At 68.9% G+C, this 56,651-nt stretch carries 50 protein-coding genes (1 of these 50 running past the window's edge); 19 read left to right on the top strand and 31 right to left on the bottom strand.

Features of this window, described 5'->3' with window-relative positions; all coding sequences use genetic code 11:
• The 8 genes from H0523_RS18630 to H0523_RS18595 form a co-directional block, all read left to right on the top strand.
• Positions 1-734 carry the 3' portion of an ABC transporter permease gene (locus H0523_RS18630; RefSeq protein ID WP_054430651.1) on the top strand. It extends 235 nt beyond the left edge of the window, so the window shows 734 of its 969 coding nt (coding positions 236-969); its start codon lies beyond the left edge, outside the window; the stop codon is at positions 732-734.
• Complete coding sequence (locus H0523_RS18625; RefSeq protein ID WP_054430650.1) at positions 731-1,636, top strand: ABC transporter permease; 906 nt, start codon at positions 731-733, stop codon at positions 1,634-1,636. Before H0523_RS18630 ends, H0523_RS18625 begins: the two co-directional genes overlap by 4 nt.
• A complete protein-coding gene (locus H0523_RS18620; RefSeq protein WP_054430649.1) occupies positions 1,636-3,267 on the top strand; it encodes an ABC transporter ATP-binding protein in 1,632 nt (543 codons plus the stop codon). Before H0523_RS18625 ends, H0523_RS18620 begins: the two co-directional genes overlap by 1 nt.
• Positions 3,260-4,921, top strand: a complete 1,662-nt coding sequence (locus H0523_RS18615; protein WP_054430648.1) for an amidohydrolase — start codon at positions 3,260-3,262, stop codon at positions 4,919-4,921. Before H0523_RS18620 ends, H0523_RS18615 begins: the two co-directional genes overlap by 8 nt.
• A 1-nt stretch (position 4,922) precedes the next feature.
• Positions 4,923-5,849 (top strand): CobW family GTP-binding protein, encoded by a 927-nt coding sequence (locus H0523_RS18610; protein ID WP_054430647.1) that lies wholly within the window; start codon positions 4,923-4,925, stop codon positions 5,847-5,849.
• Positions 5,850-5,991: 142 nt separating this feature from the next.
• The gene (locus H0523_RS18605) at positions 5,992-6,384 is read left to right on the top strand and encodes a nuclear transport factor 2 family protein (RefSeq protein WP_054430646.1); all 393 of its coding nucleotides are present in this window, start codon (positions 5,992-5,994) and stop codon (positions 6,382-6,384) included.
• A gap of 39 nt (positions 6,385-6,423) precedes the next feature.
• Positions 6,424-7,854 carry an NAD(P)/FAD-dependent oxidoreductase gene (locus H0523_RS18600; protein ID WP_054430645.1) on the top strand — a complete coding sequence of 477 codons (1,431 nt, stop codon included), beginning with the start codon at positions 6,424-6,426 and terminating at the stop codon, positions 7,852-7,854.
• Between the two features lie 152 nt (positions 7,855-8,006).
• Positions 8,007-9,272 carry an MFS transporter gene (locus H0523_RS18595; RefSeq protein ID WP_054430696.1) on the top strand — a complete coding sequence of 422 codons (1,266 nt, stop codon included), beginning with the start codon at positions 8,007-8,009 and terminating at the stop codon, positions 9,270-9,272.
• Here H0523_RS18595 and H0523_RS18590 read toward each other — a convergent pair.
• From H0523_RS18590 to H0523_RS18555, 8 genes are all read right to left on the bottom strand, one after another.
• The gene (locus H0523_RS18590; protein WP_082380529.1) at positions 9,220-9,939 is read right to left on the bottom strand and encodes a class II aldolase/adducin family protein; all 720 of its coding nucleotides are present in this window, start codon (positions 9,937-9,939) and stop codon (positions 9,220-9,222) included. The genes H0523_RS18595 and H0523_RS18590 overlap by 53 nt on opposite strands.
• A 28-nt stretch (positions 9,940-9,967) precedes the next feature.
• Positions 9,968-10,963 (bottom strand): tripartite tricarboxylate transporter substrate binding protein, encoded by a 996-nt coding sequence (locus H0523_RS18585; RefSeq protein WP_054430644.1) that lies wholly within the window; start codon positions 10,961-10,963, stop codon positions 9,968-9,970.
• Between the two features lie 145 nt (positions 10,964-11,108).
• On the bottom strand, positions 11,109-16,460 hold the full coding sequence (locus H0523_RS18580; RefSeq protein WP_156351023.1) for a S6 family peptidase: 5,352 nt from the start codon (positions 16,458-16,460) through the stop codon (positions 11,109-11,111).
• Between the two features lie 240 nt (positions 16,461-16,700).
• Positions 16,701-18,224, bottom strand: coding sequence for a MocR-like pyridoxine biosynthesis transcription factor PdxR (gene pdxR / locus H0523_RS18575; protein ID WP_054430643.1), 1,524 nt, complete (start codon positions 18,222-18,224; stop codon positions 16,701-16,703).
• Between the two features lie 171 nt (positions 18,225-18,395).
• On the bottom strand, positions 18,396-19,223 hold the full coding sequence (locus H0523_RS18570) for an ABC transporter permease subunit (RefSeq protein ID WP_054430642.1): 828 nt from the start codon (positions 19,221-19,223) through the stop codon (positions 18,396-18,398).
• The gene (locus H0523_RS18565; RefSeq protein WP_054430641.1) at positions 19,216-20,052 is read right to left on the bottom strand and encodes a taurine ABC transporter ATP-binding protein; all 837 of its coding nucleotides are present in this window, start codon (positions 20,050-20,052) and stop codon (positions 19,216-19,218) included. Before H0523_RS18565 ends, H0523_RS18570 begins: the two co-directional genes overlap by 8 nt.
• A gap of 89 nt (positions 20,053-20,141) precedes the next feature.
• A complete protein-coding gene (tauA, locus tag H0523_RS18560) occupies positions 20,142-21,170 on the bottom strand; it encodes a taurine ABC transporter substrate-binding protein (protein WP_054430640.1) in 1,029 nt (342 codons plus the stop codon).
• Positions 21,171-21,438: 268 nt separating this feature from the next.
• Positions 21,439-22,278: a LysR family transcriptional regulator gene (locus H0523_RS18555; RefSeq protein WP_306670201.1), complete on the bottom strand. Its 840-nt coding sequence runs from the start codon at positions 22,276-22,278 to the stop codon at positions 21,439-21,441.
• 102 nt (positions 22,279-22,380) lie between these two features.
• Between H0523_RS18555 and H0523_RS18550 the strand changes: the two genes are divergently transcribed.
• Complete coding sequence (locus H0523_RS18550) at positions 22,381-23,331, top strand: DMT family transporter (protein WP_054430638.1); 951 nt, start codon at positions 22,381-22,383, stop codon at positions 23,329-23,331.
• 73 nt (positions 23,332-23,404) lie between these two features.
• Here H0523_RS18550 and folE read toward each other — a convergent pair whose 3' ends face one another.
• The 3 genes from folE to H0523_RS18535 all read right to left on the bottom strand — a co-directional run bounded on the left by folE (position 23,405) and on the right by H0523_RS18535 (position 26,130).
• On the bottom strand, positions 23,405-23,950 hold the full coding sequence (gene folE / locus H0523_RS18545; RefSeq protein ID WP_006395285.1) for a GTP cyclohydrolase I FolE: 546 nt from the start codon (positions 23,948-23,950) through the stop codon (positions 23,405-23,407).
• 99 nt (positions 23,951-24,049) lie between these two features.
• Complete coding sequence (locus H0523_RS18540; RefSeq protein WP_054430637.1) at positions 24,050-24,706, bottom strand: response regulator; 657 nt, start codon at positions 24,704-24,706, stop codon at positions 24,050-24,052.
• Positions 24,703-26,130 (bottom strand): cache domain-containing protein, encoded by a 1,428-nt coding sequence (locus tag H0523_RS18535; protein WP_054430636.1) that lies wholly within the window; start codon positions 26,128-26,130, stop codon positions 24,703-24,705. The genes H0523_RS18540 and H0523_RS18535 overlap by 4 nt, the downstream gene beginning before the upstream one ends.
• 315 nt (positions 26,131-26,445) lie before the next feature.
• Between H0523_RS18535 and H0523_RS18530 the strand changes: the two genes are divergently transcribed.
• The 3 genes from H0523_RS18530 to H0523_RS18520 all read left to right on the top strand — a co-directional run bounded on the left by H0523_RS18530 (position 26,446) and on the right by H0523_RS18520 (position 29,222).
• On the top strand, positions 26,446-28,533 hold the full coding sequence (locus H0523_RS18530; protein WP_054430635.1) for a carbon starvation CstA family protein: 2,088 nt from the start codon (positions 26,446-26,448) through the stop codon (positions 28,531-28,533).
• Positions 28,534-28,550: 17 nt separating this feature from the next.
• On the top strand, positions 28,551-28,763 hold the full coding sequence (locus H0523_RS18525; protein WP_085943770.1) for a YbdD/YjiX family protein: 213 nt from the start codon (positions 28,551-28,553) through the stop codon (positions 28,761-28,763).
• Positions 28,764-28,895: 132 nt separating this feature from the next.
• Positions 28,896-29,222: a DMT family transporter gene (locus tag H0523_RS18520; protein WP_054430634.1), complete on the top strand. Its 327-nt coding sequence runs from the start codon at positions 28,896-28,898 to the stop codon at positions 29,220-29,222.
• Between the two features lie 42 nt (positions 29,223-29,264).
• Here H0523_RS18520 and H0523_RS18515 read toward each other — a convergent pair whose 3' ends face one another.
• Complete coding sequence (locus H0523_RS18515; RefSeq protein ID WP_054430633.1) at positions 29,265-30,128, bottom strand: DMT family transporter; 864 nt, start codon at positions 30,126-30,128, stop codon at positions 29,265-29,267.
• A 116-nt stretch (positions 30,129-30,244) separates the two neighbouring features.
• Between H0523_RS18515 and H0523_RS18510 the strand changes: the two genes are divergently transcribed.
• On the top strand, positions 30,245-31,639 hold the full coding sequence (locus H0523_RS18510) for an aminotransferase-like domain-containing protein (protein WP_054430632.1): 1,395 nt from the start codon (positions 30,245-30,247) through the stop codon (positions 31,637-31,639).
• Positions 31,640-31,664: 25 nt separating this feature from the next.
• On the opposite strand, the gene H0523_RS18505 is transcribed toward H0523_RS18510, so the two are convergent.
• Positions 31,665-32,855 (bottom strand): MFS transporter, encoded by a 1,191-nt coding sequence (locus H0523_RS18505; RefSeq protein WP_054430631.1) that lies wholly within the window; start codon positions 32,853-32,855, stop codon positions 31,665-31,667.
• A 93-nt stretch (positions 32,856-32,948) separates the two neighbouring features.
• Complete coding sequence (locus H0523_RS18500; RefSeq protein ID WP_054430630.1) at positions 32,949-33,650, bottom strand: DAPG hydrolase family protein; 702 nt, start codon at positions 33,648-33,650, stop codon at positions 32,949-32,951.
• A gap of 115 nt (positions 33,651-33,765) precedes the next feature.
• Here H0523_RS18500 and H0523_RS18495 point away from each other — a divergent pair, with 115 nt between their 5' ends.
• Both H0523_RS18495 and H0523_RS18490 read left to right on the top strand, forming a co-directional pair.
• Positions 33,766-34,422 (top strand): TetR/AcrR family transcriptional regulator, encoded by a 657-nt coding sequence (locus H0523_RS18495; protein WP_054430629.1) that lies wholly within the window; start codon positions 33,766-33,768, stop codon positions 34,420-34,422.
• A gap of 155 nt (positions 34,423-34,577) precedes the next feature.
• Positions 34,578-35,129, top strand: coding sequence for a Dps family protein (locus H0523_RS18490; protein ID WP_006395275.1), 552 nt, complete (start codon positions 34,578-34,580; stop codon positions 35,127-35,129).
• Positions 35,130-35,219: 90 nt separating this feature from the next.
• Here H0523_RS18490 and H0523_RS18485 read toward each other — a convergent pair whose 3' ends face one another.
• The 5 genes from H0523_RS18485 to H0523_RS32490 all read right to left on the bottom strand — a co-directional run bounded on the left by H0523_RS18485 (position 35,220) and on the right by H0523_RS32490 (position 40,706).
• Positions 35,220-35,720: a hypothetical protein gene (locus tag H0523_RS18485; protein WP_082385678.1), complete on the bottom strand. Its 501-nt coding sequence runs from the start codon at positions 35,718-35,720 to the stop codon at positions 35,220-35,222.
• Positions 35,721-35,923: 203 nt separating this feature from the next.
• Entirely contained in the window at positions 35,924-38,728 is a 2,805-nt protein-coding gene (locus H0523_RS18480) for an autotransporter family protein (RefSeq protein ID WP_054430628.1), read from the bottom strand.
• A gap of 534 nt (positions 38,729-39,262) precedes the next feature.
• Positions 39,263-39,958, bottom strand: coding sequence for a peptide-methionine (S)-S-oxide reductase MsrA (gene msrA, locus H0523_RS18475; protein WP_054460948.1), 696 nt, complete (start codon positions 39,956-39,958; stop codon positions 39,263-39,265).
• Between the two features lie 37 nt (positions 39,959-39,995).
• Positions 39,996-40,499 carry a peptide-methionine (R)-S-oxide reductase MsrB gene (gene msrB / locus H0523_RS18470; protein WP_054430626.1) on the bottom strand — a complete coding sequence of 168 codons (504 nt, stop codon included), beginning with the start codon at positions 40,497-40,499 and terminating at the stop codon, positions 39,996-39,998.
• A gap of 72 nt (positions 40,500-40,571) precedes the next feature.
• A complete protein-coding gene (locus H0523_RS32490) occupies positions 40,572-40,706 on the bottom strand; it encodes a hypothetical protein (protein ID WP_476760518.1) in 135 nt (44 codons plus the stop codon).
• On the opposite strand from H0523_RS32490, the gene H0523_RS32485 reads away from it, so the two are divergent.
• Complete coding sequence (locus H0523_RS32485) at positions 40,683-40,964, top strand: pentapeptide repeat-containing protein (RefSeq protein ID WP_476760517.1); 282 nt, start codon at positions 40,683-40,685, stop codon at positions 40,962-40,964. The genes H0523_RS32490 and H0523_RS32485 overlap by 24 nt on opposite strands.
• On the opposite strand, the gene H0523_RS18460 is transcribed toward H0523_RS32485, so the two are convergent.
• Both H0523_RS18460 and H0523_RS18455 read right to left on the bottom strand, forming a co-directional pair.
• Complete coding sequence (locus H0523_RS18460; RefSeq protein WP_054430624.1) at positions 40,961-41,752, bottom strand: molybdopterin-dependent oxidoreductase; 792 nt, start codon at positions 41,750-41,752, stop codon at positions 40,961-40,963. The two genes, H0523_RS32485 and H0523_RS18460, sit on opposite strands and share 4 nt — an antisense overlap.
• 10 nt (positions 41,753-41,762) lie before the next feature.
• Positions 41,763-42,401 carry a cytochrome b/b6 domain-containing protein gene (locus H0523_RS18455; RefSeq protein ID WP_054430623.1) on the bottom strand — a complete coding sequence of 213 codons (639 nt, stop codon included), beginning with the start codon at positions 42,399-42,401 and terminating at the stop codon, positions 41,763-41,765.
• A 211-nt stretch (positions 42,402-42,612) separates the two neighbouring features.
• Here H0523_RS18455 and H0523_RS18450 point away from each other — a divergent pair, with 211 nt between their 5' ends.
• Together H0523_RS18450 and H0523_RS18445 are read left to right on the top strand one after the other, a co-directional pair.
• Positions 42,613-43,344, top strand: coding sequence for a response regulator transcription factor (locus H0523_RS18450; protein ID WP_054430622.1), 732 nt, complete (start codon positions 42,613-42,615; stop codon positions 43,342-43,344).
• The gene (locus H0523_RS18445) at positions 43,341-44,813 is read left to right on the top strand and encodes a sensor histidine kinase (RefSeq protein ID WP_054430621.1); all 1,473 of its coding nucleotides are present in this window, start codon (positions 43,341-43,343) and stop codon (positions 44,811-44,813) included. The genes H0523_RS18450 and H0523_RS18445 overlap by 4 nt, the downstream gene beginning before the upstream one ends.
• Positions 44,814-44,856: 43 nt before the next feature.
• On the opposite strand, the gene H0523_RS18440 is transcribed toward H0523_RS18445, so the two are convergent.
• The 4 genes from H0523_RS18440 to H0523_RS18425 all read right to left on the bottom strand — a co-directional run bounded on the left by H0523_RS18440 (position 44,857) and on the right by H0523_RS18425 (position 49,445).
• Positions 44,857-46,014 (bottom strand): NAD(P)H-dependent flavin oxidoreductase, encoded by a 1,158-nt coding sequence (locus tag H0523_RS18440; protein WP_054430620.1) that lies wholly within the window; start codon positions 46,012-46,014, stop codon positions 44,857-44,859.
• Between the two features lie 188 nt (positions 46,015-46,202).
• Positions 46,203-47,591 (bottom strand): tripartite tricarboxylate transporter permease, encoded by a 1,389-nt coding sequence (locus tag H0523_RS18435; protein ID WP_049074076.1) that lies wholly within the window; start codon positions 47,589-47,591, stop codon positions 46,203-46,205.
• On the bottom strand, positions 47,588-48,061 hold the full coding sequence (locus tag H0523_RS18430; protein ID WP_054430619.1) for a hypothetical protein: 474 nt from the start codon (positions 48,059-48,061) through the stop codon (positions 47,588-47,590). The genes H0523_RS18435 and H0523_RS18430 overlap by 4 nt, the downstream gene beginning before the upstream one ends.
• A gap of 94 nt (positions 48,062-48,155) precedes the next feature.
• Complete coding sequence (locus H0523_RS18425) at positions 48,156-49,445, bottom strand: hydroxymethylglutaryl-CoA reductase, degradative (protein WP_054430618.1); 1,290 nt, start codon at positions 49,443-49,445, stop codon at positions 48,156-48,158.
• A gap of 141 nt (positions 49,446-49,586) precedes the next feature.
• Here H0523_RS18425 and H0523_RS18420 point away from each other — a divergent pair, with 141 nt between their 5' ends.
• Positions 49,587-51,017 carry an aminotransferase-like domain-containing protein gene (locus H0523_RS18420; RefSeq protein ID WP_082380380.1) on the top strand — a complete coding sequence of 477 codons (1,431 nt, stop codon included), beginning with the start codon at positions 49,587-49,589 and terminating at the stop codon, positions 51,015-51,017.
• Here the strand turns inward: H0523_RS18420 and H0523_RS18415 are convergent.
• The 6 genes from H0523_RS18415 to H0523_RS18390 all read right to left on the bottom strand — a co-directional run.
• Complete coding sequence (locus H0523_RS18415; RefSeq protein WP_180180118.1) at positions 51,008-51,799, bottom strand: anaerobic ribonucleoside-triphosphate reductase activating protein; 792 nt, start codon at positions 51,797-51,799, stop codon at positions 51,008-51,010. The two genes, H0523_RS18420 and H0523_RS18415, sit on opposite strands and share 10 nt — an antisense overlap.
• Positions 51,765-51,947: an anaerobic ribonucleoside-triphosphate reductase gene (gene nrdD, locus H0523_RS18410; protein WP_049074065.1), complete on the bottom strand. Its 183-nt coding sequence runs from the start codon at positions 51,945-51,947 to the stop codon at positions 51,765-51,767. Before nrdD ends, H0523_RS18415 begins: the two co-directional genes overlap by 35 nt.
• 63 nt (positions 51,948-52,010) lie before the next feature.
• On the bottom strand, positions 52,011-54,011 hold the full coding sequence (locus H0523_RS18405; RefSeq protein WP_054430616.1) for a ribonucleoside triphosphate reductase: 2,001 nt from the start codon (positions 54,009-54,011) through the stop codon (positions 52,011-52,013).
• Positions 54,012-54,150: 139 nt separating this feature from the next.
• A complete protein-coding gene (locus H0523_RS18400; protein ID WP_054430615.1) occupies positions 54,151-54,501 on the bottom strand; it encodes a DUF3325 domain-containing protein in 351 nt (116 codons plus the stop codon).
• Complete coding sequence (locus tag H0523_RS18395) at positions 54,498-56,111, bottom strand: PepSY-associated TM helix domain-containing protein (RefSeq protein ID WP_082404456.1); 1,614 nt, start codon at positions 56,109-56,111, stop codon at positions 54,498-54,500. Before H0523_RS18395 ends, H0523_RS18400 begins: the two co-directional genes overlap by 4 nt.
• A 170-nt stretch (positions 56,112-56,281) precedes the next feature.
• Positions 56,282-56,651, bottom strand: a 370-nt coding sequence (locus H0523_RS18390) for a helix-turn-helix transcriptional regulator (protein ID WP_180180117.1), incomplete at its 5' end; no start/stop codon positions are given.

Below are 56,651 nucleotides of genomic sequence, written 5' to 3'. Positions count from 1 at the left end.
TGGGCTATTCCTATTTCTTCAACCTGCCGGTGGCGCAGCTGATCTGGGAACGCGTGCCGGCTACGCTGCTGCTGGTGGTGACGTCGGTGTCCAGCGCCTTCGTGGCCGGCACCGCGCTGGGCACGCTGGCGGCGCGCAAGCCCAACGGGCCGCTGTCGCAGGGCATCACGCTGATGTCGATCGTGGGCTATTCCGCGCCGGTGTTCTGGACCGGCATCATCCTCATCATCCTGTTCGCCTCGGCGCTGCCGCTGTTCCCGGTGTCCGACATGCGTTCGGCGGGCGGCCCCGAGGATGGCTGGGCCGGGGTGCTGGACGTGTTGCACCACCTGGTGCTGCCGGCCTTCACGCTGGCGTTCGTGTACCTGGCGCAATACAGCCGGCTGGCGCGCGCCAGCGTCATGGATGCGCTGGCGGCCGATTACATCCGCACCGCCCGCGCCAAGGGGCTGCCGGAGCGCATCGTGCTCTACCGGCACGCGCTGCGCAACGGCGTGCTGCCGGTGGTGACCATGCTGGGGCTGCAATTCGGCAACGTGCTGGCGGGCGCCATCCTGGTGGAAACGGTCTTCAACTGGCCGGGCCTGGGCCGGCTGGCGTTCGATTCCGTGCTGCGGCGCGACTATCCGACCCTGCTCGGCATCCTGCTGTTCGCGTCCCTGCTGGTGGTGGTGATGAACCAGCTTACCGACCTGGCCTACCGGCTGATCGATCCCAGGATAAAGACCTCATGAGCCAAGCCCCTCCCACGCTTTCCGGCGGCGTCGCCGACGCGGCCCGCCCGCGATCGGCGCGGCCCGCGTACGAGGCGCTGCGCGTGTTCGTCCGCAACCCCGGCGCGCTCATCGGCGTGCTGCTGCTGGCCGCCATCCTGGCGCTGGTGCTGTTCGGGCCCCTGGTGATGCAGGCGGATCCGTTCGAGATCGCCAGCGCGCCGATGGAGCCGCCGGGCGGCGACCTGCTGCTCGGCTCGGACTATCTCGGCCGGGACGTGCTGACCGGCCTGATCCATGGCGGCCGCGCCACCCTGCTGGTCGGGGTGGTCGCGGCGGTGCTGTCGATGGCCATCGGCATCACCGTGGGCGCGCTGGCCGGCTATTACGGCGGCTGGGTCGACGAGACGCTGATGCGTATCACGGAGTTCTTCCAGGTGCTGCCGGCGCTGCTGTTCGCCATGGTGCTGGTGACCTTGTTCAGCCCCTCGCTGACCACTATCGCGGTGGCCATCGGCGTGGTCAGCTGGACCGGCACCGCGCGCCTGGCGCGGGGCGAATTCCTGAGCCTGAAGCAGCGCGAATACGTGCTGGCCGAAAGGGTGATCGGCTCCAGCAACGCGCGCATCATCTGGCGCGTCATCCTGCCCAACGCGCTGGCGCCGCTGATCGTGTCGGCCACGCTGGCCATCGGCACCGCGATCCTGTTCGAGGCGGGGTTGTCCTTCCTCGGGCTGGGCGATCCCAACGTGATGAGCTGGGGCCTGATGATCGGCAGCAACCGGCCCTACATCCTGACGGCGTGGTGGGCCGTGACCCTGCCGGGCGCGGCCATTTTCGTCACGGTGCTGGCGGTCAGCCTGATCGGCGACGGCCTGAACGATGCCCTCAACCCCAAGCTGGCCAGCAAACGGAGGGCCTGATGAGCGCACTGCTTGAAGTCCGCGATCTCGGCGTGTCCACCCTCAACGGCGGCCCGGCGGTGGTGCGAGGCGTGTCCTACACGGTGAACCGCAACGAGATCCTGTGCGTGGTGGGGGAATCGGGGTCGGGCAAGTCGGTCACCGCGCAGGCCATCATGGGCCTGCTGCCGCCTGACCAGCTGCGCGTGACCCAGGGCCAGATCCTGTACGGCGGGCGCGACCTGGTCGGCCTGTCGGCGGCGGATTGGCAGGGCCTGCGCGGCCGCAAGTTCGGCATGGTGTTCCAGGAGCCCATGACCGCGCTCAATCCGCTCATGCGCGTGGGCCGGCAAGTGGAGGAAGTGCTGGCCTGGCACACCCGGCTGGATGCGGGCGCGCGCCGGCAGCGTGTCCTGGACCTGTTCGGCCAGGTGCTGCTGCCCGACCCCCCGGCCATGTATGACGCCTTTCCGTTCCAGCTGTCCGGCGGCCAGCGCCAGCGCGTGGTGATCGCGATGGCACTGGCGCTGGAGCCGGATGTGTTGATCGCCGACGAGCCCACCACCGCGCTGGACGTCACCACGCAGGCGCAGATCCTGGCGCTCATCCAGGACATCCAGCGGCGCATGGGGATCGGCGTGATTTTCATCACGCACGATTTCGGCGTGGTGGCCGACATTGCCCATCGCATCGTGGTGATGCGCCAGGGCGTGGTGGTGGAGGCGGGCGCGGCCGACGACATCCTGAACCGGCCGCAGCATCCCTACACCCGCCAGCTGATCGCGGCGGTGCCCCACAAGCCCGAGGGCAAGGAGGAGGCCGCCGCCACGCCGCCGCTGATGCGCGTGGCCAACCTGTGCAAGACCTTCGTCACCGGCGGGCGGCGGGTTGACGCGTTGCGCGACATCTCGCTGGAGATCCGCCAGGGCGAGACCCTGGGGCTGGTGGGCGAATCCGGGTCTGGCAAGTCCACCCTGGGTAGCGCCCTGATCGGACTGCTGGCGCCCGACAGCGGCAGCGTGCAGCTGGAAGGGCGTGAGCTGGTGGGCATGACGCCGCGCCAGTTCCGTCCCTACCGGCGCCAGATCCAGATGGTGTTCCAGGACCCCTACGCCTCGCTCAATCCGCGCCAGCGCGTGGTCGATTCGGTCGCGCAGGGGCCGATCGGTTTCGGCGAGAGCCGGCAGACCGCGTTGCGCGAGGCGCGCGAGCTGCTGGCGCTGGTGGGGCTGGGCGGCGATGCCGGCGAACGCTATCCGCACCAGTTCTCGGGCGGCCAGCGCCAGCGCGTCGGCATCGCCCGCGCCCTGGCGCTCAAGCCGCGGCTGCTGGTGGCCGACGAGGCGGTCTCGGCGCTGGATGTGTCGATCCAGGCGCAGGTGCTGGACCTGCTCAAGACGATCAGCGACCAGTTCGACCTGTCGGTGCTGTTCATCACCCACGACCTGCGGGTGGCGGCGCAGATCTGCGACCGCATCGCCGTGATGCGGCGCGGACAGTTGGTGGAACTGGACCGCGCCGCCGCCATTTTCTACCACCCCCGGCATGAGTACACGCGCCGCCTGATCGACGCGGTGCCGGGCAAGGCCTGGAACAAGCCCGATCCGCGGGCGCTGGCGGATCCTTCAACCTGGAGTACGCAGCATGCATGACACCGAGTCTTCCGCCCGCACGACGATCTACGCCGCGCGCGCCATCCTGACGATGAATCCGGCCCAGCCGCGCGCCACGCACGTTGCGGTGCGCGAGGGCCGCATCCTCGGCGTGGGCAGCCGCGAAGACCTGGCTGGCTGGGGCGACGCCGCGCTGGACGAGCGCTATGCCGACCACATCCTGATGCCGGGCCTGGTGGAAGGGCACTGCCACCTGCCGGAAGGCGGCATGTGGCAGTTCGCCTATGTCGGCTACTACGACCGGCGCGGGCCGGACGGCCGCGTGTGGCCGGGGCTGAAGAGCTTCGAGGCGGTGGCGGCGCGCCTGCGTGAGTTCGCCGCCGGCCTGGCGCCGGCGCAGACGCTGATCGGCTGGGGCTTCGATCCGATCTTCTTCGGCGGCCAGCGCATGAGCGTGCGCGACCTGGACGCGGTGTCGGTCGACCGGCCGGTGGTGGTGATGCATGCCAGCATGCACCTCATGAATGTGAACACGGCGATGCTGGCCCGCGCCGGCATCGACCGCGACACCGATATCGAGGGCATCAGCCGCTTCGCCGACGGCCAGCCCAGCGGGGAGCTGTGCGAGTTCGCCGCCATGTTCCCGGTGATGCGGCTGATCGGCAATCCGTTCCGCACCGTGGGCCTGTCGGAAAACGGCCTGCGCATGTTCGGCAAAGTGGCGCAATGGGCCGGCGTCACCACCGCCACGGATCTCGTCAACGAACTGGGCGACGAGGGCCTGGCGACGCTGGCGCGGGTCACGGCCGAGCCGGACTATCCAGTGCGCATCGTGCCGGCGGCGTCCGCGCTGGCCTATGCCGGCGATCCGGCCGCCTGCCTGGCGAAGCTGCGCGAGGCCGGCCGGCTCAACCATGGCAAGCTGCGCCTGGGCATGGTCAAGCTGGTGGTGGATGGCTCCATCCAGGGCTTCACCGCCAGGGTGCGCTGGCCGGGCTACTACAACGGCGCGCCCAACGGCATCTGGGTCATCGCGCCGGGCGAGCTGGACGCCCTGGTGCAGGCCTATCACGACGCCGGCGCGCAGTTGCACATCCACACCAATGGCGACGAGGCCACCGAGCTGGCCATCGACGCCATCGACCGCGCCTTGCGCCGCAGTCCGCGGCGCGACCACCGCCACACGCTGCAGCATTGCCAGATGGCGGACGCGGCCCAGTTCCGCCGCATGGCCAGCCTGGGCATGTGCGTGAACCTGTTCGCCAACCACATCTTCTATTGGGGCGACGCCCACCATGCCCTGACCATGGGGCCGGACCGCGCCAACCGCATGGACGCCTGCGCCTCGGCGGCGCGGGCGGGGGTGCCGTTCGCGATCCATTCGGACGCGCCCATCACGCCGCTGGGGCCGCTGTTCACGGCCTGGTGCGCCGTCAACCGGCAGACCGCCTCGGGCCGGGTGCTGGGCGAGTCCGAGCGCATCAGCGTCGAAGCGGCCTTGCATGCCATCACCCTGGGCGCGGCCTACACGCTGCACATGGACCACCTGGTCGGCTCGATCGAGGTCGGCAAGCACGCCGATTTCTGCGTGCTGCGCGACGATCCGCTGGAGGTGCCGCCGCAACGGCTCAAGGACATCGAGGTGCTGGGCACCGTCATCGGCGGCCGGCCGCTGGCGCTCCAGGCGGCCTGACATGGCGCGCATCCCGCTGACGGTGGTGGGCGGCTTCCTGGGCGCCGGCAAGACCACCTTGCTGAACCACGCGCTGGCCTCGGGCAGGCGTCGCGCGGCGGTGCTGGTCAACGATTTCGGGCCGGTGGACATCGACGCCGGCCTGCTGGCGCAGCGCGCCGACAAGGTGATCCGTCTGGCCAACGGCTGCGTCTGCTGCTCGATGGCCGGCGGCCTGGACGACGCACTGGCGCGGGTGCTGGCATTGGACCCCGCGCCCGAATGGATCGTGATCGAGGCCAGCGGCGTGTCCGACCCCGGGCGCATCGCGCAGGTGGGCCTGTCGGATCCGCTGCTGCAACTGGAGGCGGTGGTGGTGCTGGTGGACGCCAGCGGCATCCGCGACACGCTGGCCGATCCCCTGCTGGCCGATACCGCGCAACGGCAGCTGCGCGCGGCCGACCTGCTGGTGCTGAACAAGACCGACCTGCTGCCGGCGGACGGCCTGCCGGCGCTGCGCGACTGGCTGCGGAGGCAGTCGGGCGGGGCGCCGATCGTGGCGACGCGGGAGGCGCGGGTGGAACTGGCGATGCTGGCCGGCGGCTCGTCCGAGGCCCATGCGTGCCGCGGATCGCATTGCGGCCACGCGGCGCACGATCCACGGCATCCCTTCCAGAGCTGGCTGTGGCCGGCGCCGGCCCTGTTGCACGCCGACCGCCTGGCCGAGGCCCTGCGGCAACTGCCGCGCCATTGGCTGCGGGCCAAGGGCTGGGTGCGCACCGAACGCCATGGATGGGTGCTGGTGCAACTGGCCGGACGGCGGGTGCGCTTCGACACGCGCGCGGCGCGTCCGCCCGAGGCGCAATCGCCCGGGCTGGTCTTCATCGGCATGCGCGGCCTGACGCGGGGCGAGGAGGTCGCGGCGCGGCTGGCGTCGGCGGCGGCCTGAGCCGCGGCGCCATCGCCCGCGCCGGCGGCAGGCTGGTGCAAGCGATTTGCCGCGTCTGGTTCTAGACCCTGCCCGACCCCCCGCGTACCTTGGATCCAGAGCCTGGGCGCATGCCGCGCCCGGCGATCGAGGAGGGTAGGCAATGCACAAGACCGTCACCGTGGACATGCTGGCCGAGTTCGCGGCCGCCTGGAACCGCCACGATATCGACGCCCTGATGTCCTTCATGAGCGAGGACTGCGTCTTCGAAACGGTGGGCGGCCCCGAGCGCTGGGGCGCCCGGCACAGTGGCCGCGAGGCGGTGCGCGCGGCCTTCGAGGCGGCCTGGAAGAACTTTCCCGATGCGCAATGGAACAACGGCCGCCACTGGGTGGCGGGCGACCGCGGCGTGTCGGAATGCACCTTCACCGGCACCGCCGCGGACGGCTCGCGGGTCGAGGCCGACATGGTCGACGTGTTCACGTTCCAGGACGGCAAGATCCGCGTCAAGAACGCCTTCCGCAAGCAACGCCCGGCGCTGCCGGCCCGCGCCTGAGCCGACGCCGCCACCGGACACCGCCCCATGGATGCCGCTATGTCTTCCGATCTGTCGAATACCGTCGGTACGTTCGTCGATCCCGCCGGCGCGCCGGCCGCCAGCCCGGCCGCCAGCGCCTACAACCCGACCTACGACCCGCTGGTGTCGCCGCCCGGACGCGGGCAGGAATACGCGCCCACCTACTGGGTCGCCACGGCCGGACCGCCGCCGGCGGACGACGGGCCGATCCAGGGCGACATCGAGGCCGACGTGGTCATCGTCGGCTCGGGCTTCACCGGCCTGTCGGCGGCGCTGGCGCTGGCGCGCGACTATGGCGTGCGGGCGGTGGTGCTGGAGGCCAACCGCGCCGTGTGGGGCTGCACCAGCCGCAACGGCGGGCAGGGCCAGAACGCCTCGGGCCGGCTGTACCGCTCGCAATGGATCGAACGCTGGGGGCTGGAGACCGCGCGCCGCCTGGACGCCGAGATCCACGAGGGCTTCGACTACTGGAAGAGCCTGGTGGCGCAGATCGATTGCGATGCGCAGCCCGGCGGCCATCTCTACACCGCGCACCGCGAGAAGAAGATGGACTTCCTGCGCAACGAGGCGCGGGTGATGCGCGAGCAGTTCGGCTACGACACCCGCATGCTGACCCGCGACGAGCTGCGCGAGCGCTACGTCGACGACCACGAGGCGATGGGCGCCTTGCTCGAACCCGACGGCATCGGCGTGCATCCGCTGAAGCTGGCCTACGGCTACATGCGGCAGGCCCGCGCGCTGGGGGTGAGGCTGCATCCGGGCAGCCCGGTGCTGGGCTGGACCGAAGAGGGCGGCGGCTACCGCCTGCAGACCCCGGGCGGCAGCGTGCGCGCCCGGCGCGTGGCGTTCGCGACCGGCGGCTACACGGCGCAAGGGGTGAACCGGCTGCTGGACAACCGCATCATGCCGATCCTGTCCAATTCCATGGTGACGCGGGTGCTGACGCCCGACGAACGGGCGCGGGCCGGCCTGAAGAGCACCGTGTTCATCACCGACACCCGCACCCTGCGCTTCTACTACCGGCTGTTGCCGGACGGCCGCATGCAGATCGGCAGCCGCAGCGCGCTGCGCGGCGCCGACGCGCAGCATCCGCGCCACCTGGCGCTGCTGCGCGATGGCCTGGCGCGCAAGTTCCCCGCGCTGCGCGGCATCGACGTGGACTACGCCTGGACCGGCTGGGTCGACGTCAGCCACGACATGATGCCGCGCATCACCCAGCCCGATCCGGCGCGCCAGGTGTTCTACGCCTTCGGCTACGGCGGCAACGGCGTGGCGTTCTCCGCGCATGCCGGCCGGCGCCTGGCGCAGCGCATGATGGGGCAGGACGGGGTCAGCTGGAATTTGCCGATTTACAACACGCCGCTGCCCGGCCACCTGTTCGCGCCGTTCCGCCGGATCGGCCAGGCGCTGCTGTACCGGTGGTACTACCTGCGAGACGAGGTGCTCTGACCGCCGGGCCTGGCCTGGTCGCCGCGCCTGACAGTTTTGCCCGCGCGGCGGGCGCGCAATCCGGTCGCCTGGCGCGCCCGGATTGCTGGTACTGTGCTGCATCCGTGGACCCCACAACGCCCGTTGCACCGATGCGCAGCCCGCCGCTTGCCATGCCGCCGTTGCGGCCCATTCCGCCGTTCATCGCGCCGCGGGATGCGGCCTCGCTGTTGGCCGACAGGGTGCCGGCGCGGCTCCTGATTCCCTATCTGCTGTCGGCCCTGGCGCTCGCCATTGCCTATGGCGCCAGCTTCCTGCTGGCCGACGCCTTGCCGGCCGCCGGCTTCGAGGCCGCCGAGGCGGGCACGGTCATCAGCATCGGCACCCTTGCCACGCTGGCCGGTTCCACCTTTGCCGGCCGGATCGCGCAGCGCATCGGCATCCTGCCGGTGATCGCCGCGGCCGCGCTCATCATGGCGCTGGCGCTGGGCTGCTTCGCCCTGGCGGCCAGCGCCGGCATCGCGGTGGCCTATGCCGGCGGCGTGCTGCTGGGCCTGGGCTGGGCGCTGTTCTACATGCTGGCGCCGATCCAGCTGATCCATTGCCTGAAGCCCGCGGCCCGGCTGGAGGCGCTGACCCTGCTGTCCGGCTCGCAGATGCTGGGCCTGGGGCTGGCCGCGCCCCTCGGTCATTTCCTGGCGGCGCGGTTCGGCGGCGCCCCGTTCGCCTTTGGCGCCTACGCGGCGGTCTGCGTGGCCGCGGCCGCGCTGGCCTGGGGGCTGCGCGGCCCGCTGGCGCGGTTGCCGCAGCTGCCGATGAACGCCGTGGCGCTGTCGCTGCCGGCGGTGGGGCGGGTGCTGCGATCGCGCGCCTGGATGCCCGTGCTGATGATGGGCTTGTCCGCCTGCACGTTTGCCGGACTGTCCACCTTTCAAAGCCTGTATGCGCGGCCGCTGCGCCTGACGCCGGACACGTTCTTCCTGACCTTCACCATCACCACGGTGGCGCTGCGCTTTTCGGTGGCCTCGCTGATCGGAAAACTGCCCTTTCGGCCGCTGGCGCTGTGCCTGTTCGGGGTGACGCTGGCCGGCATCGCGCTGCTGGCGGTGAATCCGGGCAGCGTCTGGCTCTATGTCGGCGCCACCGTGCTGTTCGCCACCGGCTACGGCCTGACGTATTCGACCCTGAACGCGATGGTGGTCAACATCGCCGGCGAATCGGACCTGTCGATGCCGGTGGCGTCGCAGGTGTTCACGCTGGGCTACTTCGCCGGCGCCTTCGGGTTTCCGTATGTCGCGGGCAGGCTGATCGCCGCCCACGGCATCGACGTCGTCCTGGGCGCGATGATGGTGCTGGTCGCGGTGAACACCGCCATCGCCGGCGGGATCACGCTTGCCCGGACGCCTGCTTCTTCCAGAGCTCCCAAGGACGATTCATGACGCCGGCCATCATGTCGTCGGCCAGCGCCGCTTCCTCGTCCGACAGATAGGTGATCTCGCCGTTCAGGCCAATCGCCTTCTGCTGGAGCGAGGCATTCATCTCCGTGTAGATGGCGCGGTAGACCGCCACCGGAATGTCGCCGCCGACCGCGACGAAGCCATGTCCGCGCATCAGCGAGACCTTGCTCTGGCCCAGGGTCTGCGCCAGTTCCCGGCCGTGATCGCGATTCCTGACGAGCATGTCGGTGTGGCCGAAGCAGCAGCGGATGTCGAACACCGGCGCGCCGGCGCCGAGGAATCCGGCCATGTGGTAGATCGGGCGCAGGCGCACATTCGATCCGGCATAGGGGATCACCGAAGGCGAATGGCTGTGGACGATGGCCTGCACGTCGGGCCGCGCGCGATAGATCTCGCCGTGGATATAGCGCTCGAGATAGGGCTTGCGGCCGTCCGCGGCGGCGGTCTCGGAGGTCTCGTCGAATTCCATGATGTCCTGCGCGGTCACCAGTTCCGGCGCCAGCGAGCGCGACAGCAGGAAATGCGCGGGGTTGTCGGGGTGACGGACGCTGACATGGCCGAAGCCGTCGAGCACGCCGAAGCGGGCCAGGATGCGGTTGGCGGTGACCAGGTCGTCGATGACCTGTTGGTATCGGGTGGAAGTGCTCACGTGATGTTTCCCTTGTATTGCGTGATGGCTATTGCGGGTCCAGCGAGATGCCCGATTTGCTGGCCAGGGCGCTGTACAGTCCCAGGTCGGTGTCCAGTTGCCGGGTCATCGCGGCCGGGCCGGCCTCGACCACCTCGTAGTAGCGGTCGCGGAACTCCTGTTGCACGGCGGGGTTGCCCATCGTCGCGGCCACCGCCTGCTCGAACCTGGTCTTCACGTCCGCGGGCAGATCGCGCGGGCCGAGGATGCCGAACCACACGGAGATGTCGAGGTCGCCGAAGGGCGCGGTCTCGGCGATGGCGGGCACGTTGGGCAGGAACGAGACCCGCTGCCTGGAGGCCACCGCGATCATCCGCAGCTTGCCGGCGTCCGCATGCGGGGCCAGGTTGGGAATCGTGCTGAACAGCACCGGCACCTGGTTGCCCAGCCCGTCGTTGATGGCGGGCGCGCAACCCTTGTAGGGCACGTGGACGATGTCCAGTTTCGCCATCTGCTTGACCGACTCGCCCACGAAATGCTGGGGCGTGCCGTTGCCGCAGGACGAATAGCTCAGCTTGTCCTTGTTCTGCTGGATATAGGCGACGAGTTCCGGCACCGTCTTGGCGGGAATCGCGGGATTGACGCCCAGCGCCACCGGCGCCGACACCAGCAGCGAGATCGGCGTCAGGCTCTTCTTCACGTCCGGCGTGCCGCGCATCTGCAGCGCGGCGTTGATCGTGAGCGTGCTGTTGGTCAGCAGGAAGGTATAGCCGTCAGGCGCCGCGCGCGCCACCTGTTGCGCGCCGATGTTGCCCGAGGCGCCCGGCTTGTTGTCGACGATGACGGTCTGGCCGCCCAGCTGCTGCGGCAGTTTCGCCGCCACCAGGCGCGCCACCACGTCCGCGCCGCCGCCCGCGGCGAAGGGCACGATCAATGTGATGGGCTTGGCGGGATAGGGGGCCTGGGCCCAGGCGGGGGAAAAGCCCAGGGCGAGCGCGAGGGCGGCGCCCAGCCGCAAGCGCCTCGCCATGCATGGCTTGGTCATGTTGATGTCTCCGTATGGTTTTTTTATGTGGAGCCATTATCTGGACCTGGCCATGCGAGTTCCAATGAAAAAATATTATTTTCCATACGATGGCGCGTATGGCGGCGTCGGCGGCGTCAGGCGGCCGTATTACGCCGATCCTGGTTCAAAACTGATAGCGCACACCGACCTGGCCGCTGTAGTCGTGTTTCAGTTTGCCGGCGAAGCTGCTTTCGACCTGGCTGTAAACGCGCCAGTTGGGCGACAGCCTGGCGTTGAGCGACACGTTGACCAGATAACGGCTGTCGTCCGCCATCGGATTGCTCAACCTGTCTCCCGGAACGCTGTTGTTCAGGATCTCGACACTGCCGCCGCGCCGCAGGTTCTGCAGCCGGAACAGCCCCGCGGACAGGGTCAGCGCATGCTGTTCGTCCGACTCCAGGGTCAACCCGGCAGCGGCGCCGATCTTGGCATAGATCGGCGTGCTGGCATTGATCCGCACATCGACGCTGTTGTCGGCGCCGTGCAGCGTATAGGCGCTGGTGCGGCCGGTGGCCACTTCGATCGAGGGTTCGATGAAGGCGCGGCCATTGAACAGGTTCTGCCGCCATCCCGCCTGCACGCTGGCCAGCAGCGACGTGGATCGCGCGTCCTGGCCGTCAATGTTCAGGTTGACCGGCAGATGGTAGGTCTGGCGGGTTTTCAAGTACTTGGCGACGACGTCGATGAAGGGGCCGTTCTCGTTGATCCACGCGTAGTAGACGCCGATGCCGCCCGTGGTGTGCTTTTCCGACAGATCGCCTTCTCCTCGGGCGGACCCTTGGGTGTAGCTTCCCATGACGCCATACAACTGCCTGCCCAGCTTGCGGTCAAGACCCAGTTGCAGCGTGGTGTGTTTCAGGTGCAGTTGCTCGTAGTCGGCCTGGCCGTGGCTGGTCTTGAACCATAGCCCGGCTTGTTCATTCAATTGGCGCACGTCCCCCAACCGTTTGTTGAGCTGGTTGGTCTCAAGCACGAAAGCGACCTTCGGCAGGCTGGCCAGCACGCTGGTGCGGAGGATTTGCCGCCGTACCGAGGTAATCTGCTTGATGGTGTCATCGTTCGCGGTGATGCCGGATTGTTGCAACCGGTCGATGATTCCCCCGCGCGATTGCAGGGCGTCCAAGTCGGACAGTCTCAATGAGAATGGCGTGAACAGCGACAGGCCGCCCGTGCCGCGCGTAGCGGTACCCGTATCCGGTGTGCCGACAGGGGTCGGATCCAGGCCGGGTTCCTTCTCGGCTGGCGGGGCGGCGGGACCGGTGGAACCCGTGTCGGTGGGGGTATCGGCGGGACCGGTGGAACCCGTGTCGGTGGGGGTATCGGCGGGACCAGTGGAACCCGTGTCGGTGGGGCTATCGACGGGACCGGTGGCGCCCGTGTCGGCGGGGTTGTCGGCAGGGCCGGTGGCGTCCGCGCCGGGAGGCGTGTCGGTCGATCCGGTGCCGAGCGGGGGCTCTGCCTTGTCGCCGCCACCGGCATCGCCTGGCAGCGGCGTCGTCGGCGCATCGCCTGGCGTCGGTGTCTCGCCGGGCGGCAAGGCCTCCGGGCGCCCCTTGTATGCCAATTGCCATTTCTTAAGCGTGCCGTTGCTGACGATTTCCAGATTGGGCGTGTAGACGGTGAGCCCCTGCGTGACGGAGCCGGGTTTGAAATAACTGTCCGCCGTCGTCACGGGGGCGGTTGCTAGCAGCAGGGCGCCGCTGCTGTCGGGCGGCACGGGGTCGTGTACCAGGAGCGTGAGATCCAGGCTGTTGTCGCCGCCCTGGGCCAGGGTGGTGATGAGGATGCTGTCGCTTTCGCCGCTTTGCGGCCGCGCGCTCAGGGCGAAATGCACGCCGCTGGCGATCAGCGTGTCGATCTGCAGGGTGTGCGGGGTCCAGCCCGCGCCGGGTTGGGACAATTCCACGCGACCCGCCGTCGGCAGATGCAGCAAATCGAACTGGCGATCTTGCGTCAGCCGCCAGGGGGCATCGCTGCGCAGGCTGATGAGCCGCCATTGCCGTTGGTCCGCGTCATGGCTGACCGCAAGGCCGCCCAACCATGGATTGCCCTGGGCTGGCGTATCGGCGACATCGACGTTTGCGAAAGCCTGCTCCAGCGTGAACAGGTCTGCCGGCGTGGATGATGGGGCGCTCACCAGCAGCGTTTCCCTGGCCTGCGCGGCAGCGCCGCTTCGAGGGATGCCGAAATCGGTGATTCGCAAGCGGTTGCCGCTGCCGTCAAGCTGGGTGCTGACCGTCAACTGGTCATGCTCGCCGCTGGTCGGGTCGACGCGCAGGGCAAACACGCTGTCCGATGCGGCAACGGTGTCGACGGTCAGCGTGTAGGACGCCTTCGTCGTCCCGGCCGGAGGCGGATTCAATGCCAGCGCAGAGCCGGGATTCGCCCGCGTCATGAACGCCTGTTGCGTCAGGTCCTTGTCGTCGAAACCCAGGATCGCGTTGCTGGCGCGCAGCGATTTCAGCGTGGAATCGCCCGTGATGATCCAGCGGGAATGGTCGTTTGCCTGCATGTCCGCCTGGGCGGCGGTCACGGCTCCGGCATACACGGTCTGGGGCGGCGCGGTGGCTGCCGGCGTGCCCAATGTGATGTGGCTTGCCGTCAGGCTGGAGATATCGCTGAACGAATGGCTGCCGGGCGCCATGTGCACGCTGGCATCGCTGCCCAGCAGATGGATGCCGTTGGTGAAGTAATCGGCCGGGCGGATGTCGGTCGATGGCAGGCTCGCGGTGTTGCCGGACAGTGTCAGCGCCGCGCCGTCGGCCACCGTGATGACGCTGTCGCCATACCAGCCGGCGGCTCCCCGCAGATGCGCGCCGCGGTGCAGCGTCAATGCGCTGGCGCTGAAGCGGCTGTAGCCGGTCAACGTCGCCTGATCGGAAAAGACATTGATGGCGCTGTCGCTGGCATCGATGGCGCCCGCGAATTGTTCGTGGATGTCCAGTGTTGAGTGTCCGCCCAGGGAAACCTTGCCCTGGTAACGGCTCTTGTCGGCGTCCGTGCTGGCGATGGACGTGCCTTTCAGCGGTTCCTGGCCCAGGGGTCCGCCATCGTTCCTGTTGAGGTACAGCAGCGGGCTGCCCAGGATGACCTGCGCGCGCTCCGCGACAATGTCGCCCAGCAGGGTGGCGTTGCGTGACAAGCGGAAAGTGGTGTCTGTCAGCGCCAGTTTCCCGACGGCGAACTCACGCGATTCCCAATCCGGCTGGTCAAACGACACGGATTGCGTCCGGACGGAGTCATCCCCGAGATCGAGCAGCTTGCGCGCATCATCGGGGGTGTTGATCGCGTGGATCACCGGGTGGCCCTGGAAGACCAGTTCGCCTTGCCGCTGCGTGAACGCGTTTTCGCCGAGGTCCATGCCGCCGTCGGCGATGAAAACCGTTTTCGACGGGTTGGCGATGCGGACGTCGAGGTTGTCCCGCAGGGTTCCCGAGAACAGGAATTCCGTCTGCCCGGGGAAGTACTCCCGCTTGCGTTCGTTCGCCTTCTCCAGCGCGACGGTCAAGGTTTTGCCCACGTATTCCCAGTCGTCGTTGCTGGCCACGGAACCGTAGGTCGGGACGGCGCCAAAGGTGTTCTGCTTCAGGACGAAATAGCTGAGCCCTTGTTTATAAAGGTCGCCCCGCTGTCCGGTGCCCGCCCTGACCGGCATCCGTATGTAATCGCTTACCGTTGGCGGGGCCACGGGCGCGAGGTTGATGGTTACGGTTGCTGTTTTCGTCGCGGTGTTGGTGATCGTGGCGCCATGGTCTTTGGCATTGGCGTGCAGTCGATTGAACGTGATGTCATTGCCATTGAGGTTCAGGACCCCGCCGCGAGCGCCCCATTGGATACGGTCGGGGTCGACCTGCCTGCCGTCGCCAAGCACGACTTCGGCGCGGCCGCTGGACAGGGTGATGCCGTCGAACGCCTGGACGTTGCCGCCGGCGTCCGGCCGTTGCGACAGAATCACCTTGCCGTCACCCACTTTCAGGCCGCCCGGGTTGACGCCTTGGCCCGCGATGGTCAGGGTGCCGCGGCCGATCTTGTGCAGGTTGTCGCCGGCCACGCCGTTGACGCGCCAGACCACGGTGGCGCTTTCCTTGACATCGATGCCGCCGCCCATCCAGGTCTGGTCCGTTTCCGGGGAAACCTCGTAGCTGTCGTGGAAGGTCAGCGAGCCGGCTCCCTGGTTGATCGTGTCTTGCAAGGTGATTTCGCCACGGCCGGTGCCGTCTTCGGCGCGCAAGGACAGGTTCTTGCCGGCGTCGAGGCCTTCGAAGTCGAGCGCGCTGTTGGCGTCCGCATAGCTCAGGCCCGGCGTCTTCTTGTAGCCATGCATCAGGAACTGGCGGTCCTGCTGGGTCAGGCTGCCCACGCCCTGCGCGCGATCGAATGACCATTGCAACGGGCCTTTGCCTGCCGCGAAGACCACTTCCGGATCATTGTCCTTGTCGAGAACGCTGGCGATAAAGTCCGATGGCAGGTGCGACCAGTAGACGTAACCCGGTTCTCCGGGGGGCATTTTCAAATCTGCCGCCACGCCCGCCAGCACCCACTGCCTGTGCTCGGCATCCCAGGCAAACAGGGGGGAACCGCTGTCGCCATGTTGCACGAATGAGGGCAGCAAGCCATTGTCTCCCCGTGCCACGACAAACGTTTCATTCGACCATGTCGGCGTCACGATGCCGCCTGTCGCCCATTTGTATGCATAACCGATTTCGTGCAGGCCGGGTGCGAGCGTGCCGGCCGTGGGGTTATGGCCGTTTTCCGGATGGTCGCCGACAAACTGGATACCCATTCCGACCCGGTAGAACAAGGGAAATCTCTTTTTCTCTTCGTCCGTCCATAGATCCGGGTCGCCCATGGACAGCAACGGTGTCGACGTTCGCGATACCGGAAACGTGGCGATCGGCGCCGCGTCGGTCACCAGCTTGCCCAGGCGATTGATGTCGAAATCCCACTCTTGGGTCCAATCCCGCTCACGGTGGTAGTCCGGGTGTATGTCTCTTCTGACCTGGGAGTAGGTCGCGCCGGCGATGCGGGTGCTGTCGTGTTGACTGTTGTGCGCCACGCCGGCGGCATATTGCGGCGCAATCAGCGTTCCAATCGCGTTGCTGTCGCTGACGCTGGAGAAATCAATGAACGGGATATCGTCGCTCAGCCGGCCGCGCAGGTTGCCGGACTTGTCATAGATTGGGATGCCCAATGCGCCAGGCTGGAAAGCCCCTTTGTTTTCGGCGAAGTCCCGATAAGTCTGGTAGGGAATCTCGATGCTTGCGTAACCGGCGCTGGCGGTACCGGGAAACAGGGCGGCGCAAAACAGGGCGGCGAACAACAGGGGCGGGGCGGTCGATATCCTGCGGATCGGCGTTTCCTGGCGTGGCGGCCGGGTCATGCCTGTCGTCGAGCCACGTTTGCGTCCGCCGCATAACTCGGATACCGCGATCAACTGGTGCCGATGATCATATTTGAGTGAGTAGATCTTGTTCATGGTGATGGGACGTGCGCCCGTTGGAAGGTGGGGCTGTCGCGGCGGGTTTTCTCGACATCGCTGCAAACGCGGCGGGCGGCATTTCCTGGCCGCCCGTTCGGAAATCAAGCAAGGACGCGCAGGAGGATTCCCGGAAGAAATCCTCCTGCGCGTCCTTGCTGGAATGGGATTGAACTTGAGTTTGGCGAGCCCTGCGTTGAATCAGCCGATAAATCGGACTGCTTCCATTTCAACGCCGGTTCAGGCGGCCGCGCGCAGGCGGAAGCGGCGCACCACCTGCGCCAGTCTCTCGATGCCCGGACCGATATGCTCGGCGCGGATCGAGGTGAAGCCGACCCGCAGGAAGTTGCGCGGCGCGCCGGCCGCATCCATGAAGAACACCTGGCCCGGTTCCACCACCACGCCTTCGGCCAGCGCGGCCTGCGCCAATTCGGTGGCGTCCAGCCATTCCGGGCCTTTCAGCCAGCACGAGGAAGAACCGGTGATGGGCACGGCGGTGAAGTCGGGCAGCCAGTGCGCCAGCGCCTCGGCCAACTCAGTGCCGCGCTTCTGATAGGCCTGCGATTGCCGCCGCAGCAGCGAATGATGGTGCCCCAGCGAAATGAACAGCGAGAACGCCCGCTGGATGTAGGCCGAGGGATGGCGCAGCATCAGCCGGCGCAGCGCGCGCAGTTCGGCCGTGAGCTCGCGCGGCGCGACGATATAGCCGATGCGCAGCCCCGGCGCGAACGACTTGGCCAGGCTGCCGACGTAGATCACGCGACCGTCGCGGTCCAGGCTCTTGAGCGCCGGGATGGCGCCGTCGCCCCAGCGGCTTTCGCTTTCGAAATCGTCTTCGATGATGAGGCTGTCGGCCTGGCGCGCCAGCGTCAGCAGGGCTTCGCGGCGGGCCGGCGACAGCGTCACGGTGGTGGGGCACTGGTGGCCGGGCGTGACGAACAGATAGTCGCAGCCCAGCAGCTGGGTGCCGGTGCACAGCCCCTGTTCGTCCACCGGCAACGGCAGCAGGTGGCGGGTGTGGCTGGCGAAGATGTTGCGGGCATCGGGATAGCCCGGGTCCTCCATGCCGACCACGGTGTCTTCGTTGACCAGCAGGTCGGCCAGCAGATAGAGCGCGTGCTGCGCGCCGACGGTGACCACGATCTCTTCGGCGTCGGCCCAGATGCCGCGGCGCGGCAGCACCTGGGTGCGGATCTGCTCGATCAGGGCGCTGTCGTCGTGGGTGATCAGGTCCGGCGCCCAGCTGCGGATGTCCAGCACCGACAGCGCCTTGATGCAGCATTCGCGCCAGTCGGCGGTGGGGAACAGGTCCTGGTCGAACTGGCCGTAGACAAACGGGTAGGGCTGCGTCTGCCAGTCGCGCGGCTTGATGATGTTGCGCTGCCGGCTGGGCCGGAAGCGCAGCCGTTCGTCCCAGCGGATCTGGTCGGCCGGCGGCGCCAGGCCCGGTTCGCCGGCGGCGGGCGCGGCGCGGCCTTCCAGCACGCCGTCGTGCACGAAGTGGCCGCTGCGCTCGCGCGATTCCAGGTAGCCCTCGCTGACCAGCTGCTGGTAGGCGAACACCACCGTGTTGCGGGCGATGCCCAGCTGGTCGGCCAGGTAGCGGCTGGACGGCACCGGCGCGCCCGGCGGCAGGTGCCCGCTGAGAATGGCCGACACCAGCATCTGCCGCACGCGTCCCTGCAGGCTGAGGTTGGGCGCGCTCTCCCGTTCGAACAGGCGTTCCCACAACACAGGCTTGAGCATCGAGGCCTGGCTGGACATGGCGGCTCCTTGAAGTGGCTGCGCGCCCTGGCCGCCGCGGCGCCGGGCGTCGGGCGGGAGCAGGGACGGAACCCCAGGATAGAGGAGCGGCGTGGGCGAAAGGAATGGGGGATTGCCCTGCCGGCGGTGTGGATTTGGGCGTGTTTGCAGGAAAATGGAACGGTGGCCGCCCTAGATCCGCCCCTTCCACGGAATCGCGAACTTCTCCAGATACCGCACCAGCAGATCGAAGGCGAAGGCGAACACGCCGATCACGATGATGCCCATGATGACCGTGTCGCTGGCCAGGAACTGCGCCGCGTTCAGCACCATGAAGCCCAGGCCGCGGTCCGCCGCCACCATTTCGGCGGCGACCAGGGTGGTCCAGCCGACGCCGATGCCGATGCGCATGCCGGTGAAGATCTCGGGCATGGCGGCCTTCAGGATCACGTGCCAGACGATCTGCGTGCGGGTGCCGCCCATGGCGTAGGCCGCGTGGATCTGCTCGATCGACACCGAGCGCACGCCGGCGCGCGCGGCGATCGCCATCGGCGCGAAGATGGCCAGGTAGATCAGCAGGATCTTGGGGAATTCGCCGATGCCGAACCAGATGATGATGAGCGGCAGGTAGGCCAGCGGCGGCAGCGGGCGGTAGAACTCGATCGGCGGATCGAAGATGCCGCGGGCGTAGCGGTTCACGCCCATCAGGATGCCGACCGGAATGGCGGTGGCGCAGGCCAGGAAGAAGGCCGAGAACACCCGCGTCAGGCTGGCCAGGGCGTGCTCGGCCAGGGTCGAGTTGGCCACGCCGTCGGTCATGGCGGACACGAACTTGCCGTACACCGCCTGCGGCGACGGCAGGAACAGCGGCTTGACCCAGCCGGCATTGGTGGCCAGGAACCACAGCGCCAGCAGCGCGATGCTGGTCAGCAGGCTGATGTGGCCGCTGTAGCCGGCCCCGGGCGCGCCGTAGACCTTGCCCGGCGCCGCGGGCCGACGGCCGCCCAGCCCGCTAGGCATGGACGGCCTGCGCGTCGGAGGCGGCGAGCTCGTCGCCGTAGATGATGCCGAGGACTTGTTCGCGCATGGCGATGAAGTCGGGACTTGATTTGATGCCGCGTCCATCGCGCGTCTCCAGGTAGCGCCGGTTGAAGTCCGGCTGGAAGGTGTGGGTGATGCGTCCGGGGCGCGGCGACATGACGATCAGCCGCGATCCCAGGAACAACGCCTCTTCCACGCTATGGGTGATGAAGAAGAACATCTTGCCGGTCTGGCGCCAGATATCCAGCAGCAGCTCCTGGATGGTCTCGCGCGTCAGCGCGTCCAGCGCGGCCATCGGCTCGTCCATCAGCAGCATGGCCGGATCGCAGGTCAGGGCGCGGGCGATGCCCACGCGCTGCTGCATGCCGCCGGACAGCTGGTAGATCATGTGGCGGTGGAAGTCCTTCAGTCCCACCAGCTCCAGGTTGCGGCGGGCGCGGGCGCGGCGCGTCTCCTTGTCCACGCCTTGCAGCTTGAGGCCGAATTCGGTGTTCTCCAGCACGTTCAGCCAAGGCAGCAGCGCGTGCTTCTGGAACACCACGCCGCGATCGGCGCCGGGGCCGGTGATGGGCCGCCCGCCGAGCGTGATCTCGCCGTCGGTCGGCGAGAGGAAGCCGGCCAGCAGGCTCAGCAACGTGGTCTTGCCGCAGCCCGAGGCGCCCAGCGCGACGACGAATTCGCCGGGTTCGATGGTCAGGTTGACGTCCTGCAGCGCGATCACCGGCCCGCTGTCGTGCAGCCCGGGATAGGTGACGCTGACGTGGTCCGCGCGCAGGGCCTGCGCGGCGGGCGTGGCGGGTGAGGTCATGCGAGGTCCCCTTGCATGGTGCGGCGCCCGCGGCCAGGCGGGCGCCGGGACCGGGCGCGGCTTGCGGCGCGCCCGGCGCATCGCCGCGGCTATTTGGCGGCCGCTTTGGCGTACTGGTCGGTGACGTGGGCGCTGTAGTCGCCCAGCGCCTTGTCGATCTGCTTCTGGTCCTTGAGAAACTTGGCGCTGGCGGCGAAGGCGCGCGCCGCGCCCGAGTCCTTGCCGCCGCCCAGCCACTGGGCCGAGGCCTGTTCCTGCGCGGTGGGGAAGGTCAGCAGCTTGAGCGCCTCGGCCACGTCATCCGGCTTGCCGCCGATCAGCTTGACGATACTCTTGACCTGGGCCGAATCGGCGGTCCAGGCGGCGGGGTTGGCGCGATAGGCCGCATACGACTTGGCCAGCACGCCGGTGAAGGCGGCCATGAACTTCGGGTTCTTGGCGGCCCAGGCGCGGTCCGCCACCAGGCCGTCGAAGGTCGGCACGCTGGCGTGGCCGATGGCTTCCGAATCGGCGATGACCTTGCCGCTCTTCTCGATCTCGGTCAGGGCGGGCGGCCAGACGTAGGCGGCGTCGATGTCGCCGCGCTGCCAGGCGGCGACGATCTGCGGCGGCTGCATGTTCAGGATGCGCACGTCGCGCGGGTTGATCTTCCAGACCTGCTCCAGGCCGACCAGCAGGTGGAAGTGCGAGGTCGATACGAACGGCGTGGCGACGCGCTTGCCCTTCAGGTCGGCGGTGCTGTTGATGCCGGAGCCGTTGCGCGCCACCAGCGCTTCCGATTTGCCGATGTTGTCCAGGATCCAGAACAGTTCCAGGTCGACGCCGCGGGTGGCCGCGGAGGTGATGCCGGTCGAGCCGAGCACGCCGACCGGCACGTTGCCCGAGGCCAGCGCGGTCGAGATGTCGCCGCCCGAAGTGAACTGGCGCCAGTCGACCTGGTAGCCGGCCTCTTTCAGGGCGGCGTCGAAGCTGCCGTCGGCGATGGCGGCCAGGAAGGGGCCGACAATGAGCTGGTAGCCCACGGTCAGGCGGGTCTGGGCGTAGGCGGGGGCGGCCAGCAGGGCGGCGGCCAGGCCGGCCAGGATGCTGCGGCGGATGAGGCGGTATAACGCGTTCATGGTGAGCTCCGGTAGGGAATGGGCCGCGCCCCGACGCGACCGGCTTGTGCCGGTGCGGCCTGTGGTGCCAGTTTGCCCGGATGGGGCCACAGCGCTAGGGCCAGATGCCGTATTCGATAGGAGCCAAGAAGGCCCCACCTTGGGGCGGACGTGGCCATCCCCGCGCGAAGGGCGGTCCAGGCGTCCTAAGTCTTTTGGCGGAGCGGGGGTGGGCCGGGCAGGCCCTGGCCGACAGGTTCCGCCGTCATCGGCAATCCGGCGCGTCGCGCTAGAGCCTGAAATGCCGCCGGATGGTTTGCTCCAGCAGGTCGGCGGCCGGGTCGGTCTGCGCCGAGGTCGCGCGCAGCAGGACGATCTCATGCGCGGCAATGGCGGGCAGCGCAGCCAGCACCCGCATTGCGTTCGTCACCCGCGAGCGATCGATCAGGCTGACGGCCAGGCCCGACTCGACGCAGGCTTCGACCGCCTGGCTCGACGGACTGCTCAAGACCACCCGCCAGGCCAGGCCTGCGCGATCCAGGGCGGTCGTCATCGCCTCCCGGTAGGGGCAGTGCGCCGCGTGCAGGGCCAGTGGCACGGGATCGGGCAATGGCGCTTGCAGCCCGGCGCCACCCACCCAGACCGGCGTGGTCGAGGCCAGGGACTGCGCGTCCGGCCGCCGGGCCATCGCTTGCGCCGCCAGCGCCAGATGCAGGCGGCCGCGGCCGACCTGGTCACGCAATGCCAGGCTGGGCGCCGTCGTCACTTCCAGCACGACGTCCGGCCAGTCCGCGGCGAACAGCGGCAGGACGTCGCGGATGACGTGGGCCGCGTACTCGTCGGGCAGGCCCAGCTTGATGCGCCCGGCAAGCGCCTTCCCCTGGATGCCGCCCAGCACCCGGTCGTGCACGCGCAGCAGCTCGGCCGTGCCGCCGAGGACGCGCTGGCCCAAGGGCGTCAGCGTCACCGATTGGTTGTCGCGCTCAAGCAGCCGGCCGCCGACCACGGCCTCCAGCCGCTGGATGTGGACGCTGACCGCCGCCGGACTGCGGTGGACATGTTCGGCGGCGGCGCGGAACTGTCCCAACCGGGCCACGGCATGGAAAGTGCGCAGCAGGTCGATATCCAATGATCGGCTCATGGTTTCGATTATGTGAACAAGATGGCAAATATATTTTGATTTATTTGATTATGGCGCGGCCTTAAGGTCAAGGTCATGAGGAGGCCGCCGATGACCCACCTTGCCACGTCCTGCGGGGATCCCCGCAACGCCACCGCCGCCGCGCCAACCGTGGCGCGGCCAGCCACGCCGGCCGCTGTGCCGCTGCTGGCGCTGGAGGCCGCGCTGGTCGTGACCTGGAGTTCCGGGTTCGTCGGCACGCGCTTTTCCATCGACCACGCCCCGGCCTTCCTGGTCGTGTTCTGGCGCTGCGTGGTGGTGGCGCTGGCGCTGCTGCCCTGGGTGACAGGCGAGTTGCGACGCACGCCGCCGGCGCTGTTGCTGCGCCATGGCGGCATCGGCCTGCTGGCGATGGCGGGTTACCTGGCGGGCGTCGCCAAGGGCATCGAGTACGGCGTGCCCGCGGGGTTGGCGGCACTGATCGCCGACCTCCTGCCGATCGGCACGGCGCTGCTTGGCGCGGGCCTGCTTGGCCAGCGCCTGCACAGGCGGGCCTGGCTGGGGTTGATGCTGGGATTGCTGGGCGTGATCCTGGTCACGCGCGATGCCCTGGCATGGGGCGAGACGCCGCTATGGACCTACGGCCTGCCGCTGCTGGGCATGCTGTCGCTGGCGCTGGCGACCCTGTGGCAGAAGCGGGCCGATTCCCCCGCGTCCATGGGGCTGCTGTCCAATCTGTGGTTGCAATGCGCCATCTCGGCGGCGGCCTTCGCCGCGCTGGCGGGCAGGGAAGGCAGCTTGCTGCCGGTTCCCAGCGCGGGGTTCGCGCTCAGCGTGCTGTGGACGGCGGCGCTGTCCACGCTGGGCGGCTACGGCCTGTACTGGATCTGCCTGCGACGTTCGTCGCCCACCCGGGTCGCCAGCGTGCTGTACCTGAGCCCGGCGGTCACCCTGTTGTGGGCCTGGGCCATGTTCGACGAGCCGCTGTCGTGGCTGATGCTGCTGGGCACCGCGGTGTCGGGATGCGGCATCTGGATGGTCGTGCGGGGCGAGCGGCGCTAGCGCTTCATTGTCGCGCCAAGGCCGCCGGCCGGGTCTCCAGTGGCCCGGGCGGGGCGAGGCGCGTATCGGCGGTTCAGCGGATCAGGCTGAGGAACTCGGCGCGGGTCGACGGGTTGTCGTGGAACTCGCCCAGCATCACGGAGGTGACCATGGACGAATTCTGCTTTTCGACGCCGCGCATCATCATGCACATGTGCTGGGCCTCGATGACCACGGCCACGCCGGCGGCGCCGGTGACCGACTGCACCGCCTCGGCCACCTGGCGGCTGAGGTTTTCCTGGATCTGCAGGCGGCGGGCGTACATCTCGACGATGCGGGCCACCTTGGACAGGCCCAGCACCTTGCCGTTGGGCAGGTAGGCCACATGCGCCTTGCCGATGAAGGGCAGCATGTGGTGCTCACAGAGCGAATACAGCTCGATGTTCTTGACCAGCACGATCTCGCGCGTGTCGGAGGTGAACAGCGCGCCATTGACGATTTCATCCAGGTCCTGGGTGTAGCCGCGGCACAGGTGGCGCATGGCCTTGGCCGCGCGCGCCGGCGTGTCGGCCAGGCCTTCGCGGGACGGATCTTCCCCCAGGGCTTCGAGAATGGCGGTGTAGTGATTTTCCAATGACATGGGGACTCCTGGGGCTGCGCGCCGGCAACGGCGATGAACACGCAAGTCTACCCCAGCGCGGGCACGCCCCGCACCGGGGAGACCCGACCGCCAGAGGGGTTATACGCCGCGGTTTTCGACCGCGTACTTGATCAGTTCGGCCTGGCCGTCGATGCCCAGCTTGCGCTTGATGTTCAGGCGGTGGGTCTCGACCGTGCGCACCGACAGGCCCAGCGCCTGGGCGATCTGCTTGTTGGCGTGGCCGCTGGCGATGTGGCGCAGCACATCGCGCTCGCGCTGGGTCAGCAGGGTGGCCGGCGCGCTGGCCTGCGACAGGCGCAGCGACACGGCGGCGCTGAAATAGGTGCGGCCGGTCATGACCGCGTCGATGGCGGCCAGGATCTCCTGGGCGGGCTCGTCTTTCAGCAGGTAGCCGCGGGCGCCGGCGCGCACCGCCTGCACCATGTATTCGGCGTTGTCGTGCATCGACAGCACCAGCACGGCGATCTGCGGATAGCGTTCGTGCAGCTGCGCGGTCAGTTCCAGGCCGCCGACGCCGGGCATGTTCAGGTCCATCAGCGCCAGGTGCGGCAGGGCGCCGCCCTGCGGGTCCTCGGCCAGGCAGGCCTGCAGGAAGGCCAGGGCGGCGGCGGCATTGCCGGCCTCGCCCACCACCTGCAGGTGGGGCACGGTCTCCAGGCGCAGGCGCAGGCCGTCGCGCACCAGCGGGTGGTCGTCGATCAGCAGCAGTCGGATGGGGGAGCTAGGGTCGGTCATGCGGGGCGGGAGGCGTCGGAGGCGTCTGAAGAGGGCGGCGGCAAGGGCAGCCAGGCCTGCAGGGTGGTGCCCTGGTCGGAGGTATGGAAACTGAGGCTGCCGGACAGCGCCGTCATGCGTTCGCGCATGTTGCGCAGGCCGATGCCGCGGCGCGGGTCCTGCTGCACCTCGGCGTAGTCGAACCCGCGGCCGTCGTCGTGGATGGTCAGGCGCAGGTCGCGTTCGGTGTAGGCCAGCGTCAGGTCGGCGCGGCGGGCGCCGGCGTGGCGCACGACGTTGGTCAGGGCTTCCTGGGTGACGCGGAACAGCGCGGTGGCGTAGGCGTCGGGCAGCTTCACCGGCCGGCCCTGGGTCGACAGGCGCACGGCCAGCGGGGCCGCGCCGTGCTGGCTGGCGCCGGCGAATTCGCGGCCCAGGTGTTCGAGCGCGGCCGGCAGGCCCAGGTCGTCCAGCAGGGTGGGGCGCAGGTTGTGCGAGATGCGGCGCACCTCGCCCACGGCGGTGTTGAGGCGGTCGAGCGCGCCGCCCAGCGGCGTGTCGATGTGCGCCAGCGCGCGCGGCTCGGCCCCCAGGGCCTGGCGCAATCGCTCGCGCGCGGCCTCCAGCGCCAGCTTGATCGACACCAGCACCTGGCTGATGCCGTCGTGCAGTTCGCGCGACAGGCGGGCCCGTTCGTCTTCCTGCGAGCGCACCAGCTGCTGCGCCATCAGCCGCAGCTTGGCGTCGGACTGGCGGTGGTCGCTGATATTGAGCGCCAGGCCGCAGGCCGCCACCCCCAGGATCGAGACCGCCGCGATGCCGGCGACCCAGGCGAACATGTCGCGGATGTTGGACTGGGCGGCGGCGTCGATGTGCGCCAGGGTCTGCTCGACGTCGTCCAGGTAGATGCCGGTGCCCAACATCCAGCCCCAGCGTTCCAGCACCACCACGTAGCCGAGCTTCTCCACCGTCTGGTGGGTCGAGGGCTTTTCCCACAGGTAGTGCACCGCCTCGCCCTGGCTGCCGCCGCGGCGGGCCGCCGTCAGCAGGTTCTGGATCACCGGCTGGCCGCGGGTGTCGCGCAGGCTCCAGAGGTCCTGGCCGACCAGTTCCGGCTGGCGCGGGTGCATCAGGTTCTTGCCGTGCAGGTCGTAGACGAAGAAATAGCCGTCGTGGCCGAACTCCATCTGCGCCAGCAGCGCCAGCGCGCGCTCGCGGGCGGCGTCGCCGTCGCTGGCGTCCTGCAGCGGGGCGATGGCGCTGTAGGCCAGGCTGACGTAGTGGCGCAGCTCGCTTTCCTTGCTGCCGAGCCAGGCGCTTTCCACCACTTCCTTTTCGCGCTGGGCCAGTTGCAGGCCCTGCACGTAGACGGCCACGGCGATGGCAGCCAGCGCCACCAGCAGGGGGACGGCGGCCAGCAGCAGGATTTTCAGGCGCAGCTTCATCAGGGGATTTGTATCAGCGCGGGAGGCGCGTGTTGCGGTGCATCAAGGGTATCGGGCCACGCCGGACGGGCGGGTGTGCCGCCGATTTTACGATCGCGGCGCAAATATGCTGCGGCGCTTTCCGTAGTACCACGTAGCGCGATTGCGTAGTTCCGCGCTTGTTGCGTCCAGGTCAAACCGAAATACTAACGCCCGCGTCGACCGGACGCCGCGTGGACGTTCGCGTCCGCCACCCTACAACAATGAGTCTGCCCACCCGCGGGACGAAAAAAGCGTTGCACGCCAAAAGCATGGCGGGAGGCAAGAGGAGCACTTATGCATACCAGCAGTAAGGGACTGGGTCAGCACCTGGTCTGGCTGGCGGTTGCGGTATTGGGCGCGTTCGCGCTCGGCACCGTGGCGCTGGCCAGAGGGGAGACCATCAATGCGCTATGGGTGGTGATTGCCGCCGTCTGCGTGTACTTGATCGCATACCGCTATTACAGCCGCTTCATCGCCAACAAGGTGTTCCGCCTTGATCCGACGCGCATGACGCCGGCCTGGAAGCACAACGACGGCCTGGACTACGTCCCGACCAACAAGCACGTGCTGTTCGGCCACCACTTCGCCGCCATCGCCGGCGCCGGCCCCCTGGTCGGCCCGGTGCTGGCCGCGCAGATGGGCTACCTGCCGGGCATGCTGTGGATCCTGGCCGGCGTGGTGTTCGCCGGCGCCGTGCAGGACTTCACCATCCTCTTCATCTCGACGCGCCGCGACGGCCGTTCGCTGGGCGACCTGGTCAAGTCCGAGCTGGGCAAGATCCCGGGCGTGATCGCGCTGTTCGGCGCCTTCATGATCATGGTCATCATCCTGGCGGTGCTGGCGCTGATCGTGGTCAAGGCCCTGACGCACTCGCCGTGGGGCACCTTCACGGTGGCCGCCACCATCCCCATCGCGCTCTTCATGGGCGTGTACCTGCGCTACATCCGCCCGGGCAAGATCGGCGAAGTGTCCATCATCGGCTTCGTCGGCCTGATGGCCGCCATCACCTTCGGCCAGGACGTGGCCGCGCATCCGGTCATCGGCCCGATGTTCGACTTCGACGGCAAGGGCCTGACCTGGATCCTGATCGTCTACGGCTTCATCGCCTCGGTGCTGCCCGTGTGGCTGCTGCTGGCCCCGCGCGACTACCTGTCGACCTTCCTGAAGATCGGCACCATCGTCGGCCTGGCCATCGGCATCGTGGTGGTCGCGCCCGAGCTGAAAATGCCGGCGCTGACGCAGTTCGTGGACGGCTCCGGTCCGGTGTGGTCGGGCAACCTGTTCCCGTTCCTGTTCATCACCATCGCCTGCGGCGCGGTGTCGGGCTTCCATGCCCTGATCTCGTCGGGCACCACGCCCAAGCTGATCGAGAACGAAACCCAGGCCCGCTACATCGGTTACGGCGGTATGCTGATGGAATCGTTCGTCGCCATCATGGCGCTGGTGGCCGCTTGCGTGATCGAGCCGGGCATCTACTACGCCATGAACAGCCCGGCGGCCGTCATCGGCACCACGCCCGACCAGGTCGCCCAGGTGGTGTCCAGCTGGGGCTTCGTGATTACCCCGGCCGACCTGGTGCAGACCGCCAAGGACGTCGGCGAGAGCACCATCATCTCGCGCGCCGGCGGCGCGCCGACGCTGGCCGTGGGCATGGCGCACATCCTGCACCAGGCCATCGGCGGCCCCAGCATGATGGCGTTCTGGTACCACTTCGCCATCCTGTTCGAGGCGCTGTTCATCCTGACGGCCGTGGACGCCGGCACCCGCGCGGGCCGCTTCATGCTGCAGGACCTGCTGGGCACCTTCGCTCCGTCGCTCAAGCGCACCGAGTCGCTGCCCGCCAACCTGATCGCCACCGGTCTGTGCGTGGCGGCCTGGGGCTACTTCCTGTACCAGGGCGTGGTCGATCCGCTGGGCGGCATCAACACGCTGTGGCCGCTGTTCGGCATCGCCAACCAGATGCTGGCCGCGATCGCGCTGACGCTGGGCACCGTGGTGCTGTTCAAGATGAAGCGCGACCGCTACGCCTGGGTCACCGTGCTGCCCACGCTGTGGCTGCTGGCGTGCACCCTGACCGCCGGCTGGCAGAAGCTGTTCCATGCCGACCCCAAGGTCAGCTTCCTGTCGCACGCGGCCAAGTACAACGCCGCCATCGCCGAAGGCAAGGTGCTAGCCCCGGCCAAGTCGCTGGCGGAAATGTCGCGCGTGGTGCTGAACGACTACATCAACGCCGGCCTGTGCGCGATCTTCATGTTCGTGGTGGTCAGCATCGTGGTGTTCGGCATCCGTTCGGTGCAGCGCGCCCGCGCCGAGAACCAGCCGACCGCGCGCGAAACGCCCTACGAAACCCTGCCGGCCCCCGTCGCCGCGGGCGCGGACTGACGCAAGGAGGCGCCGCCATGCTGTTTTCCAACATGACTTCGGCGGCCGGCGCCGCCGGCCGCTACCTGGGCCAGACGCTCAGGCTGATGGTCGGCGTGCCCGACTATGAAACCTACGTCGAGCACATGCGGCGCACCCATCCCGACCAGGAGCCGATGAGCTACGAGGACTTCTTCCGCGAGCGGCAGGACGCCCGCTACGGCGGCAAGAAACGCATCGGCTGCTGCTGACGGAACCCGAGGGTCCGTTGACCACAACGCAACAGGCGCCGGCTTTGTCCGGCGCCTTTTTTCTGGCCAGCCGCGGCCATGCCTTACGGTATATTCCGCTTTTTGGTGCGTCGCAATAAAAAGGGGAACGGCATGGGATGGATCTATCTGGCGCTGGCGGGGGTGGCGGAGGTGTTCTACGCCGCCGCGATGCCCAGGACCGACGGTTTCACCCGGCTCGGCCCCAGCCTGTTCTGCATCCTGTTCATCGGCATCAGTATGTACCTGCTGTCGCTGGCGACGCGCACCATCCCGGTCGGCACGGCCTATGCCGTGTGGGTCGGGATCGGCGCGGTCGGCACTGCCGTGTATGGCTCGCTGTTCCTGGGCGAGGACCGCAGTTTCCTGCGGCTGATGTGTTTCGTCCTGATCATTTCGGGCATCGTCGGCCTCAAGGCGCTGGCGCCCGCCAAGGACTGAGCGCGGCGCACCGCGCCCCGCCTGGCCTGGCGCGATGCGCGCTCAGCGGGCGTGCTTCTTGGCCCCGGCCACGCAGATCACGGCGGCCAGCGTCACCAGCAGCATGCCCCAGCTGACCTGCTCGTGCAGCAGCAGCGCCGCCAGGCCCAGGCCCATGAAGGGCTGGAACAGCTGCAACTGGCCCACCGCCGCGATGCCGCCCTGGGCCAGGCCGCGGTACCAGAACACGAAGCCGATCAGCATGCTGAACAGCGACACATAGGCCAGGCCGATCCAGCCGGCCGGGGTGACCTGCGCGAACGAGGGCGGCCAGGTGAGCAGCGTCAGCGGCAGCATCACCGGCAGCGACAGCACCAGCGCCCAGCTGATGACCTGCCAGCCGCCCAGCGTGCGCGACAGCTTGGCGCCTTCGGCGTAGCCCATGCCGCAGACCACGATGGCCGCCAGCATCAGCAGGTCGCCCTTGAGCGACACGTCCAGGCCGCCCGTCAGCGCGTAGCCCACCACGAAGGCCGCGCCCGCCACCGAGAACAGCCAGAAGGCCGGCTTCGGCCGTTCGCCGCCGCGCAGCACCGCGAAGATGGCGGTGGACAGCGGCAGCAGGCCGAGGAATACGATCGAGTGCGCCGAGGTGACGTGCTGCAGCGCCAGCGCGGTCAGCAGCGGAAAGCCCAGCACCACGCCGATGGCCGTCAGCGCCAGCGCGGGCAGGTCCGCGCGCCGCGGGCGCGGCTGGCGCAGCAGCCGCAGCAGGGCCCAGCCCAGCAGGGCGGCGATGGTGGCGCGGGCGCCGGTCAGGAAAATGGGATCGAGTTGCGCCACCGCCACCCGGGTCGCCGGCAGGGAGCCGGCGAAGATCGCCACGCCGATGAAACCATTGATCCAGCCGCTTGTCGCCTTGTCCATCCACTGCTCCGCGCAAAGCGTTCAGTGAATCATCCGGGCGCCGGATTCCCCAGAGACAGTCCAGTACAATTTAAAATAACTGTTATGCAAAACAGTCCAGTACGGATGGAGGCGAAATGACATCAGGCGGCACCCGGATCGAGGCGGTCATGGCGCAGGTGCGGTCGCGCATCGCATCGCGCGCGTATTCGCCGGGCGCGCGCCTGCCGTCGGTGCGGGCGCAGGCCGGCGCGATGGGCTTGTCGGTGTCGACGGTGGTGGAGGCCTATGAGCGGCTGGCGGCGGAAGGCAGCATCACGTCGCGGCCGGGTTCGGGCTTCTACGTCGCCGGCCCGGTGGCGCCGCTCGCGCTGACCGAGATCGGCCCCAAGCTGGACCGCGAGATCGATCCGCTGTGGGTCTCGCGCCAGTCGCTGGAGGCCGCGCCCGACGCGCTGCGGCCCGGCTGCGGCTGGCTGCCGGCCGACTGGATGTACGAGCCGGGTATCCGCCGCGCCTTGCGCGCGCTGGCCAAGGCCGATTCGGTGGCGCTGACCGAATACGCCACGCCGCTCGGCCATCCCGGGCTGCGCCAGGTGCTGTCGCGGCGCCTGGCCGCCGCCGGCATCGAGACGGCGCCCGAGCAGCTCATGCTGACCGAGTCCGGCACCCAGGCGATCGACCTGATCTGCCGGTTCCTGCTGGAGCCGGGCGATACGGTGCTGGTCGACGATCCCTGCTATTTCAATTTCCACGCCTTGCTCAAGGCGCACCGCGCCCGCGTGGTCAGCGTGCCATACACGCCGAACGGGCCCGACGTGGCGCGTTTCGAGGCGGCGCTGCGCGAGCACGCGCCGCGCCTGTACATCACCAATTCGGGCATCCACAACCCCACCGGCGCCACGCTGTCGCCACTGGTGGCGCATCGGCTGCTCAAGGCCGCCGACGGCGCGGGGCTGGTGATCGTGGAAGACGACATCTTCGCCGACTTCGAACATGCGCCGGCGCCGCGTCTGGCCGCCTTCGACGGCCTGTCGCGCGTCATCAAGATCGGCAGCTTCTCCAAGACCGTGTCGGCCTCGCTGCGCTGCGGCTTCATCGCGGCGCGGGCCGACTGGATCGACAGCCTGGCCGACCTGAAGATCGCCACCACGTTCGGCGGCGGACGGCTGGCGGCCGACGTGGTGTTCCGCACCCTGACCGACAGCGGCTACCGCAAGCACATGGAGTGGGTGCGGCAGCGGCTGGCCGAGGAGCGCGACAACGCCACCGCGCGCCTGCGGGCGCTCGGCATCGTGCCGTGGCTCCAGCCGAAGGCGGGCATGTTCCTGTGGTGCCGGCTGCCGGCCGGCATCGACGCCGCGACGGTGGCGCGCGCCTGCCTGCGCGACGGCGTGGTGCTGGCGCCGGGCAACGCCTTCAGCGTGTCGCTGAGCGCGGGCGACTGCCTGCGCTTCAACGTGGCCCAGTCCACCGATCCGCGCGTGTTCGAGACGCTGGCGCGGGCGCTGGCCATGGCGCGCAAGGCGTGAGCCGTCCCGCGGATCCGTCCGCGCGCTAGGAGTTCTTGGCCGGCGCGTCCCGGCGCGCCCGTTTCTCGGCGGCCAGCACCAGCGGAATGGCGCAGGCCGCGCACAGCGCCATCACCAGGAAGCCGCCCGGCGCGTAGCCGCGATACAGCGCGCCGCCCAGCTGGATGCTGCCGAACATGAACACGCCGCCCGACAACAGCGCATAGAGGGCGATGGCCGAGGTCTTGCAGGCCGCCGGCACGCGGCGCGCGATGTACCACATGATGGCGGCATTGTTGCCGGCCAGCGTGAAGCATTGCAGCACCTGCAGCGCCGCGATCCAGGCCGGGTCGGTGGTGGCCGACAGGCCGGCCCAGCGCAGCGCCGTCATGGCGGCCGAAACCAGGATCAGCCATTGGGCGCCGATCCGCGCCAGCACCTTGGGCGCCAGGAAGAAGAACAGCACCTCGCTGGCCACGCCCACCGCCCACAGCATCGATATCAGCGCCGTCGACAGGCCGCGGTCGGTCCAGTAGAGCGTGGAATACGAATACAGGAAGCCGTTGCTGGCCTGCACCAGCGAGGCGGCGCCGATGCACAGCAGCAGCGGCCGGTCGCGCAGGATCTCGCGCATCGGCAGCCGCACGCGCTCGGCCGGCGCCTCCTCGGCGCTCGGGCGGGCGGCCTGCGGCAACAGGCGCACGCAGGCCAGGCAGGCGACGATCAGCAGGATCGACAGCCACATCACCCAATCGGCGTCGAAGGTCTTGATGAGGTAGCCGCCGGCCACCGTGACCAGCGCGAAGCCGAGCGAGCCGCAGGCGCGGATGATGGTGTAGGAATTGCCCTGGCCGCGGCCGCTGGCGATGGCCATGCGGTCCAGCAGCGGCAGCACCGCCGGGAACACGGCGTTCAGCAGCAGGGTGACGGCGAACAGCCAGGCGGGCGCCGCGCTGAACGGGTAGCAGATGAACAGCGCCAGCGAAGCGGCCAGCGCGGCGAAGATCAGCCCGTGCGCGCCGCCGCGCTGGTCGGCCACGTGCGCCACCACCGGCGTCGACAGGATCTTGGGCAGGAACGAGGTCGCCACGATCAGGCCGATCAGCGCCGGGTCGAGGCCGCGGCTGGCGAACCACAAGGGAAGGAACGGGATGCTGACGCCCTGCAAGCCGTAGTACAGGAAGTAGAACCCATGCAGGGCGATAGCGCCTTGCCGGGCGTCGGGGTTGCCGCGCATAGCGATGTGACAGGAGTGTGGCCGGTGTGAAGCGCCGTAGCATACTCCTTCCGCCGGGCCGCCCCCGGCCCCGTTGCCCGGGGCCCGGCGGCGCTACCAGGGCAGGGGCGCCGCCTCGCCGTTGGCATGCTCGCCGTAATAGATCGACGGCAGGAAGCGCGACAGGAAGGTGAACTCCGTATAGCAGTGGCGCAGCAGGTTCAGCCCGAGCGCGTCCGGCACCTCCTGTTCCGGCCGCTCGCTCGACAGCCCCAGGTAGAAGCGGCTGCGCAGCACGCAGCCGAACGGCGTGTCGCGCGTCAGGTGGATCATCTGGCCGTCCATCGGATCGCCGTCCGCGTCCAGCTGGACGTTGTCGCCGAAGCCGATGCGGGCGTAGACGGCCGCCGACACGTCCTGCTTGTCCTGGGCCGCGCGCAGGCGCTCGGCGTCGAAGGCTTCGGCGGGCGCATGGAACTTCAGCCTGGCCGCCACCGGCGGCAGGTCGGCCAGCGATTCGACCGCGTGGATCGAGGCGCCGATGTAGTTTTCGCCGCGGCGCCAGGCGCCGTCCCAGCCGCGATGCTCGACGTGGTCCTGCGGATGCCACCACTTGATGTGCTGGGTGGTCTGGAAGAACTTGAACCACCAGTCGAACATGCGGCCCTTGCAGCCGTGCAGGTCGGTGCGCGCGGCCACCACCAGGCCGCCGCCGGGCAGCCGCGTGATACCGGTTTCGAGGCGTAGCGGCGCGGGGTCGAGCAGGGTGTCCATGTCGGCGGCGATATGCGCCATGTCGGGGTGAGAGGGGGGCATCGTGGCGCTTTCCGGTAACGGGGAAAGCGGATTCTACAATAAAGAAACGTTATTCGTTTCCAAAATAATCGCAGCGTGTAAGATCGCACCTCAACCACAGGAGCATCGCCCGACCATGGCATCGTCCCCCCCGCCGCGTCCGCGCGGCCGTCCCGCCCGGCCCGACGCCGAACTGCGCGCGGCCGCGCTGGAGGCCGCCACCTGGCTGCTGCTGAACGAAGGCTATGCGGCGGCCACGCTGGAGGCGGTGGCCAGGCGCGCCGGCATGGCCAAGAAGACCGTCTATCGTTTCGCCGCCAACCGCGAGGATCTGGTGGCGCAGGTGGTGCGCGGCTGGACCGACACCTTCGTGCCGGTCATGGCGCAGGAGGTCGGCGGCGCCGCCGACGTGCTGCCGGCGTTGGCGCGGGTGCTGCAGGCGATCGCCGACCGCGCGCTGTCGGCCGAGGCGGTGGGCATGTTCCGGCTGTTGACCGCCGACTTTCCGGCGCGCGCGGCGCTGCTGGCCGTCTACCAGGAAAACGGCATCGAGCGCGGCACCGCGCTGCTGGCCGGGTGGTTCGAGAAACTCGCCGCGCGCGGCTTGATCCGTATCAAGGAACCGCGCGCCACGGCCGGCCTGCTGCTGGCCATGACCATCGCCGAACCGCTGCGGCAGATGGCGCTGGGACTGGCGCAGCCGCTGCCGCAGGGCTCGATCGCGGATCGCATCCAGGCTTGCGTGGCGCTGTTCTCCGGCCAGGGCAGGGTGTTCGAGGTTCTGCCGGACTAGTGCCGGCGTCACGCCCGTCGGGGCGATGGCATTCAGCCTGGCGCCAGCCGCGCGCGGCCTTTGCCAAAGCGCGCCCACGGCATTACCCTGGAAAGTCGCGGTGTGAACGATCGCGCCGCGCGTGTTTTCCGAATCATTTCCAGGAGCTGCGATTCATGGCCAAGAAACTGAATGAGAAGACCACCAAGGCGGCGAAGACGCTGCGCAAGCGCCCGCTGGCGACCCCTACCGATCTGGCCGCCGCCGCCACCCGCGATATTTCCGCGGTGTTGAACCAGGTGTTGGCCGATGTGTTCGCGCTGTACCTGAAGACCAAGAATTTCCACTGGCACGTCAGCGGTCCGCACTTTCGCGATTACCACCTGCTGCTGGACGAGCAGGGCGACCAGCTGTTCGCCATGACCGATCCCATCGCCGAACGCATCCGCAAGATCGGCGGCACCACGTTGCGGTCGATCGGGCATATCTCGCGCTCGCAGCGCATCGCCGACAACGATGCCGATTACGTCCAGCCGCTGGACATGCTGGCCGAGCTGCGCGAAGACAACAAGACCCTGGCGGCCTCGCTGCGCGAAGCCCACAACGTCACCGACGAGCATCGCGACATCGCCAGCTCCAGCCTGATCGAGAACTGGATCGACGAGACCGAGCGGCGCACCTGGTTCCTGTTCGAGGCCAGCCGCCAGGGCGACAGCACGGGCCATTGAGCGGCGTTTGCGGCCATTCCCGGCCCTTGTATCGGGGCCGGGAGATGGGCGGACGGGTGATGGCGGGACGAAGGTCAGGCCGCCGGCGCGTCAGCCCTCGCGCCCGAATCCGCCGCGGGCCCATTCCGAGGCCCGCTGCACGCTCAGCTTGTAGGTGGGCGCCACGTGGATTTCGGCCAGCTGTTCGCCGGATTCGTCATAGGCGCTGAGCACGGCATAGGGCTCGTCCTCGTCGGGAACGATATCCAGCTTGACGGTCAGGCGGCCGGCGGCCGCGTCGATCTTCACGCTCTTGTGCAGCGTCGCGTGCAATTGCTGCTCGTGACGGCGCAGGACTTCGTTGGCGGTCTTGACCAGGGTGTGGAAGGCGGGGGCGTCGAGCGGCTTGGGGTTCTTCTTGTCGCGGCCCATGGTCCATGGGCCCACCAGGGCCGGTTCGGCCTGTCCGTCCAGGGTCATCTCGACGGCCCAGCCGTCGTCGTCTTCGTTCTTGATGATGCGGGCGGTCCAGCCATCATCGCGCCACAGCGTGGCTTGGTGTTCCTTGCGGTATTCGGCGTCGCCGTCGTCCGGCATGCGGGTGTCGTTCACTACGGTGCTTTTCCTGGGTGCATGGGTTCGCGGCCTCGCGGGCGCGGTTGCCGCGCCAGGCCGAAGAGATCATGGGAGAGCAGGGCGGAGGTCCGGATGCCCGGATGATTCCGTCTGCCCCCCGCACTGTAGCGCAATGCGCGCGGGCGTTCCCGGCGCGGCGGGCGCCGCGGTCGCGACGCCCGCGTGCTTGCGGTGCTGCCCTAGAAGCGCACGGCCAGCTTGAGCAGGCCCGACTGCTGGCGGTTGCCGCCGCCGAACTGCGCGTCATAGGCGACGCCGGCGGTGGTGTTGCGGGCGAGCGCGATTTCGGCGCCCAGCCCGACCACCGCGGCGTTCTTGGCGATCGGCACGCCGCGCACCGAGAACGTGCTGCCGCCGTCGAAGGCCAGTTGCTGGCTGGGCGTGACGTCGCCCATGGCGTGGCGCCAGCCCAGCGAGGCGGTCAGGCGGCCCGGCGCGCCGCTGGACTCGAACTGCCAGGCGCCGCGCACGCCCAGCGTGCTGCTGGTCACGTCGTCGGTGCGGCCCTTGCCGCGCAGGGCGGCCGATCCGCCCGATTCCTCGAAATCACGCGTGCGCAGCTGGTTCCAGGCCAGGCCGGCATAGGGTTCGATGCTGTAGGCATCGTTCAGCGGCAGGTGGTAGCCGAGTTCGCTGAACAGCTGCGTCGACGAGGCGCGGTAGGACGACTCCAGGCGCTGGTTCAGGCTGCCGGCCGCGACGTCGCGCTTGGTGTTGATGTCGTGCCAGGTGTAGGCGGCGCCGGCCATGAAGCGGATGTGGCCGGGACCGGCCTGGAAATTGCGGCCGCCGAACAGCGAGGCGGTGTAGCTGTCGACGTCGGTGCGCGAGGCGGAATCGGTGAGCGAGCTGTGGCTGCCGGTGTAGCCGACCGCGCCGCCCAGGCGCCAGCCGCCGCCGACCGCGCCATCGCCGCCGACGAACAGGCCGCCGGACGATTGGTTGACGCTCGAGGCGTTGCCGTCGCCGGCGAAGGTGCTCCAGTTGCCGAAGACCTGCGCCCAGACCGGCGAGGCGCCGCTTTGCGGCAGCGCATCGCCCGACGGCGAGCCCAGCTGGGCCGTCGGCTGGCCGGCGCGCGCCGGCGCGTCGAGGTTGCCGCGCAGGTGGTCGAGCGGCAGCGCGCGCACGGTGTCGGCCTGGCTCTGCAGCACGGTGGCGGTGCTGGCGTAGGCCTCGCCGGACAGCTGCTTCAGGGCCGAGCGGGCCTGGTCGGGCGTCATCGTCAGCACCGCCGTCGTCACCTGGCGGGCGCCGGTGCCGGCGGCCGCGGCGCTGCCGCTGCCGACCACGGACGAGCCGTTGCCGGCGGTCGTCGAGCCATTGCCGCTGGCGGCCGAGCCGTTGCCGCTGGAGGCCGAGCCGTTGCCGCTCGCGGGCGGATCTTCCTGGTCCAGCGCGCCGCCGACGCTGGTTTCGTTGCCGGTGCCGCCAATGCTGCCGATCGGCACGTCGTTGCGCGTCAGCGTCATGAAGGCGTTCTTGGCGTCGTAGCTGAGCGTGGGGGTCAGGAAGGCGTAGGCGCTGGAGGCGCCGGTGAAGCGGCCCTGGATGCCGCCGTCGGCCGTCAGGATGTTGTAGGTGGTGCGCGGCGCGTAGTTGCCGGCGGGGCCGACGTGCGCCACCGTGCCGTCCAGCACGGCCACGCCGGTGACGTGGATGCGGTCGCTGGCGCTGCTGGCCGGATCGGCGTGCACGCGATAGACGGTGTCGGCGCCGAAGGTCAGGTTGCCGTTGATCGTCAGCGTGCCGATGGGCGAGCCGTCGTTGCCCGGGGAGATCACGGCGGTGGGGTAGAGCGTGGTGGTGCCCAGCTGGCCGACGCCGGCCAGCACGACTTCGCGGCCGATATCGACCGGGCCGTTCAACTTGCCGTCGATTTCCAGCGCGCCGTCGGCGATCAGGATGGGGCCGCTCAGCCCGCTGCTGTCGCCGGTCAGGATCAGCGATCCCGGGCCGGTCTTGACGAAGCCCTGCGTGCCCTGCAGCGAGTTGTGGATGGTGTCGACGAATTGGCCCGAGGCGTAGGTGCCGTCGCCGACCACCAGGGCCGGCGGGTTGCCGCCGCTGCCGACCAGGGTGATGGGCGCGCCCTGCACGGTGTAGCGGTCGGTGGCGAACTGGATGCCCGAGACGCGCACCGGGCCGGCGCCGCCATCGACGGTGACCGTGCCGGCCGCGCCGGTGAAGATGGCATAGCCGCCGTCGGGCAGGGCGCCGGTGGCGTTGGTGGGGCTGTTCCAGTTGCCGATGGCGGCGCTCCAGGTGCCGTTGCCGCCGCCGGCGCGCGTGGCGGACGCCGCGCCGTTGCCGTTCCACAGGTTGGTGGTGCTCGGGCCGAGGATGAGGTTGATCTGCTTGTCGCCGGTCAGCGACTGGATGGTCGCCGCGGGCTGCGAGTCGCCGGTGACGGCGCCCAGCGTCAGGCCGTTGCCGCTCAGGGTGCCGCCGTACGACAGGATGCGGTAGTAGCCGGCGTTGGTGCCCAGGGTGTTGACCGACACGTTCAGGGTCGTATTGTTCAGCGCGACGTTGCCGCCGACCGTGATGTTGTCGCCGGTGCCGGGCTGCGTGATGGGCAGGCCGGCGTAGCCGGTCTCGAAATCGAACACGGCGTTGTTCATCGACAGGTCGCCCCGGACGACGAGGTTGCCGTTGGACACGCCGGTCGGCGTGCCGACGGGGTAACCGGGGGCGACGCGCGCGCCCGTTACGTTGAGGTTGCCGTTGATGGCGCCGAAGCCCGAGACGGTGCCGTTGGCGGCCGCGTTGACGTTGCCGGTGAGGGTGACGCCGGCGCCGCCGCCGTTGCCGCCGACCACCAGGGTGCCGCCGTTGACGTCAACGCCGCCGGGGAAGGCGGCCGAGCCGTCGAACACCTGCGTGTTGCCGGGCGCCACCGTCAGATCGGCGGCCATCGCGGCGCCGCAGGAGGTACTCAATGCGACCGTGGCCGTCAGCCACTTGTGGGTGCCGTATTTCAAGACTGGGGTCCTTTTTGTCTCGGCCCACGGTCCGGATGCCATGCAGAATCGCCAGCGGAAATCGTGTTTCCGTTTGCTGAAATATTCTGTATGGATTGGAGTGGGCGGTGGAAAAAGGACGCAATTTATACCCGCTTTTTTGCAAATTAAAAAACTGCCTGAAAGATACCATCCGGGGCGCCGGATTTCAGCATTTTGGATACCAACCAATTGTTTTTATTGGGGTTTTGGATACGGTCCATATTATCAATATGGCGTGAATTGATACATTCGATATTATCTGTCAGGCACGATAAATGCTGATTTTCGATTTTAAGAATCGGCGCGGTTTTGATTATTTATCCTGCTTATCGAGGCGCCGAGGAAAAACGTCAAGACGCGCGTTTTTACGGCCATCGCGACAGCGCGTCCTCGGCTGCATGGCGTGCAACGGCAACGGCGGCCGCGCGTGGTGCGGCCGCCGGCGCGGCAAGCCCCGCCGACGGCCTCCAACGACAGCCCTGTCCGCCAGCCGCCTGCGGATTCACCCGCTGTCTACGGATTCACCAGCACCGGCTTGTCGCGATACGTCGCCGGGAAGGTCTTGGCCAGGTTCTCGACCTTGGGCGCGTCGTTCACCATGATGTACATGCTGTACGGGTGCCGCACCAGGTAGTCTTGGTGATAGCCCTCGGCCGGGTAGAAGCCCTTGAGCGGCTCGACCGTGGTCGCCAGCGCCTTGGGGTAGACGCCGGACTTGTTCAGTTGGGCGATGTAGGCCTCGGCCACCTTGCGCTGGTCGTCATTGGCCGGGAACACCGTCGAGCGGTACTGCGTGCCGCTGTCCGGACCCTGGCGGTTGAGCTGGGTCGGGTCGTGCGCCACCGAGAAATAGATCTGCAGCAGCTGGCCATAGCTGACCTGCCTGGGGTCGTAGGTGATTTCCACCGATTCGGCGTGGCCGCTGCGGCCGCCGCTGACGGTGTCGTAGTCGGCGGTGGAGGCCTGGCCGCCGGCGTAGCCGGAAACCGCCGAGGTGACGCCCTTGACGTGCTGGAACACCGCCTGCACGCCCCAGAAGCAGCCGCCGGCGATCACGGCCTTTTCCTGTGGCGCGCCGACCGCCGCGTCGAGCGCGGGCGGCGGGATGATGAAAGCGGTCTCGGCGGCGCTGGCCGTGCCGAGGGCGAACAGGGCGCCGGCGGCGGCCAGCGCGGCCTGGCGGGCGCGGGAGAGGGGACGAAGGGGCATGATGCGCAATCCTCGGAAAAAAATACGCGGGCCGCAATCAGGCCTGCGGGGTGAAACTCATGGCCACGCCGTTCATGCAGTAGCGCAGTCCGGTCGGGCGCGGGCCGTCATCGAAGACGTGGCCCAGGTGGCCGCCGCAATTGCTGCAATTGACGGCGGTGCGGGTCATGCCGAAGCTGCGGTCTTCCAGCGTGTCGACGGCGTGTTCCAGCGGCTGCCAGAAGCTGGGCCAGCCGGTGCCGCTGTCGAACTTGGTGGTCGACGCGAACAGCTTCTGGGCGCAGCCGGCGCAGGCGAAGGTGCCGGCGCGGTGTTCGTCGTTGAGCGGGCTGGTGTAGGGCCGTTCGGTGCCTTCGCGGCGCAGCACGTCGTATTGCGCGGCGCTGAGCTTGGCGCGCCACTGCGCGTCGGTCAACGTGTAGGGATAGGCCGGCCGCGGCTGGGCGGCGCGCGCGCCGCGACCGGCCAGCAGCGGGGCCAGGCCGGCGGCGGCCGCGAAGGCGCCGCCCGCGCCGAGGAAATGCCTGCGTGTCAGTCTCATCGGAAACTCCTGTTGGAAGGGGCCGCCCGCGGCGCGGCCGGGGCGGCGCCAGCGGGCCGTTGAACGGGGGGCTTACTTGCCCATGCTGTCCTTGCTCATGGAGCCGCCCTTGGACATGCCGTCTTTCGACATGCCGTCCTTCGACATGCCATCCTTGGCCATGCCGTCCTTCTTCATGCCGTCGTGCGACATGGCGTCCTTGGACATGGAGTTCTTCGACATGCCGTCCTTGGCCATGCCGTCTTTCGCCATGCCATCCTTGGACATGCCATCCTTGGACATGCCATCCTTCGACATGCTGCTCTTGGCCATGCCGTCCTTCGACATGCCGTCCTTGGACATGTCGTCGGCCGCGTGCGCGGCGACCGCGCCAAAGGCCAGGCAAAGCGAGAATGCGGCGGTGGTGAGTGTCTTCATGATGCGTTCCTCTGGTGTGTCGTGGTGGGAAGGGAAAAAGCCACCTAGCTGCCGCCGAACCAGTTGTAGCCCTGGTCCTCCCAGTAACCGCCCGGGTAGGTGTTGGTGACGAAAATCGCCTGGATGTGCTTGGGGTTCTTGTAGCCAAGCTTGGTGGGCATCCGCAGCTTCATCGGGAAGCCGTACTCCGGCGGCAGGGTCTTGCCGTCGTAGGTCAGCGCCAGGATCGTCTGCGGGTGCAATGCGGTGGGCATGTCGATGCTGGTGTAGTAGTCGTCGGCGCACTTGAAGCCCACGTATTTCGCGGTCAGGTCGGCGCCCACGCGCTTCAGAAAGGTCGAGAACGGCACGCCGCCCCACTTGCCGATGGCGCTCCAGCCCTCGACGCAGATGTGGCGCGTGACCTGGTCGATCTGCGCCATGGCGCGCAGCTCGTCCAGCCGCCAGCGGCGCTTGTCGGTCACCATGCCGGTGACTTCCAGCCGGAAACTCTCTTCCTCGACCTGCCGCACCTCGTCGATGCCGTAGTAGGCATTGAACGGGAACGGGCGGGTGATCATGGATTCCGGGTAGGTCGGGGCCAGCTTGTTCGGGTCGAAGATCCAGCCCTGCACGCGGTCGTTGAAGCGCGACACCGCGGTCAGCGCCTTTTCGACGTTTTCGTCGTCGGACAGGGTGCAGCCGGACAGCATCGCCAGCCCGCCCAGCGTCAGGCTGCTGCGCAGGAAGGCGCGGCGCGAGGGGGCCTCGACCCGCTTGTCCAGGATCTTCACGGCTTCCTTCAGGATGGCGGGGCCGTCCAGGCCCAGCAGCGACAGGCGTCGTTTTGCGCTCACGTGAGGCTCCTTATTTGCCGCGGATCATGGCGATCAGGCTGCGCGGCACCAGCGCCACCATGACCAGGTGGACCGCCACGAACGCCACCAGCAGCGCCATGGCGAAGAAATGGATGCGGCGCGCGAATTCATAGCCGCCCAGCAGCGTGCGCAGCGTGTCGAACTGCACCGACTTCCACAGCACCAGGCCCGACAGGACCAGCACCGTGATGTCGGCGATGACGAACAGGTAGGCCAGCCGCTGCACCTGGTTGTAGTGGCGCGGGTCGGCGTGCGACAGCTTGCCGCTCAGGGCGGCGGCCAGGTCGCGGGCGACGCCGCGCGGGCCGACCGGGAAGAACTTGCGCCACAGGCGGCCGGTGGTCAGGTTCAGCCCCAGGTAGAGCAGGCCGTTGACCAGCAGCAGCCACATGCCGGCGAAGTGCCATTGCAGCGCGCCGCCGAGCCAGCCGCCCAGGGTGGCGCCGTTGGGAAAGGTGAAGTCGAAGAACGGCGCGGCGTTGTAGACGCGCCAGCCGCTGGTCACCATAATGACCACGGCCAGCGCATTGAGCCAATGCACGATGCGCAGCCAGCCGGGATGGACCGGGCCGCGGCTGTCGGGCGCCGGGGCGGCGGGGGCGTCTGGGGTGGCGGGCGTGGCCATCATGGCGGGGCTCCTCGGGGAGGCGGTTGTTGTCGTTGGAGCCATTCTTCCCCGGGGCCGATATCGAAGTCCTCACGCAAACTTAAAATAAATGTGATAACTCGCCGGCCATGGATTGGCGACAATAGCGCTGCCGGGGGCGGATCGCCCGCGCCCGGCGTTGCCGGCCGCTGGCGGTCGGCTTACCCCGATTTCCACCCCTGACCGAGCCCCTATGGATACGCCTCGCCGCGTCCTGATCGTCGAAGACGACGCCCACATCGCCGAATTGCTGCGCCTGCACCTGCGGGACGAAGGCTATGCGGTCGAGCACGCGGCCGACGGCAACGAAGGCATGCGCCGGCTGGAAGAGGGCGGCTGGGACGCCCTGGTGCTGGACCTGATGCTGCCCGGCATCGACGGCCTGGAGATCTGCAAGCGCGCCCGCGCCATGACGCGCTACACCCCCATCATCATCACCAGCGCCCGCTCCAGCGAGGTGCACCGCATCCTCGGGCTGGAACTGGGCGCCGACGACTACCTGGCCAAGCCGTTCTCGATGCTGGAGCTGGTGGCGCGGGTGCGGGCGCTGCTGCGCCGCACCGAGGCGCTGGAGCGCAACGCCCGCATCGACGCCGGCAGCCTGCGCCAGCACGGCGTGGCCATCGACCCGATCGCCCGCACCGCCTCGGTCGACGACCGCCGGCTGGAACTGACGCCGCGCGAGTTCGACCTGCTGCATTTCTTCGCCCGCAACCCGGACAAGGTGTTCTCGCGGCTCGACCTGCTGAACCAGGTCTGGGGCTACCAGCACGAAGGCTACGAGCACACGGTCAACACCCACATCAACCGGCTGCGCACCAAGATCGAGGCCGATCCGTCCAATCCGCAGCGCATCCTGACGGTCTGGGGCCGCGGCTACAAGTTCGCGGCCGAACCCGGCGCGCCGGCGGAGTCCGCATCATGAAGCGCCTGACCCTGACCCAGCGCCTGTCGGCCGTGTTCGCCATGCTGCTGCTGGCCTGCTGCGGCGCCTCGGCCTGGCTGCAGATCTCGGCCAACCTGCGCTACGAGCAGGAAGTGGTGCAGCGGCTGTCCAGCGGCCTGGCGCAGCACATCGCCGGCACCAACGAGCTGATGGACGCCAACGGCTGGAAGCCGGACGCGGTGCGCTCGCTGTTCTCGATGCTGATGATGGTGAATCCGGCGGTCGAGGTCTATCTGCTGGACAACGACGGCCGCATCGTCGGCGACGCCGCCTCGCCCGGCCAGATCAAGCGCGAGCGGGTCGACCTAGCGCCGGTGCGCCGCTTCCTGGCGGGCGGGGCGCTGCCGATCGAGGGCGACGATCCGCGCCACCTGGATACCGCCAAGGTGTTCTCGGCCGCGCCGGTGCGGGTGGCCGGGCGCGACGAAGGTTACGTCTACGTGGTGCTGCAGGGCGAGGCGCACGACGCGCTGGCCATGGCGGCGTCGCGCAGCGCGGTGCTGCGCACCACCTTGTGGTCGATCGCGCTGGTGGCCCTGCTGGGCCTGGTGGCGGGCCTGGCGGCGTTCGGCCTGATCACGCGGCCGCTGCGCGGGCTGACGCGCGCGGTGCGGGCCTTCGGCGACGACGACGGCCGCGCGCTGGCGGCGCTGGAAAAGCCGGTCGACGCCACCGACGCCAGCGGCGACGAGATCTCGCTGCTGCGCCGCAGCTTCGTGCAGATGGGCCGGCGCATCTCCGAGCAATGGCGCGAGCTGACGCGCCAGGATCAACAGCGGCGCGACCTGGTGGCGAACATCTCGCACGACCTGCGCACGCCGCTGACCTCGCTGCACGGCTATCTGGAAACGCTGCGGCTCAAGGACGAAACGCTGGACGCGGCCGAGCGCCGCCGCTATCTGGACATCGCGCTGGCGCAGAGCCGCAAGGTCGGCCGGCTGGCGCAGGAATTGTTCGAGCTGGCGCGGCTGGAATCCGGGCTGGTGCGGCTGGAGCCGGAGACCTTCTCGCTGCCCGAGCTGGCGCAGGACGTGATTCAGAAATTCGAGCTGGCCGCCGAGGCGCGCCAGCAGCGGCTGACCACGGCGATTGACCAGGAACTGCCGCCGGTGCGCGCCGACCTGGGCATGATCGAGCGGGTGCTGACCAACCTGCTGGACAACGCCATCCGCCACAGCGCGCCGGGCGGCCGCATCGAGCTGAGCCTGGAGCAGGCGCGCGGCGGCGTGCAGGTGCGGGTCAGCGACAACGGCGCCGGCATTCCCGAGGCGTTGCGGGCGGGCCTGTTTACCCGCGCCTCGGTGCTGGCCAACGGCCCGCGCGATGGCGGCGGCCTGGGGCTGGTGATCGTGCACCGCATCCTGCAGCTGCACCACAGCGATATCCGTCTGGTGCAGCGGCCCGAGCCGGGCGCGGTGTTCGAATTCGACCTGCCGGCGGCGCCGTAGGCGGTTTGCTGCCGCCCGCGCCGGACGGCGGGCCAGGGCGCGATCAGGCCGCCGTCGGCATCCGCCCGTTCAGCAGATAGTCCATCAGCTCGCGCACGCTGCGCATGGCGTCGCCGAACGGCAGCTTCGATGCGCCGCGGAAGAACAGGCCGCGGCTGACTTCGCCGCGCATGGCGGCGGCCAGCTTCAGGTCGATGCAGAACTGGCCGAAGCGCGCGATGCCGTCGCGCAGGCCGCATTGCGTCAGGCAGTCCATGCGCTGGCTGCAACGGCGCGCGTCGCAGCGGGTGCTGTCCTGCAGGGTCTTTTCCTGGCGCAGGTAGCGGGTCAGCCACGGCGTCGGCACGGCGCGCGCCGGCAGGCCGGCCACGCTGGTGAATTCGGCCAGCTTGTCGGGGTCGGCTTCCATCAGCACGCGCTTGAAGTTCTCGTGCGCGTCGCCTTCCTGGGTCACGGCGAAGGCCGTGCCCACCTGCACGCCGTCGGCGCCGTTGCCGAGCCAATGGCGCACCTGTTCATGGCTGCCGACGCCGCCGGCCACGATCAGGCGCGGGGCGTCGCGGCCCAGTTGCAGGTCCTGGAACAGCTGGCGGCATTCGGCCAGCACGCGCTTGAAGTCGAAACGCTCGTCGTGGATGTCGTCCAGGCGCGCGGCGCCCAGGTGGCCGCCGGCGTAGCCAGGGTGTTCGATGACCACGGCGTCGGCCATGCGGCCTTTCTTCATCCACTTCTTCAGCACGGCGGCCACGCCGCGCGCTTCCGACAGGATGGGGACCAGGGCGACCTTGGGGTAGTCGGCGGTCATGTCGGGCAGGTCCAGCGGCAGGCCGGCGCCCATGACGATGGCCTGGGCGCCGCTTTCGCAGGCCTGGCGCACCAGGGCGGGATGGTCGCGCACCGCCTTCATGACGTTCACCGCGACCACGCCGCGGCCCTGCGCGGTGTCGAGCGCGGCGCGCACTTCGCGGTCCAGGGCGACGCGGTTGGCGCTGTCGATCTGTTCACGGTCGCGGCAGTCCTCGGTCTGCTCGATCAGGTCGGGATGGTGATGGCGCAAGTCCACACTGGCGATGGTGCCGACCGCGTTCTGGCTGGCGACCGCGCCGGCCAGGCGATGGGCGGAAACGCCGACGCCCATGCCGCCCTGGACGATGGGCAGCAATTCGCGTCCGGCGAGAGTGAGGGATTTGAACCACGTCATGAAATGAGAGCCTTTATTGGGAACAGTGGCTCCGAGGCTAGAGCAAGGCATGACGCGCCGCCTTGCGCGGAATCAAGCGGGCGGGGGAAAGCAGGGGAGATGAAGGCGCTGCGCCTGGCCGCGGCCGCCGCGAAAGAAAAAAAGGGGCGGAGCACGCCGGCTCCGCCCCTTTTCGCTGGCGCTTCCTTTTATGCCACCAGCTTGACCAGCGCCGGCACCGTCAGCACGGCAGTGTAGTAGCCCATGAACTGCACGCCGGTGTTGAAGCCGAACAGGCGCGACAGCAGGCCGCCGAACAGGCCCATGGTCAGGATCACCAGCAGGCCCAGGAACTGGCCTTCCCACACGCTGATCACGATGATCAGGCCGACGAAGGTGGCGATGATGGCCTCGTGGCTGACCTTGCGCGACACGAACAGCGCGGCGCGGCGCGCGAAGTTCATGGCGAACGGATACGACACGATCGCCGCCAGCAGCACCGCCAGCATGCCGTAGCCCAGGAACTCCCAGTGGTTCAGCAGGTTGTGCAGGTTGTGCGTTTCACCGCTGGCCGCGTCCACCGTGAAGCGCGGCGGCGCGTTGAACAGCGGCGCGGCCGGGCCGGCGGCCACCGGGCTGAGCGGCAGGCCGAAGGCGATCAGCGGGATCAGGGCCTCGGCGATGTAGGTCGCCTCGGTGACGCCGTTGCGCGCGCTCAGCACCGTGGTCAGGCGGTGATAGGCATGCTTGACGCGCGAGCCCACCAGTTCGCCCAGCACCACCGTCATCGCCACCGGGCTGAACACGAAGGTGGCGCTGGAGATGGTGGCGGTGGCCAGGGTCCAGCGGGTCTGGATGCGGTCCATCACCTTGAGCGGGTTGGGGAAGTAGCCCGACCAGCCCTTGACGTCCGGCGCCAGCGAGAACGTGCGCACCTTGTCGCGCATCATTTTCGCGCGGCCCTGCGGCGCGATCACGGTGAACAGGTCCGCGATCAGCGGGCCGATGGCGATGCCCAGGAAGTAGCTGATGCTGAGCTTGACGCCATACTTGGCGGTCAGGCTCTGCAGCGCCACGATCACCACCACGAACGGCACCAGCAGCGCCACCGCGGCCCAGCGGCCGGCCGAGAAGTAGGCGATCAGCACCGCCGCGGCCAGGAAGATCCACGGCGCCGACTTGGTGATGGCGCCGCCGAACGGCGCCAGCAGCACGGCGAACAGCACCGCCAGCGGCACCGCCACGAAGGCGGCGACGATGGCGCCCGACACCATCTTGCGCAGCGCGATGTGCGGCACGCCCAGCTTGCGCAGCATGTTGGCGTCCTGCAGCAGCGGCGTGGCCAGCGTGTCGCCGGGGATGCCCAGCAGCGCCGTCGGCACCGCGTGCGTCATGTGCTTGGCCACCGCGCCGGCCAGGAAGAAGGTGAAGACGCCGGCGGGCGGCACGCCCAGCAGCACCACCAGCAGCGTCAGCGGCGCCAGCGTGGTGGTCTCGTCGGTGCCGGACACCAGGCCGATGGCGGCGAACACCACCGCGCCCAGGAGGCCCATGCCGGCGGCCACCATGATCTGTTCAAGCAACACGGGATCGCTCATGCCGGCACCTCTTCACGCACGTTGCGCGGTTGGGCCTGCGGCGCCTGCGCCGCGGCAGGCGCGGCGAACAGCTCGTACAGGTCCAGTTCCTTCAGTTCCTTGACCACCGCCGGCGGCAGGTCCGCCAGCGTGCCCAGGCCGCCCGGTTGCGCGGCCAGTTCGGCCAGCACCTCGGCGCGCCAGGCCGGATCGTGCGAGGCGCTGTGCTCGACCACTTCGCGCTTGGGCGGGAACAGGCGGGCGCAGATCACGCCCGCCAGCACGCAGCCGCCCAGGCCGGCCAGCATGGCGTAGGCGTGCGCCAGCTCGGGCGAGGCGACCTTGTCGCGCAGCCAGCCGCTGGCGGCGTAGAAGCCGGCCACGCTGATGACGATGCCGATGGCGATGGCCCACGCCAGGTGGCGCAGGTCGACCGTGTCGTTCCATACTTCGGCCAGGCGTCCGGCGGACGCCTTGCTGTCTCTTTCCATGTCTGTCTCCTTGATGGACGGGCGGCGCGGGAGGTTCCCGGCACCACCTCTGTTCTTGTGCGGCCGGCGTGCGTGCGCCGACCGTGCCGCGCCGTCAGGCCGGTTTCCGCAGTTCCTCCAGCAGCGCCAGCGCGCGGTCGGCGCGCACGTCCTTTTCCTCGGCCATGCGGCGGGCCAGCTGGTCGATCTCGGCGCCCACCGCGCCCACGGTCAGCGCGATGTTGCGCGCGTGCAGCGCCATGTGGCCGCGCTGGATGCCCTCGGTGGCCAGCGCCCGCAGCGCGCCCAGGTTCTGCGCCAGGCCCACGGCCACGGCGATCTCGCCCAGCTCCTGGGCCGAGCGCACCGCCATGATCTTGAGCGCCAGCCGCGCCAGCGGATGGGTCTTGGTGGCGCCGCCGACCAGGCCCACCGGCATCGGCATTTCCAGCGTGCCGACCAGGGCGCCGCTGGCGTCCTTTTCCCAATGGGTCAGCGAGGTGTAGCGGCCGTCGCGGCAGGCGTAGGCATGGGCGCCGGCCTCGACCGCGCGCCAGTCGTTGCCGGTGGCGACGATGACCGGGTCGATGCCGTTCATGATGCCCTTGTTGTGGGTGGCGGCGCGGTACGGGTCGGTGGCGGCGAACACGTAGGCGTCCAGCACGCCCTCGATGATCTCGGCGCCGCTGCGGTCCCTGGTGTCGAGGGTCTGCGGCGTCAGGCGCACGCGGGCCCGCGACAGGCGCAGGTCGGCCAGGTTCGACAGGATGCGCAGCCGCACCGTGCCGCCGGTGATCTCCTCGACCAGCGGAGCCACGGCCTCGGCCATGGTGTTGACGGTGTTGGCGCCCATGGCGTCGCGCACGTCGACGATCAGATGCAGCACCAGCATCGGGCCGCGCGGCGTGTCGGCGAACACGTGCGCCTCGATGTCCTGGCAGCCGCCGCCCAGGCCGATCAGCACCTGGTCGCGGCTGTTGGCCAGCTTGACGATGCGCTCGCGTTCGCGCAGCAGGGCGACGCGCGCGCCGTGCGGATCGGTCAGGCCCAGCACCTGCACCTGGGCGCGCATCAGCGGCCGGGTGCTGGAGGTCTCGAAGCCGCCGTTCTCGCGCGCCAGCTTGGCCATGAACGAGGCCGCGGCCACCACCGACGGTTCTTCCACCGCCATCGGCACCAGCACGTCGCGGCCATTGACCTGGAAATTGCCGGCCACGCCCAGCGGCAGCTCGAAGGCGCCGATGACGTTCTCGATCATGCCGTCGGCGCGGTCCAGGCCGAGCGCGCCCGGTTCGGCCAGTTGCTGGCGTTCCTCGGGCGTCAGGCCGGCCGCGTCGGCGATGGCGGCGAGGCGTTGGGCGGGGGTGAGGGCGCGGAAGTTGGGCAGGCGTGAATCGGCCACCATGGCATGTGTCTCCATCGGAAAATCTAAGAATTGGGTGGCCAGATTCTAGGTAAACTGTACCGGCATTCAGAGGTACAGTTTGGGCGAACAGTACCATCGCACTGCACCAATTTTCGACTTTTCCCCGCTGGAAACCACGCCGTGGACGCCGACAACTCCCTGGGCCGCGCCCCGCGCGCCGCGCCCATCGCCGAAAGCCTGGCGCGCCTGATCGGGCGCCAGATCGCCGAGGGCGTCTACCGCCCGGGCGATAAACTGCCCTCGCTGCGCGAGCTGGCGCAATTGCATCGCTACGCCAAGAACACCGTGGTGGTGGCGTTCGAGATGCTGGTGGCGCGCGGGCTGGTGGAGCCGCGCCGCGGCTCGGGCTTCTACGTGCTCGACACCGGGCCGGCGCAGCGCGCCGCCGATGAAGAACCGGGCCAGTTGAGCCGCGCCATGGACATCGTCTGGCTGATGCGCGAACAGCTCAAGACCCAGCCTGACGCCATCGCCGCCGGCGACGGCTTCCCGCCGGTGGAATGGCTGGCCGACATGCGCATGGACCGCTATCACCAGAAGGTGGTGCGCACCGGCCTGGGCACGCTGTTCCGCTATGGCAGCCGCTTTGGCTACGCGCCGCTGCGCGAGAGCCTGGTGCGCAAGCTGGGCGACGTCGGCATCAGCGCGGCGCCGTCGCAGCTGGTGCTGACGCACGGCGCCAACGAGGCCATGGACCTGGTGATCCGCTACTTCCTGCCGCCGGGCGCGGCGGCGCTGGTGGACGATCCCGGCTATTACCCGCTGTTCGGCAAGCTCAAGCTGGCCGGCGTGCGCATGCTGGGCGTGCCGCGCCTGTCGGACGGCCCGGACCTGGTCGCGCTGGAGGCGTTGCTGCAGCGCGAGAAGCCGCGCCTCTTTTTCACCCAGTCGCTGGCCCACAATCCGACCGGTTCGGACATTTCGCCGGCCAAGGCCTACAAGCTGCTGCAGCTGTCCGAGCGCTACAACCTGATCGTGGTGGAGAACGACCCGCTGGCCGATTTCAAGCCGACCTCGGCGGTGCGGCTGTCGGCGCTGGACCAGCTGGAACGCACGGTCTACATCGGCAGTTTCTCGAAATCGTTCTCGGCGGCGCTGCGGGTCGGCTTCATCGCCTGCGGCGCGGGCCTGGCCAGCGACCTGGCGGACCTGAAGGCGCTGGTGCACGTCAGCAGTTCGGAATACTGCGAGCGCATGGTCGACGTGATGCTGCGCGACGGCCACTACGAGCGCCACCTGGTGCGCCTGCGCCAGCGGCTGGAAGCGGCCACCGGCGATGCGTTGCGGGTGCTGGATTCGCTGGGCGCCGCGGTCTACACGCGGCCCACGAGTTCGCTTTATCTGTGGGCGGCGTTTCCCGGCATCGACAATTCGCTGGCGCTGGCCGAGGACCTGATGCCGGAGAAGGTCATCATGGCGCCGGGCCGCGTGTTCAGCGTCGACCCGACGGCGGCCTCGCCCTGGTCGCGCTGCAATGTGGGCGCGGTGGCGTCGCCGCGCTTTCACGCCGCGCTGGCGGCGCGCCTGGGCCGCGCCAGCGCTCAGCGGTAGGCGAAGTCCTCGAACCAGCCGCGCAGCAGGGCCTGCGCCTGGGTGCCCAGCAGCCGCGCCGGCGGGGTGCTGGGGCAGCTGCGCGCGCCCTGCACCGCGAAGCGCTTGACGCCGCGCCGCGCCAGTTCGCGCGCCAGGCCGAGCAGCCGGGTCTCGTCGAGCCAGTCGGGATGCCAGGTAATGCGGCATTCGAAATCCACGCCGGCGGTCAGCAACTGCGTCAGGCAGGCCTGCGCCGGACGGTGCGAGTCGCGGCGGCCGGTGATGTCGTCATAGCCCTGCGCGTCGGCCTTGATGTCCAGGCCGACCCAGTCCAGGTAGCGCAGCACATCGGCCAGCCGTAGCGGATAGATGCCGGCGGTGTGCAGGCCGATGCGGTATCCCATGCGCCGCGCCTCGCGGATCATCGACGGCAGGCGCGGCTCGCTGAGCGGCTCGCCGCCCGAGAACACCACGCCGTCCAGCAGGCCCTGGCGGTTGTCGAGGAAGGCGCGCACGTCGCGCCAGTCGTAGCGCGCGTTGCGCGTCTGCAATTCGGGGTTGTGGCAGTAGTGGCAGCGCCACGGGCAGCCGGCGATGAAGATGACGGCGGCCAGCGTGCCGGGCCAGTCCACGGTGGAGAAGGGCGTCAGGCCCCCCACCGCCGGCGAATGGCGCGGCAGCGGCTGGGCCGCCGGCCGCGGCGGCGCGGCGTGGGCCAGGCGCGGCGGATGGCGGGCGGGAGCGGCCTTGCGGCCGCCCGCCGCTTCAGGCACGTTGTTCGACGAAGAAGCGGCGTTCATTGAATTCGCCTTGTTTGCCGGTATTGAAGGAAGACACGGGGCGGTGATAGCCCATGACGCGGGTCCAGACTTCGCAGCGCACGCGCTGGCTGTCGTCCAGATGCGCGGCCTGCGGGGCGATGGCTTGCGGGGTGATCACGGTTTGCATGAGGGCTCCTGGGGAAAGGGCCGGGCGGGGATCGCCCGGGGAAAAACTCGATGGACGGCGCGGTCAGGCCGGCGCGCAGCACGACGCCTGTTTCGCCAGCAGTTCGGCGTCGCACTTGGGGCAGAACTCGTGGTGCCCGGCCAGATAGCCGTGGTTCGGGCAGATCGAGAATGTCGGCGTGACGGTGATGTACGGCAGCCGGAAATTCGACAGCGCGCGCCGCACCAGTTCCTTGCAGGCGCTGGCCGACGACACGGCCTCGTTCATGTACAGGTGCAGCACGGTGCCGCCGGTGTACTTGCCCTGCAGCGCTTCCTGCAGCGCCAGCGCCTCGAACGGATCGTCGGTGTGGCCCACCGGCAGCTGGCTGGAGTTGGTGTAGTAGGGCTGGGCCTCGGTGCCGGCCTGAAGGATGCCGGGATAGCGCTTGCGGTCCTCGCGGGCGAAGCGGTAGGTGGTGCCTTCGGCCGGCGTGGCCTCCAGGTTGTAGAGGTGCCCGGTCTCCTCCTGGAACTCGGTCATGCGCGCCCGCACCCGGTCCAGCAGCCGCACCGCCAGCGCGTGGCCGGCCGGCGTGGTGACGTCGTCGGCGTCGTCGCTGAAGTTGCGGATCATCTCGTTGATGCCGTTCACGCCCAGCGTGCTGAAGTGGTTGCGCAGCGTGCCGAGGTAGCGCCGGGTGTACGGATACAGGCCCTGGTCGATGTAGCGCTGCACCACCTTGCGCTTGGTCTCCAGCACGTCGCGGCCCAGGCCCAGCAGCAGGTCCAGGCGCGCCATCAGCGCGGCCTCGTCGCCACGGCAGGTATGGCCGAGGCGCGCGCAGTTGACCGTCACCACGCCCACCGAACCGGTCTGCTCGGCCGAGCCGAACAGGCCGTTGCCGCGCTTGAGCAGCTCGCGCAGGTCCAGTTGCAGGCGGCAGCACATGGAGCGCACCATGTGCGGCTCCAGGTCGGAATTGAGGAAGTTCTGGAAGTACGGCAGGCCGTAGCGCGCGGTCATCTCGAACAGGCGCTCGGTGTTGGGGTGGTCCCAGTCGAAGTCGGGCGTGATGTTGTAGGTGGGAATCGGGAAGGTGAACACGCGCCCCTTGGCGTCGCCGGCCATCATCACCTCGATGTAGGCGCGGTTGATCATGTCCATCTCGGCCTGCAGGTCGCCATAGGCGAACGGCATTTCCTCGCCGCCGACGTAGGGGATCTGCTCCTTCAGGTCGGCCGGGCAGGTCCAGTCGAAGGTCAGGTTGGTGAACGGCGTCTGCGTGCCCCAGCGGCTCGGCACGTTCAGGTTGTAGATCAGCTCCTGCATGCACTGCTTGACCTCGACGTAGGTCATCGCGTCGCGGCGGATGAAGGGCGCCATGTAGGTGTCGAACGAGCTGAAGGCCTGGGCGCCGGCCCATTCGTTCTGCAGCGTGCCCAGGAAGTTGACGATCTGGCCGATGGCCGCCGACATGTGGCGCGGCGGCGTGGCCTCGATCTTGCCGGGGATGCCGTTGAAGCCCTCGGTCAGCAGCTGGCGCAGCGACCAGCCGGCGCAATAGCCGCTGAGCATGTCGAGGTCGTGGATGTGGATGTCGCCGTCGCGGTGGGCCTGGCCGGCCTCGGGCGCGAAGACGTTGGACAGCCAGTAGTTGGCGGTGACCTTGCCGGCCACGTTCAGGATCAGGCCGCCCAGGCTGTAGCCCTGGTTGGCGTTGGCGTTGACGCGCCAGTCGCGCTGTTCCAGGTATTCCTCCATGGCGCTTTCCACGTCCACCAGGGTGTGGCGCAGCGCGCGCAGGCGGGCGTGCTGCTCGCGGTAGACGATGTAGGCGCGGGCGGTGCGCCAGTAGCCGGCCTTGACCAGCGTTTCCTCGACCTGGTTCTGGATGGTCTCCACGCCGGGGCAGACGTTGCCCTCGGCGGCCAGCGCCGCGATCACCGCGCTGGCCAGTCCCTGCGCGACGTCGGCGTCCAGTTCTCCGGTGCTGCGGCCGGCGGCGGCGAGCGCCGCCGCGATCTTGTCGCGGTCGAATGCGACGACCCGGCCGTCGCGCTTGAGGATGTGTTGGAGTTGCATCGCTGACACCATATGTTGTGGGGTGGGAAAACTCTACCACCACCTATGGTGTCAAAAACCGGGCCACCGAGGCGTTTGTCAGGCCGGCTTGATGCCGGTCAAACGGCCCCGGCCAGGCCGGGGCGGGCGCAATGTGGCCCTAGAAGCCGAAGCCGACCCCGGCGATCGAGATCACCACCGCGAGCGCCGCGGTGCGCATCGCCGGGCGCGGCGACCACGACAGCATGCCGACCCACAGCAGCGCGCCGGCCGACAGCCAGCCCAGCCAGGCCACCACGCCCACGGTGTTGCCCCACAGGCCGACGCAGGGCAGCAGCGCCAGCAGCAACAGCAGGATGCCGGCGGCGCGCAGCACGCGGGTGTGGTTGGCGGAGGGATCGCGGCCCCAGACCTGGTCGTAGTGGCGCGGCATCGCCAGGCTCAGGCAGGCCATGCCCGAATAGGTCAGCAGCAGCGCCATGGCGATGCCGTATGCGTCGTTCAGATTCATGCCGTGGCTTCCTGGGGCGGTCGGGCGTTGCGCGGCGGCGGCGCCGACAGCGGCTTCTTCCGCAATCGTAGCGCGGCCCAGCCGGCCGCCAGACCGGTGGCCACGGCCGTCAGTTCGACGCCGGCGCTTTCCCAGTCGCCGCGCGCGATCTGCGCCAGCGGATGGTCGCCGATCGTCGCCAGCGACAGCAGCGGCAGCAGCAGGCACAGCGCCGACAGCGCGGCCAATTGCCCGATCCACGCGCGCCGCGGCGTGCATAGCCAGGCGTGGGCCAGCGTCAGCGCCCAGATGATGAAGAACGCGCGCAGCTCCCAGCCGGCGCGCTGCGGCAGCGCCACCGGCAGCAGGCGGTTGGCCCACAGATAGCCGACGCAGGCGATCGCCAGGCCGGCCAGCGCGGCCACGTTCAGGCCCTCGATCAGGCGGTAGACGCGCGCGGTGGCGGCGCCGAATTCGTGGCCCATCTTGTTGCGGCGCTTGACCATGAACAGCACCGCGCCGGTGCCCATCATGGCGGCGCCGGCCAGGCCGCACAGGAAATACAGCCATTTCATGGCCAGCCCGCCGAACTTGACCATGTGCAGGTCGGCCATCACCTGGCGCGTCAGCGGCGCGGCGCCGCCTTCGACGCCGCCGGGCGCGCGCAGGCGCAGCAGTTCGCCGCTGGCGCCGGAGAATTCGGCCATGCCGCTGGTGCTGCTGATGTGGACCTGCTGGTCCGCCGTCTCGTTCCAGCCATAGACCGCGATGCGCATCGAGCCGTCTTCCGGATTGTTGATGACGATGGCGCGCGCGGTCTGCCCGATCAATTGTTCGGCGCGGGCCACCAGGGGCTCCAGCGCCGGCACGGCCAGCGCGGCGCCGGTCGGCGTCGGCCGGTCTTCGCGGGAGAGTTCGGCAAGATACTGGCGGGCGGCCTCGGCGCCGCTGCCATAGGCCGCGGCGATCGGCGCGGGCATCAGCGTCAGGGCCGAGATCACGATGCCGGTGTAGGCGATCATGAACTGGAACGGCAGGGTCAGCACCGCCGTGGCGTTGTGCGCGTCCAGCCACGAGCGCTGGCCTTTCTTCGCGCGGAAGGTGAAGAAGTCCTTGAAGATGCGCTTGTGCGTCACCACGCCCGACACCATCGCCACCAGCATCGCCATGGCCGCGAAGGCCACGATCCACACGCCCAGCGGCTGGGCATGCAGGTTGTAGTGGAAGTCGACGAAATGGTTGCCGCCGAACGTGGCGCGGCCTTGCGCGTGATGCGCTTCCTCTGGCAGTTCCTGGCCCGTCTCGGGATCCAGTTCGGCGTCGGCGTATTGGCCGTCGCGATCGAACCAGTACGCCACCAGGCCGTTGTCGTGAAAGCGGTCGACCGGCCAGATCTCCCACATGCCGGCGCCGGGGTGATGCTGCGCCATGTACTGCACCGCCAGGTCGAGCCGGCGCGCGCGATCCACCTTGACGGGCTCGCGCGCCGCCGCCTCGGCCTCGGCCGCGTGGTGCTCGGGCGTCATCCAATGGGTGATGGGTTCGGCGAATACCGCCAGGGTGCCCGTCAGGAAGACGGCGAACAGCAGCCAGGAAAACCACAGGCCGACCCAGGTGTGGAGCCAGGCCATGGACAAACGGAACGTGGGTTTCAGAACGCGCCTCGTTATTTTTCGACCCGGCCGCGGACCGGTGTCTTTTATTGAGAATGGTTCTGATTCTAGTCGAAATGGGGCCAGAGTAGGACGATGTAGGACCGCGAGCCGGGCGGCGGGTCGGGGACCGCGCCGACCACGATCGCCTATCCGCCGCGCTTGACCTGGTTCGGCAGGACGTCGTGGACCCGCTTGAACGCGCTGGAGAAGTGGCTCATGTTGGTGTAGCCGAGCTTCAGTCCCGCCTGCGACACACTGAGCCCGCCCGTTGCGATGAGGTCCCAGGCCGCGCGCATGCGTTCGCGCTGGTAGAGCGTATGCACCGGCAGGCCGAAGTACTGTTTGAAGGCCTGCTTGAGCTTGAAGGTGTTCATGCCGCATTGGCGCGCCAGATCGGCGATGGAGGGCGGCTGCGCCAGGTCGGCCAGCAACAGGCTGCGGGCCTGGTGCAGGCGTTCATGGTCCGCGCGGCGCACGGCGGCCGGCCGCGCCGCGACGCCCTCGGCGCGGGCGGCG

Origin of the sequence: Achromobacter insuavis (assembly GCF_902859645.1) — a bacterium.
GTDB lineage: Bacteria > Pseudomonadota > Gammaproteobacteria > Burkholderiales > Burkholderiaceae_B > Achromobacter > Achromobacter insuavis.
The sequence above is the reverse complement of the archived record's forward strand: the minus strand, read 5'-3'. Positions and strand labels throughout refer to the sequence as shown.

Bases quoted from the DNA above. Each gene is read 5' to 3' on its own strand.
- H0523_RS18625 (WP_054430650.1), top strand. From the start codon at position 731: ATGAGCCAAGCCCCTCCCACGCTTTCCGGCGGCGTCGCCGACGCGGCC.
- H0523_RS18620 (WP_054430649.1), top strand. From the start codon at position 1,636: ATGAGCGCACTGCTTGAAGTCCGCGATCTCGGCGTGTCCACCCTCAAC.
- H0523_RS18615 (WP_054430648.1), top strand. From the start codon at position 3,260: ATGCATGACACCGAGTCTTCCGCCCGCACGACGATCTACGCCGCGCGC.
- H0523_RS18610 (WP_054430647.1), top strand. From the start codon at position 4,923: ATGGCGCGCATCCCGCTGACGGTGGTGGGCGGCTTCCTGGGCGCCGGC.
- H0523_RS18605 (WP_054430646.1), top strand. From the start codon at position 5,992: ATGCACAAGACCGTCACCGTGGACATGCTGGCCGAGTTCGCGGCCGCC.
- H0523_RS18600 (WP_054430645.1), top strand. From the start codon at position 6,424: ATGTCTTCCGATCTGTCGAATACCGTCGGTACGTTCGTCGATCCCGCC.
- H0523_RS18595 (WP_054430696.1), top strand. From the start codon at position 8,007: ATGCCGCCGTTGCGGCCCATTCCGCCGTTCATCGCGCCGCGGGATGCG.
- H0523_RS18585 (WP_054430644.1), bottom strand. From the start codon at position 10,963: ATGACCAAGCCATGCATGGCGAGGCGCTTGCGGCTGGGCGCCGCCCTC.
- H0523_RS18580 (WP_156351023.1), bottom strand. From the start codon at position 16,460: ATGAACAAGATCTACTCACTCAAATATGATCATCGGCACCAGTTGATC.
- pdxR (WP_054430643.1), bottom strand. From the start codon at position 18,224: ATGTCCAGCCAGGCCTCGATGCTCAAGCCTGTGTTGTGGGAACGCCTG.
- H0523_RS18570 (WP_054430642.1), bottom strand. From the start codon at position 19,223: ATGCCTAGCGGGCTGGGCGGCCGTCGGCCCGCGGCGCCGGGCAAGGTC.
- H0523_RS18565 (WP_054430641.1), bottom strand. From the start codon at position 20,052: ATGACCTCACCCGCCACGCCCGCCGCGCAGGCCCTGCGCGCGGACCAC.
- tauA (WP_054430640.1), bottom strand. From the start codon at position 21,170: ATGAACGCGTTATACCGCCTCATCCGCCGCAGCATCCTGGCCGGCCTG.
- H0523_RS18550 (WP_054430638.1), top strand. From the start codon at position 22,381: ATGACCCACCTTGCCACGTCCTGCGGGGATCCCCGCAACGCCACCGCC.
- folE (WP_006395285.1), bottom strand. From the start codon at position 23,950: ATGTCATTGGAAAATCACTACACCGCCATTCTCGAAGCCCTGGGGGAA.
- H0523_RS18540 (WP_054430637.1), bottom strand. From the start codon at position 24,706: ATGACCGACCCTAGCTCCCCCATCCGACTGCTGCTGATCGACGACCAC.
- H0523_RS18535 (WP_054430636.1), bottom strand. From the start codon at position 26,130: ATGAAGCTGCGCCTGAAAATCCTGCTGCTGGCCGCCGTCCCCCTGCTG.
- H0523_RS18530 (WP_054430635.1), top strand. From the start codon at position 26,446: ATGCATACCAGCAGTAAGGGACTGGGTCAGCACCTGGTCTGGCTGGCG.
- H0523_RS18525 (WP_085943770.1), top strand. From the start codon at position 28,551: ATGCTGTTTTCCAACATGACTTCGGCGGCCGGCGCCGCCGGCCGCTAC.
- H0523_RS18520 (WP_054430634.1), top strand. From the start codon at position 28,896: ATGGGATGGATCTATCTGGCGCTGGCGGGGGTGGCGGAGGTGTTCTAC.
- H0523_RS18515 (WP_054430633.1), bottom strand. From the start codon at position 30,128: ATGGACAAGGCGACAAGCGGCTGGATCAATGGTTTCATCGGCGTGGCG.
- H0523_RS18510 (WP_054430632.1), top strand. From the start codon at position 30,245: ATGACATCAGGCGGCACCCGGATCGAGGCGGTCATGGCGCAGGTGCGG.
- H0523_RS18505 (WP_054430631.1), bottom strand. From the start codon at position 32,855: ATGCGCGGCAACCCCGACGCCCGGCAAGGCGCTATCGCCCTGCATGGG.
- H0523_RS18500 (WP_054430630.1), bottom strand. From the start codon at position 33,650: ATGCCCCCCTCTCACCCCGACATGGCGCATATCGCCGCCGACATGGAC.
- H0523_RS18495 (WP_054430629.1), top strand. From the start codon at position 33,766: ATGGCATCGTCCCCCCCGCCGCGTCCGCGCGGCCGTCCCGCCCGGCCC.
- H0523_RS18490 (WP_006395275.1), top strand. From the start codon at position 34,578: ATGGCCAAGAAACTGAATGAGAAGACCACCAAGGCGGCGAAGACGCTG.
- msrA (WP_054460948.1), bottom strand. From the start codon at position 39,958: ATGCCCCTTCGTCCCCTCTCCCGCGCCCGCCAGGCCGCGCTGGCCGCC.
- msrB (WP_054430626.1), bottom strand. From the start codon at position 40,499: ATGAGACTGACACGCAGGCATTTCCTCGGCGCGGGCGGCGCCTTCGCG.
- H0523_RS32490 (WP_476760518.1), bottom strand. From the start codon at position 40,706: ATGTCCAAGGACGCCATGTCGCACGACGGCATGAAGAAGGACGGCATG.
- H0523_RS18455 (WP_054430623.1), bottom strand. From the start codon at position 42,401: ATGATGGCCACGCCCGCCACCCCAGACGCCCCCGCCGCCCCGGCGCCC.
- H0523_RS18450 (WP_054430622.1), top strand. From the start codon at position 42,613: ATGGATACGCCTCGCCGCGTCCTGATCGTCGAAGACGACGCCCACATC.
- H0523_RS18445 (WP_054430621.1), top strand. From the start codon at position 43,341: ATGAAGCGCCTGACCCTGACCCAGCGCCTGTCGGCCGTGTTCGCCATG.
- H0523_RS18440 (WP_054430620.1), bottom strand. From the start codon at position 46,014: ATGACGTGGTTCAAATCCCTCACTCTCGCCGGACGCGAATTGCTGCCC.
- H0523_RS18435 (WP_049074076.1), bottom strand. From the start codon at position 47,591: ATGAGCGATCCCGTGTTGCTTGAACAGATCATGGTGGCCGCCGGCATG.
- H0523_RS18430 (WP_054430619.1), bottom strand. From the start codon at position 48,061: ATGGAAAGAGACAGCAAGGCGTCCGCCGGACGCCTGGCCGAAGTATGG.
- H0523_RS18425 (WP_054430618.1), bottom strand. From the start codon at position 49,445: ATGGTGGCCGATTCACGCCTGCCCAACTTCCGCGCCCTCACCCCCGCC.
- H0523_RS18415 (WP_180180118.1), bottom strand. From the start codon at position 51,799: ATGAACGCCGCTTCTTCGTCGAACAACGTGCCTGAAGCGGCGGGCGGC.
- nrdD (WP_049074065.1), bottom strand. From the start codon at position 51,947: ATGCAAACCGTGATCACCCCGCAAGCCATCGCCCCGCAGGCCGCGCAT.
- H0523_RS18405 (WP_054430616.1), bottom strand. From the start codon at position 54,011: ATGCAACTCCAACACATCCTCAAGCGCGACGGCCGGGTCGTCGCATTC.
- H0523_RS18400 (WP_054430615.1), bottom strand. From the start codon at position 54,501: ATGAATCTGAACGACGCATACGGCATCGCCATGGCGCTGCTGCTGACC.
- H0523_RS18395 (WP_082404456.1), bottom strand. From the start codon at position 56,111: ATGGCCTGGCTCCACACCTGGGTCGGCCTGTGGTTTTCCTGGCTGCTG.